Here is a 57,671-nt window from a genome sequence, read left to right on the forward strand (position 1 = left end):
AACGCGGCTTTCGCTCAGCGTTGCGAGGTGGCGTATATTACGCTTTCCTCTTTCAGAGTCAACCCTTTAATTCAGGATTTTTTCTCTTCCGACCCGGCTTAATCTGTGAAGTTGTTCACATTTGCCGTGTCAGTGGGAGCGCATTATAGGGAGTTCTTTTGGTATGGCAAGCCTTAAAATACAAAAAACCTATCAAGCGCTCATTATTTGAACTTATCCATCCATATCACAAATAGCCGAAACCGCTAAAACCCAGACCTGGCGCGGCCTGCGCCTCATTTCAGACTAAATGCCAATTTTTCAAAAAATGCATGGCGGCCAGCATGCAGATAGCCGCCTCTGGCTTAGCGGAGCCACAAACGGCGGATTAAGCAGCCGCTTTGACTCACGACAAAGCGCCCTCGCTTCACACCTTTCTATAATCAGGGCCGTTTCTTCCTTACTGGTGTGAATCTATGGCTTATCAACTGAACATTAACTGGCCCGAGTTTTTAGAGAAGTACTGGCAAAAGCAGCCGGTAGTATTAAAGAATGCTTTCCCTAACTTCGTCGATCCGATCACCCCGGACGAGCTGGCCGGTCTGGCCATGGAACCGGAAGTCGACAGTCGGCTGGTTAGCCTGGTGAACGAGCAGTGGCAGGCCAGCAACGGGCCGTTCGAACATTTTGATGGCCTGGGCGAAACCGGCTGGTCGCTGCTGGCGCAGGCGGTAAACCACTGGCATATGCCCGCCGCCGAGCTGGTTCGCCCGTTCCGCGTGCTGCCTGACTGGCGCCTGGATGACCTGATGATCTCCTTCTCGGTCCCGGGAGGCGGCGTTGGCCCGCATATCGACCAGTATGATGTCTTCATTATTCAGGGCATGGGCAGCCGCCGCTGGCGCGTGGGCGACAAGCTGCCGATGCGTCAGTTCTGCCCGCACCCGGCGCTGCTGCACGTCGATCCTTTCCCACCGATTATTGATGAAGACCTCGAACCGGGCGATATCCTTTATATCCCGCCAGGATTCCCGCACGACGGTATCACCCACGAAACGGCGCTGAACTACTCCGTTGGCTTCCGTGGGCCAAACGGTCGCGACCTGATCAGCAGCTTTGCCGACTACGCGCTGGAAAACGATCTTGGCAGTGAGCACTACAGCGATCCGGACCTGACCTGTCGCGAACATCCCGGCCGGGTAGAAGAGTATGAGCTCGAACGCCTGCGCGGAATGATGATCGACATGATTAGCCAGCCGGAGGACTTCACCCAGTGGTTCGGCCGCTTTGCCACCACCCCGCGTCACGATCTGGACATCGCGCCGGCCGAGCCGCCTTATGCAGAAGAAGAGGTTGTTGATGCCCTGAACGGCGGCGAAACGCTGGCCCGCCTGAGCGGCCTGCGGGTGCTGCATATCGGCGACAGCTTCTTTGTGAACAGCGAAGCGCTGGAAATCACCGATGCCGAGGCGCTGGATGCGCTGTGCCGCTACACCTCACTGGGTAAAGATGAGCTGGGCAAAGCGCTGCACAACCCTGAATTTATCGCCGAGCTGACGCGCCTTATCAACCAGGGTTACTGGTACTTCGAAGAGTAAGCCTCCCAAAGCCTGGCACCGCCAGGCTTCTTTTTATGGCCTGCTTTTATTACGCCCGTTTTGGCAGCATCAGAATAAAGCGGGTTGCGCGTACGTCGGACTCCACCGCCACGCTGCCGCGGTGCGCCCTGACGATTGATTTAACGATCGCCAGGCCAATGCCGCTCCCCTCGCCTTTACGCTGGCGGGAGGGATCGACGCGGTAGAATCGGTCGAAAAGCCGCGACAGATGTTCCGCAGGGATCGGCGCTCCCGGATTCTCAACGATCAGCTGAACCTGGTCATTGGCCTCCGTCAGATGAACGGTGACCGCCTGGCCGCCAGGCGTATAGCGAATGGCGTTAGAGAGCAAATTACTCATCGCCCGGCGCAGCATCAACGGATCGCCAACCACCCAGCAGGCGCTGCCGCTAAAGTGCAGGGCCACTTCCCTCTCCTCGGCCCAGGCTTCAAAGAAGTCGAAAACCTTGCTGACCTCGTCGGCCAGATTCAGCGCTTTTAGCTCCGGAATCAGTTGATTATTGTCAGCCTGCGCCAAAAACAGCATATCGCTGACCATTCGCGACATCCGCGAGAACTCTTCCAGATTGGAGTACAGCACATCCTCCAGCTCTTTCTGGCTGCGGGTCTGACTGAGCGCGATCTCCGTCTGGGTCACCAGGTTGGTTATCGGCGTGCGGATCTCATGGGCAATATCCGCGGAAAAGTTGGACTGACGGGTAAATACATCCTCTATACGTTCAAGCATATGGTTAAACGACAGCACCAGCCGCTCCAGCTCAATCGGCACAGACTGCGGGTTTAAGCGCACGTCGAGGTCGCGGGAGGTAATGTTTTGAATCTGTCGGCTGACCCGGCGAATCGGCTTATGTCCGTGATAGACCACGAACAGCACAATAAAGATGATAAGGATGCTGATAATCGTCGCCGCCGAAATCAGCCTCGCCTTCAGATCGTTAATATAGTGGAGGTGGAAATCGATCGACAGGGCCATAAGCAGGTGATAGGCCGGCCTGCCGTCCGCCGCACGGCTAAGCGGCAGCATAATCAGCCGCCAGGAGCGGGTCTGCATCTGGTGATTGTCATGGGTTAACGCCCGCGGATGCGGGTCTACCCACGAGATGACGTTGCCATCCTGCAGCCTGGCAGCGAGCCCCGGCGTACTCATGATATGGCTGAGGTCCGGGCCATTCGGCGACTGGAAAAGGATCTTGCCGCTGCCGTCATCGAGGCAAATAAAAACGTTGGCGTAGCCATCGATCACGTTCTTTAAGATCTCCAGCCGCCGCGCCTGTGGATAGTCGGCATGGTTGAGCACCGTCTCAAGGGTGGTGGCCAGCTGCCTGAGGTCGTGGGCGTCACGCTCTTCAAAATGCGCCTTTACCGAGTGGATCATTATCCAGGTGAAGGCGAAAAAGGCCACTATCGTCGCCAGGCTGATAAAAAAGGTCAGCCGCGTCGCCAGCGAAAAAGGCCGCTGCAGAAGCTTAATCGCCATCCGGCACCTCAAGCACATAGCCGACGCCGCGCACGGTCTGGATGAGCTTAGGCTCAAAATCATTATCTATTTTGCCCCGCAGCCGCTTCACCGCCACGTCAATGGCGTTGGTGTCGCTGTCAAAATTCATGTCCCAGACCTGAGAGGCGATCAGCGAACGGGGCAGAACTTCCCCCTGATGGCGGATAAAGAACTCCAGCAGCGTAAACTCTTTGCTGGTCAGCATGATGCGTGCGCCCGCGCGGGTCACCCTGCGGCTGACCAGATCGAGCGTTAAATCCGCCACCTGGAACTGGCTCTCAACGATCGTCGCCGCCCCGCGACGTAAAAGCGTCCTTACGCGCGCCAGCAGCTCGGCGAAGGCAAAGGGCTTCACCAGATAATCATCGGCCCCGAGCTCCAGCCCCTTCACCCGATGTTCAACGGTCCCCAGCGCGGTCAGCAGCAGGATCGGCATGCCCTTATCGGCGGATCGCAGCATTCTGACGATATCCCAGCCGTTCACGTCCGGCAGCATGATGTCGAGGATCAGCAGGTCATAATCGCTGGTCATCGCCAGGTGATAGCCATTCAGACCGTTATCCGCCAGATCGACAACAAAACCGGCTTCCGTCAGCCCTTTCGTCAGGTACTCGCCGGTTTTCATCTCATCTTCGACGATCAAAATCTTCATCACCTGCTCCTTCACGCGACTGTGGTGCGGGTTTCCAATTTTAGAGGAGCCAAACCGGATAGCAATGAATTCTCAGGAAAATGACAGCTTTGTCATTTTCCCGTCACGCGTCAAACAGACGCCGTTGCGTAAAGTACAGGCATTCTCTGATAGCCGATAAACCTGCCACTATGCGCCAGTTAAAGCTCATTTCGCTCAGCGTTATTTTCATTCTGACGGGCTGTATCTCCTTAGCCCCGGACTACCGCCAGCCGCCCTCGCCGGTGCCGCAGCAGTTCTCTCTCAGCCAGAACCAACTGGTGACGCCGCCTGCGGGCTATCAGGAGACCGGCTGGCGCGCCTTTTTCGCCGATCCGCAGGTTAAATCGCTGATTGCGACCGCGCTCGTCGATAACCGGGATTTGCGCATGGCAACCCTTAAAGTACAGGAAGCGCGGGCGCAGTACGGCGTGACCGATGCCGATCGCTATCCGCAGCTGAGCACCGCCGCGAGCAGCACCTACGGCGGGAAGCTCAAAGGCGATACCACCACCAGCAGCGACTATCAGGCCGGGCTTAACCTCAGCTTCGATCTCGACTTCTTCGGCCGCCTGAAAAACATGAGCGAGGCGCAGCGGCAGACCTTTTTCGCCAGCGTAGAAGCCCAGCGCGCGGTGCACATCTTATTAATTTCAAACGTTTCGCAGAGCTACTTCAACCAGCGGCTGGCCGCAGCGCAGCTCGCCGTGGCGCGTGAGACGTTACAAAACTACCGCCAGTCCTACGCTTTTGTAGAGAAACAGCTGCTGACCGGCAGCAGCAGCGTGCTGGCGCTGGAGCAGGCGCGCGGGGTAATTGAAAGCACCCGCGCCGACATCGCCAGGCGGGAAGGCGAGCTGGCGCAGGCCAATAACGCCCTGCAGCTGCTGCTGGGCAGCTATCAGCGGCTGCCGGACGACGCGGCCGACAGCGCGGCGGATATTCACAGCGTCAGGCTGCCGCCCGCCCTCTCCTCGCAGATCTTACTCCAGCGTCCCGATATTTTAGAGGCCGAGCACGGGCTGCGGGCGGCGAACGCCAATATCGGCGCCGCGCGGGCGGCCTTCTTCCCGTCGATTATGCTAACCAGCTCGCTTTCCGGCAGCAGCGCCGACCTCTCCAGCCTGTTTAATCCGGCCAGCGGGATGTGGAATTTCATCCCTAAAATCGAGCTGCCGATATTCAACGCCGGGCGTAATCAGGCCAATCTCGATGTCGCCGAAATCCGCCAGCAGCAGTCGGTGGTGAATTACGAACAGAAAATCCAGAACGCCTTTAAAGAGGTGGCCGACGCCCTGGCCCTGCGCCAGAGCCTGGCGGATCAAATCAGCGCCCAGCAGCGCTATTTTGCCTCCCTGCAAATCACCCTGCAGCGTGCCAGAACGCTCTATCAGCATGGCGCGGTCAGCTATATCGAAGTGCTGGACGCCGAACGTTCGCTGTTCGCCACGCAGCAGGCCCTGCTGGATCTCAACTACGCCCGCCAGGTTAACGAAATTCAGCTCTTTACCGCCCTCGGCGGCGGCTGGCTGGAATAAACCATTATTGAATATCAGGAGTGTTAATCATGAATCATGTCGCAAAAACGGTCATTTTGGGCCTTCTTATGTCTGCAGCGAGCTTCGGCGCCCAGGCTGCCGGGCACCAGCATGGCGAAATGATGTCCGCCGCGCCAGCCGCCGGGCAGACGCAGCTCATCAGCGCGACCGGTGAAGTTAAAACCATTGATATGGAAAGTAAAAAAGTCACTATCGACCATGACGCCATCCCGGCGGTGAACTGGCCGCCGATGACCATGCGCTTCACCATCACCCCGCAAACCCAGCTTAACGCGATTAAGCCCGGCGATAAGGTCACTTTCACCTTTATCCAGCAGGGCGGCCTCTCCTTATTACAGGATATCCACGTTAACTAATAAGGTGTTCACGGAGCGCATTACGATGGTCTCTCTAAAACTTAAAACCGCTGCGCTCATTATCAGCAGTATGTGTCTTGGCGGCGTTATTGCAGCGGGCCTGTATATCGGGCTTTCGCCCGCTCACCCTGCGGGCGATGCGGATCCTGCCGCCGGGCAGGCGCGTAAAGTCCTGTTCTGGTATGACCCGATGTACCCCAATACGCGTTTTGATAAGCCGGGAAAATCGCCGTTTATGGATATGGACCTTGTGGCCAAATACGCCGATGAAGAGGCCCAGCCCTCGGCCGCCCCGGGCGTACGCATCGACCCGACGCAAACGCAGAATCTGGGCGTCAAAACCGCCGCCGTCGCGCGCGGGCCGCTAAGCTACGCCCGGACCTTCCCGGCTAATGTCAGCTATAACGAATACCAGTTTGTCATCGTCCAGGCGCGCTCGGCGGGCTTTATCGACAGGGTCTACCCGCTGACCGTCGGCGATAAGATTAAGCAAGGCACTCCGCTGATTGACCTGACCATTCCGGACTGGGTCGAGGCACAGAGCGAATATCTGCTGCTGCAGGAAACCGGCGGCACCGCCACCCAGGTGGAGGGGATCCTCGAGCGGCTGCGCCTCGCCGGGATGCCGGATGACGATATCCGCCGCCTGAAGGCGACGCGCAAAATTCAGACCCGCTTCACCCTGAAAGCGCCGATTGACGGCGTGATTACCGCCTTTGATCTACGCGCCGGCATGAACATCGCCAAAGATAACGTGGTGGCCAAAATTCAGGGCATGGACCCGGTGTGGATTAGCGCCTCGGTGCCGGAATCCATCGCATGGCTGATTAAAGACGCTTCGCAGTTTGTCCTTTCCGTTCCGGCATGGCCGGACAAAACCTTCACCATCAGCAAATGGAGCATTCTGCCCGGCGTGGATGCGGCTACCCGCACGCTGCAGCTGCGTCTGCAGGTCGATAACCCGGATGAAGCGCTGAAACCGGGAATGACCGCCTGGCTGAAGCTGAACGCGCAAAGTCAGCCGATGCTGCTGATCCCGTCGAAAGCGCTGATCGACAGCGGCGCGGAACAGCGGGTCATCACCGTGGACGGCGACGGCCGCTTCGTGCCGAAACGGGTCGAGGTCTTCCAGCAGTCCGGCGATATGACGGCGATCCGCTCCGGTATTCGCGAAGGAGAGAAGGTCGTCGCCAGCGGCCTGTTCCTGATTGATTCCGAGGCCAATATCTCCGGCGCGCTGGATCGGATGCGCGCCCGGCCGACCGCCGCGGCGCCGAGCATGCCGGATAACGCGGCGCATGCGCACTAAGGAGATGACAAATGATTGAATGGATTATCCGTCGCTCGGTGGCCAACCGCTTTCTGGTGATGATGGGGGCGCTGTTCCTCAGCATCTGGGGGGCGTGGACCATCGTCCACACGCCGGTGGACGCCCTGCCGGATCTCTCCGACGTCCAGGTGATCGTCAAAACCAGCTACCCCGGACAGGCGCCGCAAATCGTTGAAAACCAGGTCACCTGGCCGCTAACCACCACCATGCTGTCGGTGCCGGGCGCCAAAACGGTGCGCGGCTTCTCGCAGTTCGGCGCTTCCTACGTCTACGTGATTTTTGCCGACGGCACCGATCCCTACTGGGCGCGCTCGCGGGTGCTGGAGTACCTCAACCAGGTGCAGGGCAAGCTTCCGGCCGGCGTCAGCGCCGAGATGGGCCCGGATGCCACCGGCGTCGGCTGGATCTATGAGTACGCGCTGGTCGATCGCAGCGGCAAGCACGACCTCGCGGAGCTGAGATCGCTGCAGGACTGGTTTTTAAAATACGAGCTGAAAACCATCCCGGACGTTTCGGAAGTGGCGTCGGTGGGCGGCGTGGTTAAAGAGTATCAGGTCGTGGTCGATCCGCTGAAGCTGACCCAGTACGGCATTACCCTGTCGGCGGTGAAATCGGCGCTGGATACCTCCAACCAGGAGGCCGGCGGCTCTTCCGTCGAGCTGGCGGAAGCCGAGTATATGGTGCGCGCCAGCGGCTATCTGCAAAGCCTCGACGATTTTAACAATATCGTGCTGACAACCGGCGACAGCGGCGTGCCGGTATATCTGCGCGACGTCGCCAGGGTACAAATTGGCCCGGAGATGCGCCGCGGCATTGCCGAACTGAACGGCGAAGGCGAAGTGGCCGGCGGCGTGGTGATCCTGCGTTCCGGTAAGAACGCCCGCGAAGTCATTTCGGCCGTAAGAAGCAAGCTTGCGTCCCTGCAGGGCAGCCTGCCGGAAGGGGTTGAGGTGGTCACCACCTATGACCGCAGCCAGCTGATCGATCGGGCCATCGACAACCTCAGCGCGAAGCTGCTGGAGGAGTTTATCGTCGTTGCGCTGGTCTGCGCCCTGTTCCTGTGGCACATACGCTCGGCGCTGGTCGCCATTATCTCTCTGCCGCTCGGCCTGTGCTTCGCCTTTATCATGATGCATTTCCAGGGGCTGAACGCCAATATCATGTCGCTCGGCGGGATTGCGATTGCGGTGGGGGCGATGGTCGATGCCGCCATCGTGATGATAGAAAACGCCCATAAGCGGCTGGAGGAGTGGGATCACCAGCATCCGCAGCAGCGCCCCGACAACGAGACGCGCTGGAAAATCATCACCGATGCTTCGGTGGAGGTCGGCCCGGCGCTGTTTATCAGCCTGCTGATTATCACCCTGTCGTTTATCCCGATTTTCACCCTCGAAGGGCAGGAAGGGAAGCTGTTCGGCCCGCTGGCGTTTACCAAAACCTGGTCGATGGCCGGGGCGGCGCTGCTGGCGATCGTGGCGATCCCGATCCTGATGGGATTCTGGATCCGCGGCAGGATCCCGGCGGAGAACAGCAACCCGCTCAACCGTTTTCTGATCCGCATTTATCACCCGCTGCTGCTGAAGGTGCTGCGCTGGCCGAAAACGACCCTGCTGGTCGCGGCGCTGACGATCCTGACGGTCATCTGGCCTCTCAGCCGGGTGGGCGGCGAGTTTCTGCCGCAGATCAACGAAGGCGATCTGCTGTATATGCCGTCGACGCTGCCGGGGATTTCCGCCTCGCAGGCGGCGGATATGCTGCAGAAGACCGATAAGCTGATCATGACGGTGCCGGAAGTGGCCCGCGTGTTCGGCAAGACCGGTAAGGCCGAGACCGCCACCGATTCCGCGCCGCTGGAGATGGTCGAGACCACCATTCAGCTCAAGCCGCAGAATCAGTGGCGCACGGGGATGACCATGGAGAAGATCGTCGAGGAGCTGGATAAAACCGTGCGCCTGCCGGGACTCGCCAACCTGTGGGTGCCGCCGATCCGTAACCGGATCGATATGCTCTCTACCGGGATCAAAAGCCCAATCGGTATAAAGGTCTCCGGCACCAATCTCGCCGACATCGACGAGAGCGCCGAGCAGATTGAAGCCGTGGCCCGCACCGTGCCGGGCGTCACCTCGGCGCTGGCGGAAAGGCTGGTCGGCGGACGCTATCTCAATATCGATATTAACCGTGAGAAGGCCGCCCGCTACGGCATGAGCGTCGGCGACGTGCAGCTGTTCGTCTCGTCGGCCATCGGCGGCGCGATGGTGGGCGAAACGGTGGAAGGCGTTGAGCGCTATCCGATCAACATCCGCTACCCGCAGAGCTATCGCGATAGCCCGCAGGCCCTGCGCCAGCTGCCGATCCTGACTCCGCTGAAGCAGCAGATAGTCCTCGGCGACGTGGCGGAGGTGAAGGTGGTGACCGGTCCGTCGATGCTGAAAACCGAAAACGCCCGCCCGACCAGCTGGATCTATATCGACGCCAGGGATCGCGACATGGTTTCGGTGGTTCACGATCTGCAGCAGGCCATCGCCCAGGGAGTGAAGCTGAAGCCGGGGACCAGCGTCTCCTACTCCGGCCAGTTTGAGCTGCTCGAACGCGCCAACCAGAAGCTGAAGCTGATGGTCCCTATGACGCTGATGATCATTTTCGTGCTGCTGTACCTGGCGTTCCGTCGCTTTGGCGAAGCGCTACTGATCATCGCCAGCGTGCCGTTCGCGCTGGTCGGCGGCATCTGGTTCCTCTACTGGATGGGGTTCCATCTGTCGGTGGCGACCGGCACCGGCTTTATCGCCCTCGCCGGGGTAGCGGCGGAGTTTGGCGTGGTAATGCTGATGTACCTGCGCCACGCCATTGAAGCGGAGCCGTCGCTGGAAAACGCGGAAACCTTCAGCGCAGACCGGCTCGACGAGGCGCTATACCAGGGCGCGGTGCTGCGCGTGCGGCCAAAGGCGATGACCGTGGCGGTGATTATCGCCGGCCTGCTGCCAATTTTATGGGGCACCGGCGCCGGTTCCGAGGTGATGAGCCGCATCGCCGCGCCGATGATTGGCGGGATGATCACCGCCCCGCTGCTGTCGCTGTTTATTATTCCGGCGGCCTATAAGCTGATGTGGCTGTACCGGCACCGACGCCCGGCGCAGCGCGCATAACCGAGCGGCGAGCGGGCCGGATCGCTATCCGCCCCGCTCGCCCTCGCCGACTTATCAGGAGGCAACTAGCACGTTGATGGAGACATCTTCGTCACTCGATGCTGGATATGCGCCCGGAGCAGTTTCTCCATTTCCTCTTCTCTCACTTCGGGAGCAATTTTTTCACACGTAAAGGCCAGCGTTCGCTGCCGGTAAGGAGCCAGCAATGGGTTATTATTTACTAATAATTCACCAATCGCCTTAATCCGGCTCGGTTCAAGCTCCGGCAGCGCTTTAATGATTGCCCCGCATGGAATATCGCCATCCTCCTGGATCATAACCAGCGAATAAAAATCGCTGAAGGCTGAGAATTTCCAGGCCGGCACGTTAAATTTATTATAGTTAACTCCGCTGCTGCCGATATTGGCAAAATCGACGGTATAGAACGGAATAAAATCATTTGCCTGCAGGGCCAGAGAAACAAATGCTGCATCCCCGGTCTTGTGTATCGTCGCCAACAGCAGGTTCAGCAGAAACTCCATCTGTGTAACCGTCAGATCCACAGATATCACCTCCTCATTTTGCAGAAAGAACAGAAAAGTGACCCTATCCTGACGATATTTCATCACGAAATCGGTCACCCGAAGCGCGACATTGGGATTCTGTATCTCATCAAGCGTGACGGAGAGCGTGCGGTTGTTTAACCGTTCTGTATCAGCGATGGTGCGTGCTCTGATGCTTTCAGGATCCTCGCGGAACACCATCTGCAGCCTGCGGTAACCGCAGAAAACAGCAAAAACCAGGTCCTGTACCCGATCCGGCGGAAGGTACATGAGCGTTTCCGCAATCAAGACGCTTTGCATCTTCAGGGCCAACGCCAGCACGGCGTCGGGTGATTTAATGATCCCGGTATTAATGCCCGTTAAGATGTTCATAAAATAGTCTCCGTAGTAAGCTGCTGTGGCAATAAGGTAAGTTTCGCTAAATCAATGATCCGATCGGCACAGGCGATGGTTGAAGGACGGTGAGCAATAATAATCCGGGTGATGTTTAAAGATTCAATTGCCGCGTTGACCATCTTTTCATTATTAATATCAAGATGACTGGTGGCTTCATCCATAAATAGAATTTTCGGTTTTTGGTAGAGCGCCCGGGCAATAAGCAGGCGCTGCTTTTGACCGCCAGAGATCCCGGCGCCAAGCTCGCCGATAATCGTTTCATAGCCCATCGGCATGCGCAGAATCTCTTCATGAATATTGCATTTCATCGCGCAATCAACGATCAGCGTCTGATCCACCTCATCATCAAAGCCCGAAATATTATCGGCAATAGACCCGGAAAACAGGCGGTCTTCCTGTAATACGCAGGCAATGCTGCTGCGGAAGTTATTAATGCCGATTTTGTTAATATCAAAACCGCCAATAAATATGTCCCCCCGCTCGGGCGTTAGCAGACCAGACATAACTTTTAGTAACGTAGTTTTACCGATGCCTGACGCACCGATCAGCGCCACGGATTCTCCTGCGGCAACGCTGATATTGACGTTAGAAAAAACCGGTTTTGACAGCCGGTCGTACTGATACGCCAAATTCTGCACTTCTAAAGAAACGCCGATATCATCTGCAAAAATCTTTCTTACCGGCGACTCAGCCTCCGGTTCGCTATAAACAATTTCTGAAATGCGCTCGTTATGTAGCGACAGCATTTTCAGCTGCATAGTGAGATCGATGAGCGCCGCGGCGCGCTGCGCAAACTGACCGCGATAGGCGTTAAACGCCATAAACATACCGATGGTCATCGTGTTCTCCATAACCATCTGCGCGCCCAGCCATAAAATGACAACCTGATCGGCCGAGTTAATGAACGTATTAATGCCGCCAAACAGCATATCGAAACGCGTTTGCTTCAGACCGGCGTTACTGACATCGATATTGGTATTCAGCCAGTGCTGTGAGCGCCTGTTTTTCAGGTTAAGCGATTTTATCGTCGCGATGCCGTACAGCGACTCCATAAAATGCGAGCCCGAGCGCGCACGCTTGACGATTAACTCTTCATTGATGGCACGATAAAATTTATAGGTGATCGCGCGCATCGCGGCGTAGCAAACCGTGAACCCCAGCACAACCCACACCAGCCAGCCGCCGTACAGACTCAGCATCACAAGCAGGCCGATGGTCATGATCGAGTCAATAATTCCGCTGACGATGCTGTTGGTGAAGGTTGAACGAATGGTATCCAGGGAAGCAAAGCGCGACTGTATATCCCCCAGTTGGCGCTTTTCAAAGAAAGCCAGCGGCAGGCCGATCAGATGATCAAAAAAGCTCGTTTTCCACTGTACGTCGGTCAGCGTATTCAGCTTTAGTGAGACCCACGCGCGGAGCATACTGACCCAGGTTTTAAATATCGTAAAAAACATTAGCCCGACGCAGATGACCAGCAGCAGGTTTTCATCATGTGCGGTAATAACATGATCGGTAACAACCTGCGTGCCCATAGGCAGCAGCAAATTCACCGTTTCAATCACTATCGACAGCATCAATATTTTCGTTAGCGCTGACTTCAGGCCAACAATGTTATGCATTAACTCCCGCAGCTTCAGCCGGGAGCGCTGCTTTTCCTGAATGAAGCCGCTATCCGGCCATGCCTCAAGCGCAATACCGCTGAAGTTTTCTGATATTTCCTTATGATGAACCACGCGTCGCCCAAGCGCCGGATCGTTAATAATAAAGCGCTTACCTTTTACCGCGACCAGCACGACAAAGTGATTTAATGACCAGTGCAGTACGCAGGGCAGACGGAGTTCCCCGATCTCTTCAATATCCAGGGATAGCGCGCGCGTTTTCAGGCCAGCCTTCTGCGCAATCGTCGCCAGGGCATTTAACGTCGTCCCCTGCGATGAGGAGCCGTAGATATTGCGAAAGTTGAACAGATCGATATCTTTACCGTAGAACCCACAAATCATTGACAGGCAGGCATTGCCGCACTCCGTTGACTCAGACTGTATAATAACCGGGACTTTATTCTTAATTGAAAAGTTGATCCGTCGAAAAATTGAATCAAGTACGTCTTTATTCATCGTTGGGTCCCTTAAGGCTCTGAACTACTTTATATACTGGTGAGAACAGCCACTGATAAAGCGGCCTCTCCTCGGTAAAAACAATACTCTTCGCCTTAAGGCCATTAGATAGCACAAGCGTTCTGTTCTTATAAACAAACTCTTTTTCTTTAATTTTGATAATAGCTTTGTAGAGCGTGGGCGACGTATTGCTATTAGCCTGGCTATTGCCATAGTCAGATAATTCCCGGCGGGTAACCGGCATTGATGAGATGGACATCACTTTGCCAGAAAATTGACCAAACTTATCTGAAGGAAAAGCATCGTAGCGGATATTAACGGTATCGCCGATTTTGACATAAGGTAAACTGTTATCGGGGAGCCATAGCAGTAAATAATAGTCAATACCGCTAAGCTGCTTGACCTGGGCTAAGCTGCTCCCGGCCTCTATCATTTGGCCACGCGTAACGGCGATCGACTCCACCCGGCCATCAATCGTGGACTTAACTAAAATTCTTCCGCTCGCGCTGTTTTCAATCAGCTGCGTTTGCAGGTCTCTCAGCTGGCTGTATTGTGACGTAATCTGATTATCAATCTCAGCGGTTTTTACCGTTAAATCGCTACGGGTCTGGGTGAGCTGCAGTTCTATCTGCATTTTCTGCGATGATAATGACTGAAACGCATTTTGCTGCTGGACGAATAGAGAGTGCTGGTTATTGTACTGATCTTTATTGATCAACCCGCGCTGCAGATAACCGCTATAGCTCTGCAGCGAATTCTCAATATGTGAAAGACCTTTTTTTGCCGTCGTCAGCATTTTCTCGGTTTCATCAAGGGAGCGCTCATAGCGCTGAATCTGGCGACCCGTTGTGCCAATAAAATCATCTTTGTTCGCTTTTAGTTTTTTGATGATATCTTCAACATTGACAATTTTGGCTTTCACCATTGAAACATTGGTATCACTAACGTTGCCGCCGTCGGTGTTTTTGGATACATCAAGCTCAAATAACACGGCACCTTTCTTAACAACATCACCAACCCGGACATACTGTTTCGAGATCGAGCCAAGCTGCGGCGAGGAGATATTAAGAGGATGGGGCAGAGTGATAACCTCGCCGACGACATCAATTCTTTTGGTATATTTAAAAAAGCAAAGCATGGCGATAATGATAACTAAAAAAGCAAGACAGCATGCGGAGACTATCAGCGGCGAAACGCCCCCGAACAGAATCACTCGCCCTTTCCAGTAGCTTCGCTGATGTTCTATCGCTTCCTGTCTGAACAATCTTTTACCCATGAGTACCTGACCTGATATAAAAAGGCCCGACGCATCGGGCCAGAAGAAAATCAATTCAAAATCATGGATTAAAGGTGCCGTTAAGGAAACCATCGAGCAGCGTTTTGGTATATTTCCAGGTCTCCTCGTAACCGACAATCGCCCCGCCGATACCGCAGGTGATGCCGCCGATAATACCGCCGACGATCATGCCAACGCCCTGACCAATCGTACCAACACCAAGGACCCCGCCGCCGTCGCCGCCGTGTGTACCACCAATAGTGGCTCCCGCAGCGAAACCGGCAACCGCGCCCAGCGTTGCGCTGACTACCGCTTCACCGATATTGCCAAAAATACTCCAAGGGCTGCTCCAGGAGTAAGCCCCCGAAACGGCATTCATTTCTTCAAGAGAAAGTACCTTCATCACTATTCCTTATCTATTTAAGTTGTATATTCCAGATGGTATAAATTTATCAATCACATATGCTGTGCTGATGGGAGGCTATTTTCGGCACTTCCTGTAAAAAAACAACTTTAGTTTCATGAATAATCCACACTTAAGAATAAAATAAGAAATAAAAATATGAATAAGAAGCGCGTTTATCATCAGGAAAAATAGTTATCCGGATTTAATCTGTTCTTTGCAACCCTCGTCCATTCCTATAGCGTCCCCTTCATACCGCGACTCTGATAACAGAGCAGGCCAGGCGGATTCTACCGCGAGGGGCGCGCGACAGGCGTTGTTAATTTTTCTGAATCACAAAAATAAAGATGATCTTTGTTATTATTAACAATGAGATAGAAATTATTCGATAGAAGGAATGGCTGAAACGTCAACGCCGCTGCCGAGCTCGAACGAGTATCCTCAGTCCGCACCGGCGATCTTCTCATCTTTTAATCTGCTGAGTACAAGAACTTTCAGCGTGTTACCGTAGTCGATAACGGTGATATTACCGCCACCATTAATAATAAACAGGAAGGTAATCAATCACGTTACCACGATTATTATAAGCGTTTCACTAACGCCACTCCTAAAAAATATCGCCACTGATTCAGTCTGTCAGGAAAAATCGTACGAAATCTTTGTAGATATTAACTTTGTTTAACTTGATCGCTTATCCCTGCAAATAATTCTTCGCGTTACTCGGCCCGTCAGCCCCTGCTATGAGTACACTTTCCACCGTTCAGAAAAGCCGCTATACCGGCCAGACAGTCAGCTTTTAATGTGTGTTAAGTTTTATTGAAAAAAATTCAGATGAGTATTTTAACAGACCATGATTAATATAGCGGCACTTACCCATGCAGGCCGTAAGGTTGAAGAGTAAGTATATATGGATACATACAGGATAAGTTTCTGAGGTCATGTTTGGTCTCTTTCCTGTAATTAATAATTTAACTTTAAATGAATGGATTAAACGGATGAAAAAAACAATTCTGGCTATGGTTATTACTGCCTCTGCGGCTTTCAGTGCTCAGGCTTTGGCAACGAACCAGGCTGAAGTCACTATCCTGGGCGAAGTAGCAGACTCTAAGACTTCCTGCGTCGTGACCCCGACGGGTACCCTCAACAACGGTATCGTTAAGTTAATGACCGTGACCACTGCTGAAGCAACCGGTCAGTCTGTTAATACATTATTTAAAAACCAGCAATTTGGTTTCCGGGTTAGCGACTGTGCTATCGGCGGCGCAGATGAAAACAACGTTACCGGCCTGAGCGTTAAAGTCACCGGGACATCCTCTTCTACTCCTGACATTCTGGACAACACTGCCGTTAACGGCGCTGGAAACATCGGTATCGGTATTCAGAAACTGAGCAACAGCGCCCGTATCAAATTCGATGGCACTGCGGTTACCGAAGCCTACACCCCGCATCAGGCAACCAACCTGGAATATCTTGCTGGCTATGTGAAAGTCAACGCGGCAAACCCGGTTACTGAAGGCCCGGTTAAAGGCGTTGCAACCTTTACCATTGATTACACCATCTAATTAATTTTCAAGGGGCCTGCTAATCCAGCAGGCCCTTTTAATTAAATGTTGAAGGAATCTAATGTACCAGATGATGATCAAGGCAATCATTGCCTTCGCCATGATACTGAGTGGCTTTGCGCATGCAGGAATTGTTATCGAATCAACTCGCTATCTTTATAAAGAAGGCGCTCGTGAGATATCTGCGCAAATTGATAATAAAGACGAAATGCCTTATCTGATCAAATCGTGGGTTGAAGCACCAGAGGGAAAAGCGCCCGCATTTATGGTCACACCGCCTCTTTTTCGCCTGGAGATGAAACAGAAAAACACCGTCCGTATATTCTCTACTGGCAACATCAATGCCCCCACTGACCGTGAATCATCTTACTTTTTTAATATCATGGCTATCCCACCGTCTGATGATACCTATGCGAACAGCAATACGATACAGCTAGCCGTCCGCCATCGCATGCGGCTAATTTACAGGCCAAAAGCGTTAGCCGAGTTATCCAATAATACCGAAGCCGAAAAAATAGAGTGGCGCAAGACAGGTAATCGGCTAACCATAAAAAACCCGACGCCATTTTTCTTCTATTTTAGAAACGTACAGATCGGCGCTAATGAATATCAGGCAGTAATTAAGTTTATTGAGCCATTTTCTTCAAAAGCTATAACGTTAAAAGATAACGGCAATGCTACCAAAGTAACGTGGAAAATAGTGAATGATTATGGAGGTGCAGGTTCCCTCTATTCATCGAGATTGCCATAAACAGTTCGCATTTATAAATGGATGTTTTTATGCCAATAGAACACAGAGATACCTTCAGGCTATCTACGCTCTGCATAGCTATTATTACTATAATGACGGCGAGCATTCACACTACGGTGAACGCGCGTGAATTCTTTGATCCCGCATTTATTACATCGGCTAATGGAGGTGATGCATCCAACGTTCCCGACCTGTCCATTTATCAGTCAGTCAACGCTCAGGCGCCGGGAGACTACCGGGTCGATATCGTTTTTAATGGTCGCTATCTGGAAACCAAAAACGTTAAGTTTGTTACGACCGAACGCGGCAGCAGGCTGGATAAAAAGCTAAACCTTATCCCCTGCTTCACGCTGGACACACTTTCTCAGTATGGCGTCAGAGTTAAATCATTCCCCGAACTGAAAGAGAACGAAAAAGGCTGTGCCAACTTCGATATTATTCCTGACAGCAAAACCGTTTTCGATTTCACCGCCCAGCGCTTAGATATCTCCACGCCCCAGGCCGCGATGAGCACGGTGGCCAACGACTACATCCCACCGGAAAAGTTTGATGACGGCATAAACGCCATGTTTGTGAACTATCAGTTTAACGGTTCGCAGGATTATAAAAGCGATAATGAATACTATGGCCTGAATCTGGAATCCGGGATAAATATCGGCCCCTGGCGCGTCAGAAATCTTGGCATATGGAACAAAAGTAAGGGAGAGTCAGCTCATTTTGATTCCGCTTATCTTTATCTCCAGCGCAGCTTGCGCTCCATCAGCAGCAACCTGCTTCTCGGCGAAAGCTCTTCCTTATCCGGCATATTCGATAGCGTCCCCTTTTCCGGCGTGCAGCTGGCGACGGATACCAGCATGCTCCCGGAGAGTATGCGCGGCTATGCCCCGGTGATCCGCGGTATCGCTAAAACCAACGCCCGGGTGGTGATCAAACAGAACGGCTATCAGGTTTACCAGACCTACGTCGCACCTGGCGCGTTTGAAATTACGGATATGTACCCCAGCGGCGGGAGTGGCGATCTGTATGTTACGGTTGAAGAGTCCGACGGCTCGAGACAGAACTTTATCGTTCCCTTCGCGGCTCTGCCGGTCATGCTGAGGGAAAATCAGTTCGAGTATGAAATCACCTCGGGGAAATACCGGCCTTACGTCGGCTCCATTAATGAAACCCCTTTTACGCAGGCCACCGCCAAATACGGCGTATCAACCAGCGCAACGATTTTCGGCGGTATGCAGGCATCGGCAAAATACCAGGCTCTGTCTACCGGCCTGGGGTATAACCTTGCCAGCCTCGGTGCCCTGTCGGCCGACGTGACCCAGGCCTGGTCCAAAAAACGCTATGACGATAAAACCTCCGGCCAGTCGTGGCGCGTACGCTACGGTAAAAATATTATCGAAACCGGAACCAATTTTACCATTGCGGGTTATCGCTACTCGACGAAAGGGTTTAACACGCTGTCTGAAGTGCTTAATACTTATTCCGATGACGGACGTTATTACTCGGCGCGTTCTTTACGCAATCGTACCAACCTGACGCTAAATCAGAGCCTGGGAAAATCACGAGGGAGCCTGTCTATTAGCGCGCTGATCGAAGATTACTGGGATAACAAGCGTACCAATAAATCATTAAGCCTGGGCTATAACGGCGGTTGGCAGGGTATTAACTATTATCTGGGCTATAGCTATAACCGCTATACCTGGGGTTCACACGGTTCCAGCTACGAGGCGCGAAACGATCAGCGTCTCGCGCTAACAATTTCCATACCTCTGAGCAACTGGCTGCCAAATACCTATGCAAGTTATCAGATCACCGAGAGTAGCCCAGGGTCTACGGATCAGTATGTTTCTTTAGGCGGCATCGGGCTGGAAAACAATAATCTTGACTGGGATATCCAGCAGGGTTACAGCAATCGTGAGCACTATAGCGGCGACGTCAGGGGAACCTATAACGGCTCGCGTGGAAGCGTGAACGTCGGCTACAGCTATGACAAAAACAGCCGGCGGATCGACTACGGCGCCAGCGGCAGCCTGATCGCGCATGCGGACGGAATAACGTTTGGGCAGAATATCAGCGATGCGGCCGTGTTAATCAAAGCCCCGGGTCTGGATAACGTCAGGCTCAGCTCGGATTCAACGATCGTCACGGACAGTCGCGGCTATGCCATCGTTCCCTATATTACCCCCTACCGCAGTACCGATATCACTCTGGACAGCACATCCTTTGGCGACGATATGGAGCTGATGCAGACCACGCAGCAGGTTGTCCCCACCCGCGGCGCCATTGTGCGCGCAAACTATGACGGGAATATTGGGCAACGGGCATTTATTCGCCTTAAAACCCCCGCAGGCCGCGAGGTGCCTTTTGGCGCGATGGCCACGCTTGCCGGCGCAGCCAAATCCCAGGCCAGCATCGTGAGCGACGCCGGCATGGTTTACATGACCGGCCTGCAGCCAACGGGTGCGCTGACGGTCAGCTGGGGGAAAAATGCGGGCCAGAAATGTACCGCCATCTATACCCTGTCTGCAGGCCAGAAGAAAAATTCCGGAGTCAGCCAGACTGAAGCCCTGTGTCGATAATGATCATAAAGAGATGAGTGAAATGAAAAAAATGATTGTACTGCTGGCCGGAATATTTTTCTGCAGCGGGGTTTCGGCTGCACGGCTATGCACTTATACGCCTTCTGATCCCCATCAGAATGGCTGGGGAACGGAAGAACGACAGGGTATGGTGCTGTACCCCAAGATATCAGCCGATCCTGCTCTTCCGGTTGGCGCAATTCTTTATAGCCGAACGATAGGCGGTATGAATTTGCATACCCGCCTGTTTACCTGCGATCCGGGTGCGCAATATATCGTCGCCGTGAACAGGCCAGAGGTTCCGGGGTTGACCGTTCGCGGCATGCCGGTTTATGAAACCGGCGTTGCCGGCATTGGTATTCAGTTTAGCGATATATTCGCCAGCCGAATCGGCAAACAGATCGTCGGACAGGCGGGGAGCTGGCCAACGCCTTTTGGAAGCTCGTCAGAGTTCACCGCAACGCCGCACTTCTCTGCGTGGTTAATTAAAACGGGTCCCATTGATACCAGCGGGGCGACCAATATCAACGTCGAAATTGAGTTTCGCGTAGCAGACCCGGCCGACCTGGCATATGCAAGAAAAGGCGCGATCTACTGGGTAAACCCCAAAACAACAAGAATTGCCTTTCGTAATGAGAGCTGCAATATCTCGCTTAAAGGGCCCGGCACGGTCAATCTGCAAACAATCGCTAAAAGCGACCTGCTGGCGCTTGCCCGCGGTGCGACAACCGGCAAAGGTAAAGCAATTGATATGAATATTACCTGCCCAAATGAGTTGCAAGGTAAGAAACTCACCTACTGGTTTAACCCGAAGGGATCGGTTGCCACCGATGTAGGGGTACTGGAAAATACCATCCCTGTAGTACCGGGCGGCGGCGGCGGTGCCAAAAACGTCGGGATCATTTTGAAAAAAGATAACACTCCGGTGAAATTTTTCGATACCGATGCCTACTCTATTCCATCCCTTAGCCTTAACCAGGACATCAGCTTTACCGCAGATTATTTCCGGATGAATGATGATATTTCAGATGGACTGGTCAAAGCGGCGATAGAGGTCGTAATCCAGGAGGATTAATCTCAAAATCCAGGCTACATACGCTGAATAATTCGGGTTGCAGGCCAAAAACGCTTCAGGCGTTTTTAAACAAAGGGATGAGACCGTAGTCCGGGTAACGCGGCAACTGAGGAAATACCCGGGAGCTTAGTAAACTAAGTGACCGGGAAGAACGAAGGAAGCCAGCGTACATTCAACTTGCATGTATCGCGAGTATATAATGCCCTCAGCAAGAGGGCTTAAACGATCGGGGCTGGTACGAATATTTTAAATAGTTTTACCAACGCCCTCCCACGTGAACCTTCACCTCCGGACGTTAACCGGTCGCCCGGGTCATGTGGCAAAACAGCTATCGTGACGTTTATTTTTAGCCAGACGTTACGTTCAAGCATGATTAAATAACAGAATAATAATAAAATTCATTTTACAGCTATTATACTCACGTGCTTATGTTTGTCTTTTATCTGGGAGTTAATGAAATGGCAAACGGCAGCAATGAACTCTATAAATTATTAACGGACCTACGCGCCAATTATATCATTAATGAATGTGTAGAATTTCAACCAGCGACAAGTACCTTGCGTAATGTTCACAACCCGGAGCTTAAGGTCACGCTTAATTTACCCGCCGGTCGCTGTTTATTATTATTAATTAGTCATATCGGCAATGTCGTCACCCAGCAGGACTTTATGGATATCGTCTGGAAGCAAAGCGGTATGAGAGTGACCGCAAACGCCTATTATCAGAATATCTCGATTCTCCGCAGAGGCCTTACCCATGCCGGGTTAGAGGAAAATGTCATTATCACTCTTCCCCGCATTGGGCTGACCTTGGCCGCAGGCACACAAATCCGTAAATCAACCACGGACGCTTCCCCGGACTCAGGAGGCACCAGGAAACCGATCAACAGCACCTCGATCGCGGTGGTTAAGAACAGTAGCCATCAGGATTTAGAACGCTCATCGATGAGCATCGCCGATTATGGCTTAAAAAAAGAGCTGACATGGTCGGAGGCTGGCAACAATGCCCCTCCAGCCATTCTTAGCAGAGTGAAGAAATACAGGCCCGCGTTCACAGTAAAAAATGGCGTTCTTCTGGCGGTAAGCATCACTGCTATCTCAGCGCTTTTCTCATACATGGCGGGTATGAAAGAAAGCTATTTTGCTGACTATGAAACGATAACGTCTACCCAGCGCTGCCATGTTTTATCAGCGGAACCGGCATCCGATAACCTGAAAAAAGAAGTGCTCAACAAATATGGCAAACATATTACCAGCGATTGCCGGAACTACCCTTGGGTATACGTGACGACAACAGCTGACCTCCCCAGAACTTCGATCATCCGCTGTAATAAACCATTCGCGCAATCGACTTCGTGTATTTCCGAATACTTCATTGAGTAATGACAAAAGCACTACACCATCATTTCACTACAACGGCGGATTAAAAGATAAAGGAAAAATCATGCCGGCGCGGGTCTTAACTTAATCTGATTTCGGACAATACGCTATCAGACTCATGCAGACGCGTAATGACAACCCGGCGATTTCCGCCTCCGTTATTGATGGAAAGAATGTCCTGTCCGTGATGACCTGACAAGACAGGCTCGTTGATTCAATACAATTATATAAATAAGACTTTTCGCCAGGAGCCAGAGTATGCAGCACTTAATCTATCACTTATACTTTTGTCTAAATGTGAAAATATCTTAATTTCATCTGCATCCGCAGAGATAAACCTCACCAGTTGCTGAATGAGTTCTATATAATTAATGCATAGATATTACGTTATTAACAAGGTTGTTGAATTTCATCCTACGACCCGTCAGTTAAGAAATCTTAGCAACCCCACGAATATGGTTGTACTAAACTCTCCGGCAAGCCGTTGTTTATTACTATTAATCGAGAGATCCGGCACAATTGTGACGCAACAAGAGTTTATGTATAACGTATGGGAGAAGCTTGGGCTCGTTGTGTCGGCAAATACCTACTATCAAAACATTTGTCTGCTCAGAAAAGGAATGAAAGAAATTGGATTTGCCAGCGATCCCATCACGACGATACCGCGTATTGGTTTAACCCTGGCCCTTGATACACAGATTCAGTCTATTGAATCCACCGACCCGCCACCGCCAGCCAGTGTTGACGAACAGACAACCGACGAGACGGCATTGACCGTATCTTATGATGAGCTCGACAAAGCAGTATTTAGCCATGCCGGGATCCTCCACGAGGCGATCGAGTCTGTTGCCGATATCCCGGCATCAGCTCCCGATATCCCTGAACCGCAATGCCTGCCAAAAAGAGACGCCAGCAAATTAAGTAAGCTGTTTTTTCTCATCACGGTTCTTATCTTTTCTATTCTGCTGGCAGATATAAAGGTCATTCTGAGCCACTTCCAGGAGCAGAGTTACTTCGAAAACTATCAGCTCACCGTGAACACCGATGGTTGCCACCTCTTCCTCAATAAAGATATTCATAATGCAGATGAACGAACGAAAGCGCTAACCTACGGCGCGCAGTTCAAATCTGACTGCCAAAAGTTTCCATGGGTATATATCAGCAGATACGCCATGCTGCCCAGGGCCTCGGTGATTCGCTGCAATAAACCCATGTCCAGCCCTAACTACTGTATTTCGAACTATTTTATTGAGGATCATTAGAATGATACATTACCGTGCATCGGTGTATGTGCTTTGCCTGTGCTTATTTTTAACCTTAATACTGGCAGGTTATTCCTTATGGCAGCGTTCTCAACCGCTTGAGTTCACATGCAAAGCTAACTTTGTTCAGCACCATGCGGACGAGAACCTCAACGTTTCGCTAACTTACAGGATTAGCAAAGATAGCGGCATGCTTAGCATGAATGGCCGCTCCATTAATAATGAAGCCAATAAATTTAATCGTAAGATATTTTTCAACATCGAAAAGCGCAACAACGTTTATCACCTGCACTCGGTCACCAATGTGGTCTTCCCTGATGAGACTGTTAACAACAGCTGGCTAGAGAAATATGAGCCTTTATTTTTCGTTTATCCCAAAAAAGATATTTACGTAAAAATACTTGAGCAACAGAACAGTTATTTATTTATATTCTCGACCTTACCAGCCTATGTATGTCATAAGCAGAAGGTTCTCTGAGAGAGTCACAACACTTTCAGGCCCTGACGTTCTTTCCCCCACCGGCCATAACGACCGATGCTGACCTGATGACTTAAACGTGATTATATTTCTTACAGTAGAACATCGGCATATTATGTAAATAAATGACAGGATTGTTATACTTATCATACTCAATCTTCAGCGCGAGCTCTTTTCCTGCTTCATAAAAGAATGCAGGAAAATGAAAATCCACATTACTGCTTTTACTGTTATCGGTACTAAGATACTCGACATATTGATTTTTAAGTATGTACACATCATTATTTTTCACATATGTAAAGTTAATGACCCTGGCGACCTGCGACTGCACGCCATTCTCAGCGGCGATAGCATGTACCGTAAGCTCGCCTTTATCATTAGCAAAAATGAAGCCAAAATTAGAATCCAGACGAAAGCCATCATGCAGCAAGGTATGACGACTCTGGCATACAATTTTATTATTTGAATCATCCATTTTAAAAAAATAAACTACAGCAAATGCAGCGGCTATCAGTAAAGTTGTCAGGTAATATATTTTTGCTCGCATTACTTTACCTTTATGCTTTTCATTACCGTCAGAGAGCGGCAGATTTGATTTTCTTTATCATAGACAGGACAATACATTACATTTAATCGCGTATTCATTGGCGACGCAGTAAAATAAACGACTTCGTTATTCGTACATGACAGCCCCAGAGTGCCGAGGATTGCCTTAATCTCAGAGGGTGAGTATTTGCGGTCCGCTGAAAATATATTACAACCATCGGAAGAGATTTTGATATAGTCAGAAAAAGCGTCGCCGCCAGCGCTGTGGTAATGATTTAAAATACTCAATAAAGCCATCGTCAGAATGACGGTTATCCCTGTATTCCTCAACCACTTACCTCTGTTATTATCATCACCGTTTGCTGAAGTATTTGCTAATTTAATTTCATTAACCGCAGGTCCTTGTAATACTTCGGCCGAAGTATTAAGCATTTCGAGAGAATCATCAGCCTCAGCCTGCGCTGACGTTTCGCTGGCGATATTATTAGGAACGAAGGTTTCTTTACCGTCAACTTCGGTTTTTACACTGTTGTCAATTTGTTGCTCATTATCTTCATCAGGATACACGTACGCTACTTTTACGCTATTATTAAACCTCAATCCATGCCTTGGCACCGTATCAATAACGTCTGAAAACCCCATAATCACCAGGGCTTTTCGAAGATGTAAAATACATTGGTAGTAAGTATTGTGGCTGACGCCAGCATTGCGCTTACTTCCCCATCCGCAGAGGATTAGCTCTTCCTGAGAAACAATCTCTCCCTGCTTACGGAGTAAGTTTTCCAGACAGCAGCTCGCAGGAAGATGAAGCTTAATTTCTTTTGCAGTCAGTCTATCAACAATCACCCGCTGGGAAGGGACGAACGCAACCCTCTCCCCAATAATAAAGCTTTGGATGTTATTTGAGCGATCCATATTACTACACCCTTAGCCGCCAGTGTCTTTGAAATCAGTAAGTTAAATATTAGGCTAATGAAAGAAAATTTCCGCGCAAATATTAACCGATCGAATAAGGATTAACAAACGGAATTTAACTATGTTCCGCTGTAGAAAATCCATATCGCAATACGCAAAATGCGAGGGATATCTATTTATTTCATCAACATCCATAAATAGATCATCAATTTGTTTCTAAGTTGACATTGATGTAACCAGGTATAAATTCAAATGCATTCGCGAGGCCGTAAAATGTTATCAAACTGATTAATGTATTAATCGCCGCTTTCGGTAAGTCATACCATACTGAATTCTCCCTCTTAGCAGCCAGCGGTATATTCAGCCAGATACGCCCCTGATCGCTTCATTTTGGCAGGCAACCGGGATCGCTGAGACGCATAAGATGGCGAACGCGAATGATAAAAGAAGCTGGAGTATGGTGCTGCAGGCCACCATGTGCGGTAGAAACATATTAAAACATCCGATAACTTTCTGAAAATAGTCGCCTGTTCCAGCAACCTGAAAATAGCGGCTGATAAGATTCCTATTTTAAAAACGAGATGTTAGGAAACAGCACCAGAATTTAACCACTCTAAAACACATAACTCACATATGACAAGCATTTAATTTACCTAAGGGTATTCGATTTTAAAACGCGCCTCGCCTTTATACTGGTACTGATTATAAATCCGGGAAGATTCTTTTCCCAGACCGACGCGCTCATCGATGCCACGATAAAAATTAGCCAAACATGCTCGCCTGAAAAAGCAAAATCATATTTTTAAATATATATATCCCTCCCTCGAAAACCAACCAATACTCGCTATTCCTCAATAAACGAAACCACGCCTTCTCCACCGTGAGACCCGGAGCATTGATCGGCAATTGAAGGAACAAGTGACGTAAACTGAACGTTGTGAAGCTTGATAGCACTTTTCAGCGGACTTTCGTCGCTCTTCGCTTTTAAATTGTACAGTTCCGTTAAATCATTAGCGACCGTGATGTTTAATTCCTTCCCATAAATTTTCTTGTAATTCATTTCTTTCCCCCATCAATTAGCCGTCATCAATATAGATGATTCAATTAAAATTAATATTTGACTTTGCGCGTCTGTCATGTCAGCTTTGCAAATAAAAGGAAATGACAATCGCTATCTTCTGAACAGGATAAAGCAAGATGGAGTTTGCGAAAAAGAGGATAGAGGAGTGGGTTATAATAAATGAAGGGTAAAAATTACATCAAGCCGTTACTATATTAAGTTTATCTGCAGCGGTTCCACTTATTTCATCTCATTCTTCTGTATATTAATGATGAAAACCATTAAAGATTTTTTCTTACTTTACCACCCCCATTATTTTTATTTAACCACCCAGGGAAATTTATGAAAATAAAAACACTCTTGAATTTCTGTGCAAAAATCATCTTGTATTTTATTTTATTTCTGGTCATACAGTGCATGAGCCCTGACTGGAGATCCTTAACTAACCATGACATAGGCATAAAAGCAGCATACGCGTTAATGACGACAATTATTTTTTTACTATTGTCGCCATTAATTGATAAATGGAGTAAGAGAAATGAGAGGCCTAAGCCTTAAAGAGCTGACCTCAGCGTTTGGTGCCGGCATCGATAAAGATGCAGCGGTGGCTGACGGGACTGCTGTTGGAGGGATACACGGAGTTTTTCTCTGGCCTATATCCCTCGGGCTTACCTTGAAGCAGATACAGAGAAACGTCTCCTCAACGGTCCGGAGTTCAGATTGCATCCTTCAGAATGGAATAAAAGAGGAAGGGCCTGGATCATAGATTTCTGTTGTAAGTCTGGTTTCGGACAAAGGGTCATTGCGCATTTCATCCAGTATCCCTATGGAGATAAGGCGAAGCGCGCTGGCTGAACAGAAGGAAGAAAATCATGAAGTTCAGGTCGGCCTTGCAGAATACAGCGCGAGGCATCTCCGAAGATGCAGGGAAATAGTCAATATTGGGAGATGACATGCTGTACATCAAATCTTCATTTTGACTCTGACCCGCGCTCCTTTACGTCCGCTAGCAAGCGTAAAGGAGAGTAAACCCCCAGGGCAAACTGGCACTCTCGGGCAGAATTACTAAGCTTAATCAGGGAAACGGTTAATTTTACTTAGAGGGAGCGTATATGGGATTCTGGAGAATTGTTTTAACGATTATTCTGCCGCCGCTTGGCGTACTGCTGGGTAAAGGATTCGGCTGGGCGTTTATTCTTAACATCGTGCTGACGCTGCTGGGCTATATTCCCGGCCTGATTCACGCGTTCTGGGTGCAAAGCCGCGATTAACCGACCGCACCAAACGGCGCCCGGACGCCGTTTGGTGTATTAAACCCGGAACAAAATAGTGACTATTTATTTTCGGGTTTAAAGTGATAGGTTTCTTGAGCCGTTTGCAGCCATTCCCGATCGGAAACGATATTGTTCCTTTCAATCACGCTGAGCCAGCCGCCGTCGCCGGGCATGGTAATCAATGCGCTCCCCGTCGACGCAACCACCGTATTGACCGAATCATTTTGCACCCTGAAAAGTGGGAATCCTTTACTATCCACGCACCAGTTATCCACCATCTTATTTTTGTTCGCCACGCAATAATCTACGATCATCGGGTATAAATAGGGCCGCATATTGACGTACATGGCCCCGCCGATAAAAGGCGTTCTGGTTGCCGTGCTGTAGTGTTTTTCAAGATATTCAATTGCACCTCCTTTTAGCAATTTTTCATCCCCGACTCTTAACGTGCAGGAGATCTGTGACAAAGAAGCGATTATCAAAAGCAGCCATCTCATTATGGAATCCCTATCATTAGCGCTGGCCGAAATACGGCTATGTGGTCAACCTCTTACAACAACAGTGCGGCGGTGCCCGCGTATCTATTCCGCCGCCGCGGGGCAATCCGCCTGCCGCTAAAACCCACGCGGCGTTTCGCGACGGAATCCCAGGCCGATGATCCTACCGACCAACCGAGGCAGCCAGCGGCTGTTGCTGAGCCAGGTCATCAGACCGGAGCCGCCAGCCGCGCGGCGTTTTTTCGTCCTGCGCTGGCTCATTTTAATTTGTAAAAACTGCGTGGCTTTGGTGGGGAAATCGCGCCGCCGCTGCACGCGCTGCAGATGCTTTAGCTGCAAACGGCGCTGGCGCAGCGGCAGGATAATGGCGTTAGCCGCGGCCACCGCATCCTGAATCGCCAGATTGACGCCCACTCCGCCGATAGGCGACATGGCGTGCGCCGCGTCGCCAATGCACAGCACGCCCGGCTTCGCCCACTGCTCCAGCCTGTCGATGCGGATGCTCAGCAGCTTCACCTGCTCCCAGCCGGCAATCTCCTGAAAGCGATCGTCCTGAAACGGGGCCACCTCGGCCACCTGCAGCAGGAATTTCTCCAGTCCGCTCTCCCGGATCGTATCGAAGCTCCCCTTCTCGATCGAATAGCCGCACTGCCAGTAATCCCCGCGATCGATCATGATGAAGTTGCGCCTTGGTCCGGTATGGCCCATCGACCATTGCGGATCGCCCGCATGCTTACTGAGCTTCATCCACAGCAGATCCCGCGGCGCGCCGAACGAGCGGCTGCTGAGCGCCGCTTTTTCCCGCACCACGGAGCCTCGCCCGTCGGCGCCGACCACCAGCTGGCAGGCAACCTCGATCGGCCCTTCCGGGGTCTCCGCCAGCACGCCGCACGCCCGGCCCTGCTCATAGCGCAGCTCAGCCACCTGCGCCGACTTTATCAGGGTGAAATGGGGAAAAGCAGCGGCCCGCCCGGCGAGGAAAGTGAGGAATTCCCACTGCGGCATAAAGGCGATGAATTTGCAGCGCGTCGGCAGACGGGAGAAGTCCGCCAGCATCACGTTGCGCCCGGCGATCTCCGCCCACAGGTTTTCCGCGCGCTGGTGCGGCAGCGTCAGGAGATCGTCAAGCAGACCAAGCTGATGCATCAGCTCCAGCGTGGAAGGGTGAATGGTATCGCCGCGGAAATCACGCAGAAAATCATCGTGCTTCTCCAGCACCGTTACCTTGACGCCCGCCCGGGCTAACAGATAGCCGAGCATCAACCCGGCAGGGCCGCCGCCTACGATGCAGCAATCGGTGGTGTAAGACGCGATCGAGGATGATGCCATGCTCTTAAGCCCCGTGGAACGACCCGCTTTCAGTGAATCGACGCGTCGTGGAAGAAATAGCGTATTGATAATGATTATCAATATCAGATAAAACTGTCAACCCGTTGCGCCATGCGGATTGCCCTCTGTTCAAGCGTCTGGCGGGCCGCCGTGCGGGAAAATAGCCGGCTGATACCGCCTGTCCGCAGGTTTAGCCGCCAGATGAGAAATTTTTTCATTAAATCTCTGCCCGATTTTGTCGCCTGGGTGACCTCTCTACTGAGATTCCAGTTTCACACATTCAGGGAACAGTCGATGTCTATAAAAAACAAAAGCGCGGCAAACAACATGTCCGGCACAAACGTCCGGCGGCATATTCATCATTCCGGCAGAAAACGGGCCGCCGGCAGAGTGCTCAGGCCCGCGTGCGGGCTGCTGGTCTTTGCCTCCTGCGCGACCGCCGTTTTTTCCGCACAGGCGCAGCCGCAGCCGACGCAGCAGGCCGATGTTCAGTCTTTCGCCATTCCTGCCGGCGATCTGAACCCGGCGTTACAAAGCCTTGCCAGCAGCGCCCGGGTCATTCTGACCTTTACGCCAGAACAAACCCGGGGGAAAAGCACCGCCGGCCTGCAGGGGCGATACAGTGTGGCAGAAGCCTTTAGCCGCCTGCTGGCGGGAAGCGGTCTCAGCGCCCGGCAGACGGCAAACGGTTATCGCCTGGTGGCGGCCGAACCGCTTGAGGATCTGGTGATCCCGGAGCTGTCGGTAGTCAGCGGCTTAACCGATAGCGTCTCGGCCGGCCGCTCGACCCTGAATCAGGAAGACATCGCGCGCGTACAGGCCGATAACGTCGCCAGCCTGCTCGATCGCCTGCCCGGCGTCTCGATGGCCGGCTCCCCTCGCCCCGGCGGACAGAGTTTGAACATCTGGGGGATGGGCGATATGGAAGATGTCAACGTGGTGCTGGACGGCGCGCCCAAAGGATTCGAAAAATACCGCCAGGGCTCGGTGTTCATCGAGCCGGAGCTGCTCAAGCGCGTTGACGTCGATAAAGGCCCGCATAACCTGCTGAATGGCAACGGCGGATTTGGCGGCACCATTACGATGGAAACCAAAGATGCCGGCGATATGCTGCAGCCCGGAGAGAACTTTGGCGGTTTGCTGAAATACAGCTATCACACCAACGATCGCCAGGGGATCTACAGCGGCGCGCTATATGGCCGCACCGAGGAAGGGTTTGCCGACGGGCTGGTCTATTTCAGCAAACGCGACGGGGGCAACATTAAACGGCCTGACGGCACGCGCTTTGCCTACTCGTCCAACGATCAGGCTTCGTGGCTGGTGAAGTCTAACCTGTATCTGACCGATGCGCAGACGTTAACCCTGTCGGCAATGCGCTCCGAGTCCGACGGCTGGCAGCCTTTTGCCGCCAAGCGCGATGATATCAGCGCCCCCAGCCAGGCGGATATCGACCGCTACGGCCGGGATGAGGCGTGGCGGCGCATCCTGGTGTATCGCGATCAGGTAGACACCAACTATTCGGTAAAATGGAACCTGGCGCCGGAAGAGCAGCCGCTGCTGAACCTGACGGTATCTTACGCCCACTCGAAAACCGAACAGCATGATAAACGGCCGGACTCCGCGTCACAGTACAGCTATCTGGGTTCTCTGGGGAACGAGAGCTGGGTGAGCTATGTCGATCAGCAGCTCGATATGAACAACGAGAGCCGCTTTAGCAGCGGCCCGCTCGATCATAAGCTGCTGTTTGGCGTGCGCTGGCATAAGCATAAACGCGATACGCTGATGTACTATCCGGCGCAGAAAAATAGCGCCAGCTACAACTACGGCTATTTCCAGCCCTACTATATGCCGGCGGGCGAGCAGGAAACCCGCAGCGCCTATCTGCAGGATGCGGTCAGCTTCGGTAGCCTGACCGTTACGCCCGGCGTGCGCTTCGATCACGTCACCAACACGGGCCAGCCAAACCGCGCGCCGCGCTATAACGATAGCGATCCTGCCGCCGGGCATGATTACAGCAGCGTCACCTACACCGGCTGGTCTCCGCACCTGGGGGCTATCTGGAAAGCCACGCCCAACTTGTCGCTGTTTGCGGACATAAGCCGCACCTGGCGCGCGCCGGTCATTGATGAACAGTACGAAGTTCAGTCAGCCAGCTCCAGCGTTCCCGGCACCAGCCGTAATCTGAAGGTGGAGCGTATTACCGGAATTCGGCTAGGCGCGGTGCTGGATTTCAACAACTTACTGACGGCAGAAGACAGCCTGCAAATTCGTACGACCCTGTTCCGTAACCGCGGCAAGGATGAAATCTTCTATCGTCGCGGGGTGCTGTGCGACGCCGTCAGAAGCGGAGGGGAGTGCGGCCAGCCGCTGTCGAACTACCGTAACCTGCCGGGCTATACCATTGAAGGCGTGGAAATTGAGTCATTCTACGATAGCGATCGGGTGTTCGGCAGCTTCGCGTACTCCGCGATCCGCGGTAAGCGCGATGCTTCCCCGCGCGATCCCTGGGGCAACCAGACCTGGATTGCGGAAATTCCGCCGGTCACCGCGCACGCGGTGCTGGGGATAAAAGTACCGCAATGGGATGCGGCGTTTGGCTGGACCGGCGACTTTGTGCGTAAACAGGACCGTTCGCCGGCCGACGGCGATCCGCTCGCCTCCGTATGGGCGCTGCCGAAAACCGCCGGCTACTCCCTGCACGGCCTGTTCGCCTCCTGGCAGCCCACGGCGCTGAAAGGGTTTGAAGCCCGGGTGGCGGTGGACAATCTGTTCAACCACGAATATTACCCCTACCTGGGCGAATCCGTGTCCGGCGTCGGGCGGAATATTAAATTCAGCGTCAGCCAGCGTTTCTGACGTTTTACCCATGGGGAGCCGTCGGCTCCCCTGCTTCCCCCCTCCTGAATCCCCGGCGTAATGTAAATAATCAGCAATCTCTTGACACATAACTTACATTATCTTAATTAGTAATGATTCTTATTTTCATTTAAAGCTATCATGTTTGGTGTGCCGAATGGCAAGGAAAGATATTGCAATCGCTAACGGGTTTGCCCAGCAGCTCTATAGTGAACATCACGGCTGGCTGTGCCACTGGCTGCGGCAAAAGGTCGGCTGCGCCTGGCATGCCGAAGATTTGGCGCAGGATACTTTTATCAGCATCCTGCTCAGCCCGCAGCTTACGACCATTCGCCATCCCCGCCCCTTCTTAGCCACGGTGGCGCGCCGGCTGGTAGCCAACTATTACCGGCGCAAGCACATTGAGGAGCGCTATTTGCAGGCCCTGAGCGAGCTGCCGGAGGCCGAATCCCCGTCGGCGGAAATCCGTCTGCAGACGATCGAGATGCTGGAAAAGCTGGACCAGGCGCTGGACGGCCTGCCCGCGCCGGTGCGCGAAGCGTTCCTGCTGGCCCATCTGCAGGGCATGCGCTACTGCGATATTGCCGAGCGGCTGCGGGTCTCCGCCAGCTCGGTCAAACAGTATTTGCAACGCGCGAATCTGCAATGTTTCTTTGCCTTATCATCGTAATAGCGGCGTGTTGATACCAGCATGAGTCCTTCATCCACTCTCAATGAACAAAGCGCCCGCGAAGCCGCCATCTGGCTGACGCAGCTGATGTCGGAAGACGCCAGCCAGGAGGATCGGGAAAACTGGCAGCGCTGGTATCAGTCGCGGCCGGAAAATGCCCAGGCCTGGCAGCAGATCGGCGCCTTCTCCTCCGGCTTTTCCCTGCTTAATGGCATGGCCGCGCAGCAGAGCCTGTCCCGTCTGGCCAACCCCCAGCGCCGCCGGCTGTTGAAGAGTATTGCCGTCGTCGGGCTGACCGGCGCGGTGGGGATCGGCGCCGGGAACAGCCTCTGGCGGCCCTGGCTGGCGGACTATCGCACGGCGATCGGCGAACAGAAAAATGTGACCCTGGCGGATGGCACGCAGCTGATGCTGAACACGCAAACGGCGGTCAATGTCGCCTCCCACGACGACGGCCAGCGGGTGGCGCTGTTGAACGGGGAAATGATGGTGACGTCGCCGCAAAACGCCGGGTTACTGCGGCTGCAGCTGCCGCAGGGCGAGCTCATCGCGCACAACAACCGCTTCGCGATCCGGCTGGGCGATACGCAGAGCGATATTGCGGTGTATCGCGGCCAGCTGAGCGCCCGTCCGGCGGCAGGCAGCCAGAGCGTGACCGTCAATGCGGGCTATGGTCTGTGGCTCAATGAACGCGGGTATAGCCCGTTACACCGGGTGCCGGCGGAACCGGCCTGGCTAAAAGGGCTGATCGTGGCCGATGATATGCGGCTGGCAGATTTCCTCGACGAGCTGGCCCGCTACCGCCGCGGCTATATCCGCTACCGGCCGGAGGTCGCTAATCTGCGACTGTCGGGAGTTTTCCCGCTCAATAACACCGACCGCATTCTTGATTCGCTGCCTGACAGCCTGCCGGTACAGATAAACTATCTGTCAAAATACTTTGTCAGCGTCTCCTGAAGTCCTTTACTCTGATAATGATATTTTTATGGCGTTATATTTCGTTCTTTCCGCCAGCAGTGCCCTTTCCGGCCGGGCAGAGTGTCCTGTCTATTATCCGACTCTGATTAACGTTGCGGCATCACGCTCGCGACGGCCTGCTCTCCTGTACCGGTGGTGACTTTTCCATGTTAAATAAAAACGCACTGTCTGCTGACCCCTTTTTCCCGCAGGGATGGGAACGCGGCGCGGGAAGGCGGTGGACTTTCGCAGGTCTGCTGACGCTGCTCCTTCACGTGATGCTGCTGGGCTGGCTCTGCTATCAGTCCAGCCCGCCGCCGCCGCTGCCGGCGGCCACGCCAATGGTGGTGTTAATGATGGCCACTCAGGCGCAATCCGTCGCCAGCCCGGAGAAAATGCCGACCGGAGTGCAGCAAACGCACGCCCTACCCAGCAGCCAGCCTGTGGCGCAGAAGGAGGAGGTGACAGAGGAGACCAGGCCAGCGCTGACCCAGGCTCCGCAAGGCACGGAGCCGAAAACATCCCCGGAGATAAAGAAAAGCAAGCCCGCTAAACGCAAAGACCCGACGCCGCCTAAAACAACGGCTGAACGGGAGGTGACGCCGTCAAAAACGTCTGCCGCAGCGGATACCAGCGCGCCGCCCTCGATGAACGATAAGCAGGTCGCGGCGCCGCAGAACATGGCGGCGCCGCAATCGAACCAGATGAGCTCAGACTGGAGCGGGCAGCTGCTGGCGCACCTGAGCCGCTTTAAGCGCTACCCCGCCGTGGCGCTCCGGCAGCAGCGACAGGGGGTGGTGTATATCAGCATCACCCTGGATCGCCAGGGCAACGTGCTGACGGCGAAGTTACTCCGCTCAAGCGGGGTGGATTCGCTGGACCGGGAAGCGGAGCAGCTGGCGAAGCGGGCCGCCCCGCTGCCTCCGCCGCCGGATGATATCCGGGCGGGACAGCCGTCGTTCAGCGTGACGCTCCCGATTCGTTTCGATCTCAGAGAGGCGCGGCGGTGAAGCACAAGGCGCCCGCCGCTTCTACGCCAGCATGCGGCGCATCACCTTCCCGGAGAAAGTTTTAGGCAGAGCCGAGGTGAAGTGGATGCGCCGCGGCACGGCAAAGCGGCCGCATCTCGCCACCAGCCGGGCGCAAATGCTTTTTTTAAGCGCGGCCTGCTGCGCAGGGTCGGCCATATCGGTGACCACGAACAGCGCCACCATTTCCCCCAGCAGGTAGTGCGCCGTCCCGGCGGCGACCACCTCGACAATCCCCTCCAGCCCCATCAGAGCGTTTTCTATCTCTGCGGTGGCGATGCGCTTGCCGCCGATATTCATCACGTCATCCATCCGTCCCTGGATAACTATCCGCTCGCCAACCCTTATCGCACAATCGTGGGTGGCATAGCGCCACTGCCGATGCCAATACGACCAGTAGTACTGGTCGTGCTGGATATCATTCTGCCACAGCGTCGACATCCCTCCGGGGCCAAGCGTGCCGTTAATCACCAGCATGCCCGCCTCACCCGACGCGCAGGTTTTCCCGCTGGCGGGATGAACCACCTCAACCGCGCGGGTGAACACCGGCGAGAGCGCGCTGCCGGAGCCGGCCAGCAGCGGCCAGCCGGATTCGGTCTGCCAGTAATGATTTTCGCAGGGCACCCCCAGCTGCGAAGCCACCCATTCATCGGTGGCGTTATCCAGCGGCTCGCCGGCAAGATAGAGCGTGCGCAGCGAGGTCAGATCGGCGCGCGGCCTGCCCTGCCGCCGGGCCATGCGGATCGCCCCGGCAATGGTCAGCATCCGGGTGATGCCGAGCGTTTCCACCATCTGCCACCAGTATTCTCCCGGCGAGTTAACCTCGCAGAGCACCGTCGTCAGCCCCGCCAGCAGCGGCCCATAGATGCCGTAGCTGTGCCCGGTCACCCATCCGGCATCGGCGGTGGTAAAGAAAATCTCGTCGTCCCGTAGCCGGAAGAGATGCGCAAGGCTGGCCAGTAGCGCCACGGCATAGCCGCCCGTATCACGGACGATCCCTTTCGGCACCCCCGTCGTCCCCGACGTAAACAGCAGATGCGAAGGCGCGGAGGCCGCAAGCCAGGTACAGGGTACGACGCGGCCGCGATGCCGCGCCAACCGCTCGCCAAACGCCTGGCTGTGGACATCCACCACCCGCAGGCCGGCCATCCGCTCGTCAATCACGGGCAATGCCTTACGCCCGCGCGGCTCGCGGCTATGCAACAGCAGCACCGGCTGGCTGGCGGCAATGCGTTGCATCAGGGCTTCATGGGTGACGGCGGAATAGACCACGACATGCACCGCGCCAATGCGCGCGCACGCCAGCATGGCGACCGCCACCAGCGGCGTCATCGGCAGAGCGATGAGCACCCGCTCCCCAGCCTTCACCCCCCAGCTTTGCATCATGCTGCTGAGGGCGTTGACCTGCTGCCAAAGCTCGCGATAGCTAAGCCGGTGCGTTTGCCCGAGATAATCACGATGAATAATGGCGCACTTCTCCCCCTTCGCGGATAAATGGCGATCCAGCGCGTTAAAGCAGAGATTGGTGCGCCCGCCCGTAAACCAGCGGCAGCGCGGGCCGCCGTCGATGTTTTCCACTACCCCGGTAAAATCCGTTTCCCAGTACAGCCGCGCAGCCTCTTCCCGCCAGAAGTCGCGCAGGAAGGGATCATCATCACTCTGCGCTGTTCGCATCGATAACCTCCCGCGCGGCGATATGCCCGGCACGGCGGGCGATAATGTCCGCCTGCCACAGGGCGTCATCGCCTACGCCTTCGAAACGCCCCGATCCCCAGGTCCAGAGCCAGGGCAGCCCAAGGAAATAGAGGCCTGGCTCAACCGACACGCCGCGCCGATGCCGCGGATAGCCTTTCTCATCGAAGGCCGGGGCCTCGATCCAGCTGAAATCGGTGTGGAAGCCTACCGCCCAGATAATGGCCGAAATCGCCCTCAGATCGATCGGCTCCGCAGGGGACTCGGGCTGCCACGGCGCCTGATATCGGGCCTCGACCGGGGCATCAATGCCCTGCCGGGCAATCCAGGCGTCGATGCTGTCTTTAATTTTTTGCGCGGCGGCGTCGGCGCCGTCAAGGTTGGCCCGCAGGTCGTCGGCAGTGTGCAGTTTTCCATCGGCATACTCCAGCAGACGCCCGTGCAGCCGCATCCCCTGGAGCGCAAACGCGCGTAAATCAATATCGCGCCCGCCGTCGCGCCCGGTCACATAGTGATTGGTTTTGCGTCGGGCCTCTTCACCCTGCGGATGATCGTCGACCGTCAGGCGGTAGTGGCCCATATCGTCCAGCCACTCCACCACGTCGCGGCCGCGATAAAAACGCGCCACCCGCGGCGCGCTGCCGACGCATAAATGCACCCGACGCCCCGCGAGGTGTAAATCTTCGGCAATTTGCGCGCCGGACTGCGCCGAACCCACCACCAGCACCTCCCCTTCCGGCAGCTGCTGCGCGGATTTGTAGTGGGCGGAATGGATCTGCGCAATGCGCTCAGGGAGCCGGGCGGCGAGATCCGGAAAGCGTGGGCGATGATAGTTCCCCACGGCGACCACCACCTGGTCGGCCTGCAGCTCGCCGAGGGAGGTAAACAGCGTAAAACCACCGTCGCGCTTCACTACGCGCTGGACGTTGACCCCTTCGCGCAGCGGGGCGTTGAAGCTCCTGGCGTAGCGTTCGACGTAGGCCACAATGTCGTCCCGCAGCATAAAGCCGTGGGGATCGTCGCCGTCATAAGGGAAGCCGGGAAGCCTGCACTGCCAGTTTGGCGTCACCAGGCAGAAGTTATCCCAGCGCTGCTCCCGCCAGGCCCAGGCCAGACGATGGCGTTCCAGCACAATATGACGGATGTTTTTTTGCGTCAGGCTCCAGCTCATGGCAAGACCGGCCTGACCGCCGCCAATAATGACGACAGGATAGGAGTTCGTATTCATCGTTTTCTCGGTTAACGTCAGGCTGTAATGGGGGTGATTTTTTCTACCGTGACTCTCTGCTCCGGGCCGAACTGCGCCGCCTTTTGCACGATCGCCGCCGATTGATCCTGCGCGCTGGAGCAGTAATAGCCAAACTTCGCTTTGACCCTTTCGCTGGCTTCGTCCAGCGCGCTAGTGGCCACCTGTACAAACTCATTCAGCGCGTAGGGATGGTCGATCAACAGGTATTTCTCGATCGCCGTTGACGGCGAATAGCAGGTGTCTTTGCTGCCGTCGGGCCAGCGCACCACAAAATGCATTGCAGGCATTGTCTGTTCCTCTATTGGTGAGTCATGCCGGTAAACGGCTGCTGCGTCAGATCCCAGTAACACGCGCGCTGCTCCCGGTAGCTCAGGATCAGCTTTTGCTCATGGGTAAAACGCCCCGCTGCGGCGCAGGCGATCCCGCAGTCGGCAAACCGCCGGGCCACTTCGTGGCAACGCGCCTCGTCCACCGCCAGCAGAAAGCCGAAGCTGGGAAAGGCGCACAGCCACTGCTCCAGGTCGATATCCGCCGGGATCGGGATCTGCTCAAGCGCCACCTCGGCGCCGAGGCCGCAGCTCTCCAGCATCATCGTCAGCGTCCCGGCCAGCCCCGCCTGGCTGATATCCTTCGCCGCCCGCAGGCTCCCGTCGGCGGCCAGCTCCGGCAGCAGCGCGAGCGCCCGACGCAGTTCGGCGGGATCCGCGCGGGTCGCCGCGTCCCAGTTATTTCCCGGCGGGTGCCAGGCTCCCTGCAGATTGATGGCGACCATCAGCGTCTGGCCGGCCCGCGCCGCGCTGCTGCTGAGCGGGCTGGCCGTTTCGCCGAGCACCGCCACGGCCAGCTGCGGCCGCTCGCTGCGCAGGTTGGTATGTCCGCCGACGATCGGCACCCGATAGGCGCGCGAGGCCGCGGCCATCCCGCGTAAGATCTGCGCCGCGTGCGGCTGCGCCTCGTCCCACAGGGCGTTGACCACCGCCAGCGGGCGCCCGCCCATCGCGGCGATATCGCTCAGGTTGACCATCACCCCACACCAGCCTGCAAACCACGGGTCCTCCTCTACAAAACGGTTGATAAACCCCTCAATCGCCAGCAGCTTGTAGCCGCTGCCGTCCGGGATCAGCGCGCAATCATCGCCGTTGGGAGACGGATTGGGCCAGGCGTCGCGCAGCTCGCGCGCCACCTGCTGGATATCGCGCTTATGCGCAATGCCGCTAAAGGCATGTAGCCGCGCGATCAGCGCCGGCAGGCTCGGATTCATACCCGCACCTCCGTCAGAAAGGCCGCAGCGTCAGCGGTTCGCTGAGGCCGCGCGCGATGAATCACCATCCCGCTCTGGGGGTCGTCGCAGGGCGGGTAAAAAGCTAAATCAGCCTGCATCCGGGCATGTTTGACGCCGCGGAGCTCAAGCCACTCCAGGGTTTGCCAGTGCATGCGGCGAAACAGCGGCTCGTTCTGATGCTGGACCTGGGCATAAAAGGCGTCGCAGCCCAGGGCGTGCGCGCTGCATACCGCGAGGCGGATCAGCGTCGGCCCCAGTTGCCCCTGACGGCGATAGGCGGCGTCCACCGCCAGCCGCGACCCCAGCCAGACCCGCGGCGACAGCTGGTGGATACGCACCGTGCCGACCACCCGGTCGTGCCAGCCGGCCACGCAGCCCAGCGCCACCAGCAGGTGGGCGTGGCCGTCGATCTCATCGCGATCGTCATCGGCGAACAGGCCCTGCTCGCGGCAAAAGACCTGCCGACGCAGCGCATAGGCCTTCTCGCGCTCCCACGGCAGCGTGACCCATTTAATGGTATATCCGGCGTACTCGTTCATCGCGCGCTCCTTAGGCCGTCGCCTGTTCAAAGCTGGAGAGCGACGAGCAGGCGCCGCAGCGGCCGCAGCCGGCTTTGATATCGCTGGACCGCAGCTGAGCCTGGTTCAGCATCTGGCCCAGAGGTTGCAAAATCGAGGACATAAACCGGCTGTCCGGCGCCGGATGGTGCTCCAGCGGCGTACCGCCGATCGGCACGAAGGGCACGACGAACGGATAGACACCCAGACCAATCAGCGTTTGCGATAGCGACAGAATAGCCTCCGGCGTATCGCCCAGGCCGGCGAGAATATAGGTACTGACCTGCCCGCGCCCGAAGACCGCCACCGCGTCGGCGAAAGCCTCAAGGTACTGCTCGACGCTGACCTGCGCTTTGCCCGGCATGATGCGCGCGCGGACCTCCGGCGTCACCGCTTCCAGGTGCATCCCCAGCGCATCGATACCGGCCTCTTTCATCCGCGTAAACCACTTCGCGTCCCCCGGCGGCTCGCACTGCCCCTGCAGCGGCAGGTCCACCGCGGCTTTAATAGCGAGGGCGCTTTCCACCAGAATGCGCGCGCCGCGGTCGCTGCCCGACGGCGTGCCGGTGGTCATCACCATGTGTTTTACCCCGTCCAGCTCCACCGCCGCCCTCGCCACTTCGGCCAGCTGCTCCGGCGTTTTCCGGGCAATGGTGCGCCCGGCGGCCAGCGACTGGCCGATGGCGCAGAACTGGCAGGCCTTCGCCCGATTTTCATAGCGAATACAGGTCTGTAATACGGTGGTCGCCAGCACGTCGGTGCCGTGCAGGGTGGCAATCTGCGAATAGGGGATCCCGTCCGCCGTTTGCCGATCGTAAAACCTGGGTTTGCTGGCGAAGCTTATCTCCCGCACCGGGATGGCGTTGTTAAACAGCCGCGAGGCGCCGGACGCTTCATGCTTCACCTGCCACGGCGAGCGATGGGCGGCGTGGGTGTATATCGGCACCATCACCGTCACGCCGTCAACGTTCATCGCCTGATGATCCGATGGCCCGGCGCCGCCGTGGCGGCTGACGTGCTCCTGTTGGGGGTTAATGACGTTAACCCCCTGGGTCAGCAGCTCAGTAATCAGCTGTTGGCGAGTGGACGGTATGTTCTGCATCGCGACCTCCTCCGGTTTCGGGTTCTGCTTCACGCGTCACGACATAGCGGGCCGGCGTATTATCCAGACGCAGGCTCAGCAATTCCGGGCGGGCGTAGTGTCCGACCGAATCCATCATCCGTTTGCGTTTGGTGATGAGCGCCATATCCAAATCGGCAATCAGTATTCCTTCGCCTTCGGTCAGCGGCGGCGCCAGATGGCGACCCTCCGGCGAGATGATGGCGGTGTGGCAACCTCCCCGCAGCCCCTTCTGCAGGGCGGGATCCTGGGTCAGTTCAGCGATCTGCTCTTCGCTCAGCCAGCCGGTGGCATTGATGACAAAGCAGCCGGACTCCAGCGCATGGTGGCGAATCGTGACCTCCATCTGCTCGGCGAAAATGGGGCCGACCAGCGAGCCGGGAAACTGGCTGCAGTGGATCTCTTCGTGCTGCGTCATCAGGCTATAGCGCGCCAGCGGGTTGTAGTGTTCCCAGCACGCCAGGGCGCCCACCCGACCGACGGCGGTATCCACCACCTTCAGCCCGGCGCCGTCTCCCTGCCCCCAGATCATGCGTTCATGGTAGGTCGGCGTGATTTTGCGCCGCTTGAGCACCAGTTCGCCGCTGGCATCGAAAACCAGCTGGGTATTGTAGAGCGTGCCGCGATCGCGTTCGTTCACCCCCAGTACGACCACGATGCCGCGCAGGCGCGCGCGCTCGCCGACGGCGCAGGTGATCGGCCCCGGCACCGCGACGGCCTGTTCATACAGCTTGAGATGGGCGGCTCCCGCGCTGATCGCCGGGGTAATAAACGAGAAGTAGGGGTAGTAGGGGACAAACGTCTCCGGAAAAACGATGATCTCCGCCCCCTGCTCCGCAGCTTCGTCGATTGCCTCCAGAACCCGGGCCAGCGTCCTGCTGGCCTCATGAAGGTCCGGTGCAATCTGGGCTGCCGCCGCGCGAATAATGCGTGATTCAGCCATCATGCGCCTCCGTTTACATCGTCCAGGTGTCGATGATGACCGCGTTATCCCGCACGTGGAGCAGTTTGAGATCGAGCACATCCAGCGGGCTGATGGGGCGAATACCTTCCAGCAGAGAGGGTTCGCCGTGGCCGTACAGCGCCTGCAGGGCAAAGCGGCAGGCGTAGACTTTCCCCCCTTCGGACATAAACTTCGTCAGCTGATTGGCGTAGTTCTGATGGCCAGGGAAAGCCTCGGCGCCGAGGGTGGGGAACCCGCGCTGCACGCCGAGCATCACCCCCGGGCCATACAGCAGGATGGAGGTGGCGAAACCTTTGCGCTGCAGGCGGGTCGCCTGCAGCATATTGACGAAGCCGATCGAACCTTCGAAGGCGACGGTGTGGAACGTCACCAGCGCCTTCTGCCCCGGCTCGGCCTTCACGTCCTCAAAGACTTTCTCTTCATAATCGACAAAGAAATCACCGGTCTGGTGGGCGGGTAATGTAACTTTTGGCATAGCGCTCTTCTCCCGATAGTTATGGGGGGAGTCTCTCTCCCCGTTATGGCACATCTGCAGGTGATGCCATGGGAGTGGAGCAAGCGCCGTGCCAGCGGGCGATCGTGGGGATGCAATCAATGACCTATCAATTGCTCAAATTGTGCGCTAAAAAAATTTTATCGTGGCCTGTCGCGCCGCCTTTATCGTCGGCGAGGTGGACACCGGCGCGGTAAACGCACCGATTTGATGCCTTTTTGCACCATAAATGCACACAATCAAAATCATTCTGCAATCAATGATGCAATCAATAGTAAATATGATTGCATAGCACCCGACAACAGGGAATAGTGTCCCTCTTTGCCGCTCTTTTCAGGGGATCCCCATGCTGAACAAAATCGCCAACCGCTGGAAAACCCATCAACAGCAGCATACGGCGCGCCCGGCCTACCTGCTGATTGCCGATATCATTGCCGATGGTATCAACAGCGGAGAGTTTCAGCCCCGCGACCGCCTGCCGCCGCTACGCGATCTGGCGGTCCTGCTGGCGATGAACTACACCACGGCGACCCGCGGCTACGCCGAAGCCAGGCGGCGCGGGCTGATCGACTCTCGTCCGGGGCTGGGGAGCTTTATCCGCGGCAAGGTGCCCTCGGTGCCGCTCAGCGGCGGCAGCAGCTATGAGATGACCATGAACTCGCCGATTGAGCCGGGAGAAGAGCTGGCGCAGGCGATCGCCGCAGGGGCCATTAACCTATTTACCCAGAAAAATATTCTGGGCCTGCTGCGCTACCAGGATTTTGGCGGCCAGGCGGATGATAAAGCGATGGCGAAAGTGTGGCTGGAGAAGCAGCTGCCGCCGGTCAGCATCTACGAGATTCTGGTCGCGCCGGGGATCCACAGCGCGCTGGTGGGGCTGCTGACGCTGCTGTGTCGCCACGGCGGCAGCGTGTGCGTCAGCGATTTAATCTATCCCGGGCTGAAAGCCATCGCCAGCCAGCTGAATATTACGCTGCAATCCCTCCCCTGCGATGAGGACGGCCCGCTGCCGCGCGCGTTTGAACATCAGTGCCAGACCGGCAATATTCGCGCGCTCTACGTCAACCCGACGATCCAAAACCCGACCACCCTGACCCTGCCGTTACGCCGGCGCGAGGCGCTGGCGGACGTCGCGCTACGCTACAGCATCCCGGTGATCGAGGATGAGGCGTACGCCGCGCTGGCGACCCGGCATATCCCCTCTTTCAGCGAGCTGATTCCCGAACTGACCTGGTATCTCACCGGAATGTCGAAGTGCTTCGGCCCCGGGCTGCGCACGGCGTTTATTAAAGGTCCGGGCAAGCGTAATACGCAGCTGCTGGCGGGGGCGCTGCGGGCGCTGAACGTCATGGCCAGCCCGCTGACCAACGCCCTGGCCGCGCAGTGGATTCAGGAGGGGACGGCGGATCGGGTATTGCAGTCGGTGCGCGCCGAATCGGCGATCCGCCAGAAAATAGCCGCAGATATTCTCAAGGAGTTCAGCTATCGGGCAACCCCGGAGGGCTTCCACCTCTGGCTGCAGCTCCCCCGGCATTTTAACTGGAACCCTGCGGAAATGGCGGTGAAACTGCGCGATCTCGGGGTCAGCGCCGTCTCCAGCGCCGCGTTCTGTACCGATAACAACCCGCCGGACGCCATACGTATTTGCCTCGGCGGCGCCTGGTCGCGGGAAGTCTGCACTGAAAATTTACATACCCTGGCCCACGTGATGCGCAACCCGCTGAACTTTGGCAGCGTGATTTTGTAGGGGCGTATTGGGCAATGAAGCCTCGCTGTCCGCGCTAAACAAGACCATTCTATAATGCGTCCAGTGAGGTCGAGGGCGCCTATTACACCTACGTAAAAAATGTCGTTATCCGGCTAACAAATATGAAGACAGGCGAGCACTACTCGCGCTACTGGCAATCTCGCCAGTTAATGAAACAACGTTTCATAATAAAGAGGTTATTTGTTACTCTCAACCAACCATGATTTTCATTGCTAATTTAATGGAGAGAGTATGACTAAGAGCGTCGCCGTCCTGCTGGCACCAGGCTTTGAAGAAGCAGAAGCTGTTATGGTGATAGATATCCTGCACCGTATGAAGATCGATGTAAAAATGCTGTCCTGTCAGGATATGCTGGAGGTGCGTAGCTACCACAATATACGCATGTTTGCAGATACGCTTCTGGAAAGGAGCATGGATACATTATTCGATGCGGTGGTCATCCCCGGCGGCCTGCAGGGCACGCAAAGTCTGGCCGCGAATCCGCTGGTCATCGAGTTTATCCGCCGGCATGACGACGCCGGAAAACTGATCTGCCCTATCTGTTCCGCCGCGGCGCGCGTGCTCGGAGGTAATAAGCTGCTAAAAGGCCGGCGCTACGTCTGTTCAGGGGACCTCTGGCAAAACGTAACGGACGGGGTCTATGTCGATCGGGACGTGATAAAAGATGGTAACCTGATTAGCGGCAAAGGATTGGGAGTGGCTTTCAACTTCGCCGGCACGATTGCCTACTGCCTGACCGGGGATAAGGAAGACACCAATCTCCAGATCGAGCATATCTATTACGACCACTGGCGCGTATCGCCATAAAAAACGCGCGTCCTACCCGAAAATTTGCGTCATCGCCTGGTGTTGATGTTGCATTCCACATCAGGCACGCAGCCGTTTAGGGACGAAAACGGCCGCAGGTTCCGGCGAACGGGTTGGCCAATAATCCTTGTCGGGCGGCGGCGATAGCATGGGTTTAAAAAACGAAGCCCAAAAGCCAGCCATTACCTATAATCTTTTGGCGCATTGCGCATCAGGTCATTAAAGAAAACGGTCAGTTATACATGTCAGGGATAAGGCGATGACAGGCAATTCTTCACCGATAATCGGTATCGATCTTGGCACTTCAAACAGTGCCGTTGCATATTTTAGCGAACAAGGGACCGCGCTCATTACCGGCGCTCAAGGCGAACGCCTGACGCCCTCCGCTGTGGGCGTTGATGACGAAGGCCATTTGCTGATAGGCGAAGCCGCAAAAGCCAGGCTGGTTAGCCATCCTCATCTGACCGTCGCCAGCTTCAAGCGCTACATGGGCACAGACAAAGTGTTCACTCTCGGCGCCAGACCATTTCGCGCCGAAGAGCTCTCCGCATTAGTGCTGCGTAAATTAAAAACCGACGCCGAAGTGGCGCTAGGCTGCCCCATCACGCGCGCGGTGATTACCGTGCCGGCTTATTTCAACGACTCGCAGCGCAAGGCGGTTAAAGCCGCCGGACAGATGGCCGGACTCAAGGTCGAGCGCCTGCTCAATGAGCCCACGGCGGCGGCGCTGGCCTACGGCCTCGCCGATGCCAGAGAGCAAAAGTTCCTGGTCTTTGATCTTGGCGGCGGCACGTTTGACGTCTCGATTGTCGATATGTTTGACGGCGTGATTGAGGTGCGGGCCAGCAGCGGCGACGCCTGGCTTGGCGGCGACGATTTTACCCAGGCGGTACGCCAGTGGATGATAAGCCGTTATCCTGAGCTGACGCCGGACCACCCCGAGCTGTCAGCGGCCCTCACCCAACAGGCCGAAGAGCTGAAGCAAAGGCTCAGTAGCCAGGATATCGCCAGCGTAGAGCTGATGCACGCCGGGACGGGGTACCGCTGGGAGCTGGATGAACACACGTTCCATGAGTGCTGTAGTCCGCTGCTGGCGAAGCTCAAAAAGCCGGTGCTTCAGGCGCTGCAGGATGCGCAGTTTGACGTCAGTCAGCTCGATCACGTGATTATGGTGGGGGGAGCCACGCGAATGCCGCTGGTACGCCAGCTGGTGGCCCGCATGTTCAGCCGGTTTCCGCGTAGTGAGCTGAATCCCGATGAAGTTGTCGCGCTCGGTGCCGGCGTTCAGGCGGGCTTAATCGCGCAGGACCGCGCCCTGGATGATATTGTCCTGACCGACGTGATGCCCTATTCGCTTGGGATCGCGGTGGCACGACGTAGCGGCGATAAAATAGAAGAAGGGTTTTTCTCCCCGCTTATCGAGCGCAATGCATTTGTTCCGGTGAGTGTGATGCAGACCTTCAGCACCATGAGCGATAACCAGCGCCAGATTGAGATTGAGGTCTATCAAGGAGAGTCGCGTAAAGTCAGCGATAATCTGCTACTCGACAGAATGTCCGTTAAAGTTCCGGTTCGTAAGGCGGGCGAAGTCAGCATAGACGTACGCTTCACTTATACCCTGGACGGTATCCTGGAAGTGGCGTGCACAGTCAGCGGCCAGGGGGCCGCCTCGACGATGGTCATCGAGAAGGCGCCGGGAACGCTGAGTGCAGAAGAAATTGCCCTGCGTCTGCAGGCGCTCAACGCGCTGAAGCAACACCCGCGAGATCTCCCGGCGAATCGCCAGCTGCTCGCAGAAGCCGCGAAGCGTTATGAGCAAGCGCTGGGTGAAAATCGGCAGATTATTGATTACTACGCCACGCAGTTCGAACAAGCGCTGGAAAAACAGGATTTGCGTTTAATCACTTCGGCACAGGATGAGCTGAGCCGGGTACTGGATCAGTTTAATAATGGATTTTAACGATGGCGACAATTTGGGATGTACTCGGCATTGAACCCACAACGGACGAACGGGAGATCCGCCGCGCCTATGCTCGAGAATTAAAGCAACGGCGGCCGGCTGACGACCCGCAGGGATTTCAGGAGTTGCGCGAAGCGTTTGATAGCGCTAAACGCTATGCCAGTTCGTTCATCACTCTGCCCGAAGAGGAAACCGTGGCGCGGGAAGAGCCTGAGCCAACGCCGATGGCGGCATATGCTCATTCGCTGACGTTGGAACAGCCGGCGCTGCCGGAAGCGAGCTGGAGCAGGGACGTTCTGTGGCATCGCGCCCAACGGCTTGCCACGTTATTAATCAGCGACGAGCTTAGCGGGCTGGGCGAACTGCACGAGTATCTTGATAATGAAATACACGATGCGCTTGCGGCCAGGCAGGCCTTTAGCCTGATGCTGGCCGAATCGCTAAGCGAGCAGCCGGGGCTTAATCGTAGTTTGTTAAATGAAGTTTCCGCGGTGATGGACTGGCAGATTGACCGCTACCACTCGTCTCAACTTCCCGACTGGGCTATCTTCGCGCTTGAAGAACAGATAACCCATAGCGAACAGGAAGACTACTGGCAAGCTCTGGCAGCGCGCTATGCCGGTAGCCGCCTGGCACAGCTGAAATGGCGCCTGCTGGCGGAAAAAGGCACACCTGTTCGGTGGTGGGTCAGGCTGATTCCCGATCTTTTGCAGCAAGTAGTGAAGCAGGCCAGCGAGATACGTCGGCAGTACCCAGATCTTCAGGAGCGGCTTAATCCCCAACTTCTTAACGAGCTCGACAAGCCCGGACTGGCGATAAGCTGGGGCGCAATTATTGCCATTCTGTTCTGGGGCTATACGGCCTGGCTGCCGGGCCAGGCATCACCCAAGATGGCGTTACAGTCCGGGTTGATGCTAGCGGTCGTTGCCACCTTTATCTGGGGCTACCCGGCGCTCGAACGTCGGTTTGAAGCCGGAGGAGCGGCCCATAAATACGTTCATGCCTTTTTCTGGCTGGCGTCAGTGTCGATTATTGCGGTGGCATTTTACAGTATTCTGCGAGGGGGAAGCGCCTGGCCGGGGAAGGATGCGCTGGCCACGCGGATGCTGGTTATCGTGCCCTTCCTGGTGATTCCGGTCGTCTGGGCGCTGTGGCAACGGCGCGGCGAGTGGCGCACCCTGCCCATCACCATCATCGTGGTTTTCCTGATGTTTCCCATTTTATTTATTCGTCAGCTTCCGCCGCTGGTCAATTTGCTGGGCCTGATGCTATTGCCAATGCTTTACGGCATCCTCATTGAAATGACCTTCTTTGTGAAATAAAAAAGCCTGTGGATTAGATATATCCGTAGGCATCTCGCTTCGTAGGTATCCGATCCTTACGATAAGGTACAGACTCTGCTGGCCATTGCCCACGGTCAGTATGCCCTGGTTGAAAACTGCTGGCGACTTAGGTTGCCGGCTGCAAGGCGATGATATCCGCCGCCCTGTAGCATGGAGGCACAGGGATGCCCCCTCCCCTTGTCACTTTATTCATCCAGTTACTGGCGTTAGCCGGTGGCCAGATGTACTGCCCTGCGAATAGCTATCCACGTCACGCCTTCGCAAGCGGATCGTTCAAAACTTTGTACGAATCAGTTTCTTTCTGTCGATCGGGTTACCCTCCCGATCGAAGTAGCGACTCGGCCAGATTTCCGCAGGGTCGATTCCCCAGCGACTGGGAGATTAAGAACTCCCCTTTGGGCCAGGGACGAGACAGCGTGTTGGCCAGCGTTGACGAACTCAGTCCCGCCTGGCGCGACACCGCCGCCAGCGACAGGTTACGTTTTTTCAATTGCTCAATAATATCAGCCGGATGCATATCGGTTCTATTCATCTCATTCATTCCTTTGTGTGCGCGAAGTCGTTCATATTCTCACCACCACACTAAGTAATACTTAGTGCATTTTCAACTAACAGCTTCCAGAATCGTGATTCTGTTTCCAGCCTTTCAGGATCATCATGCTGCCGCACCGTTTAAAAGAAGCGCGTCTCAGGACGGGAATTTCCCAGCAGAAGCTGGGTATCCTCGCGGGTATCGATGAGGCGACGGCAAGCGCGCGGATGAACCAGTATGAGCGCGGTATCCACACGCCGGATTTCGCGCTGGCCTGCCGGTTGGCGGAGGTGCTGAATATCCCGGCCTGTTATTTTTATACGGTCGAGGACGATCTGGCGGAAGTGGTGGCGGGCTGGTATCAGCGCTGAGGCGGGCGGGTTTTATTCGTAAGTTGGGGTGGCGAGACTGGCGTTTTTCCGATGGTTGATAATAATATTTAGCGCTAAGCCATTTAATTATTAATAAGAAAATAAATCTATTCATTTATTCTATTTATGCGCTATATACATAACGATTAAATATTATCCCCAAATTCTTAAAATAAGCCAGAAGACGCTGATTAAGTTTTATAATCCGCTGGACTTTACTTTCCCTACTGGTTAAATTTACAGGTGTTATTTAGCGCGATGCGGATGTGCGCCAACACGTCCGCATCGCTCATCACAATCACTATTAATTGGGAATAGCAATTATGACTGAGACCGATTGTATTGCAGATTCATTCGATGCAGAAGCGCCGATGAAAAATAAGCGCCAGCTTACCGTGAGCTATGCGAGCCGCTTTCCGGATTATACCCGTATTCCGGCTATCGTTATGAAGGGCCAGTGGCTGGAGGCGGCCGGGTTCGCGACGGGAGCAAAGGTAGAGGTTCGGGTCATGGCGGGCTGCATCGTGCTGACGGCGATTGAGCCGGAACCGGAGCTGGAAGAAGCGATGCGCCGGGTGGAGAAGCTGTCGGCGAGTAAGCAGAAGCAGGTAAGGGAGTTTATTGGGGTGATTGCGGGGAAAGCCGCGAGAACATAATAAATACCGCTCCTGATAGGTCAGGAGCGGTTATTTTTCATTTAGCTCTCCGGGGAAAATAGAGTATTTTGAGACAAACGCATCCCCATCAGTAAAGTATTACGTCGGGTATGCTCGGGATGTGCGAAATAATTTAGTAGAAGAGTTTTCCCTTGAAGGGCGGCTATGAAAGGTAGCCAACTGAAAACCTTACTTGATTACATACGGGCTTTGAAATAATCGAGGGGGGAGTAAAGCCTCCTTTCTTTACGCTGTTGGGCGCTCGCTCCAGGCATCAGTAAACTGAACGTTCCCGTCGTGAATCTTCCAGGTAATCTTCTCGTACTGTATAGCCACTGATTCCATATGATTCATTTTGTTATTGGCTGCAAGTTTGCAGTTAGGAACACCGCAGTTAACGCCTGTAATCTTCACGTTTTCCATCAGGACGGAGTAATAAGCCACTTCTTGCCCTGCGTCGTTGATGTGGTAAAAACGGATCTCCGCACTTTTCAGCGTCTGACCAGTTGCAGCGGCCTTATAAAGATATGGGGTCGAGCTATCAACTTCCTTTTCAATCATCATTGAGGAATGCTGACGTGTGCCAGTAATCTTACCGTTGGCATTATCTACAGGTAAGTTAATTCCGTGGCTCAGTCCGATAATCTCAATAGAACCGTCACGATCCTTAACGTCCACAGATCCTTTAATGTCTGCGCCGCCATCGTCTTTTAGCCACATGTACGGAGGGATTGGCATTTCATTTGCTCCTTATTTTTCTGATCAACTTCATCGTTATGAGATAAATTGCTGTTGCTGCTGCGATCTCGGTAATAAATGCGATGTAGAAAAACACGTCTTCTATGTTCTCAACTCCTGCATCTTCGTTACCGTAAAACAGATGTACCACCCAATAGCCAAAGTCATGGCTAACCCATAAGTACGGATCCCCCAAGGAACGCCCAATAACAAGCAGGATTAACAGGAAGTAGGCGACCTTGGCTAATCTACGGGCAAATGTTCGAGCCATTTGCTACTACCTCAATCGTGCCGTATGAATCTAAATTTATACCCGGTACTTTCTCTTTCTTTGTTCTTAAAAGAGCGTCGCGCAGTCTGTTGAAGTCGGATTGGTGAGCAAGGGTTATGCAACCCTCAGAAAGTTGGCCCGGATGGAGTCTAAAACTACCTCTGGAAATACCCTTGTAAAATGTAGTGTCGTCAATCATACCGTCAGCCCGGTACAGGCCGAACCATTCAGAATGGTCAACGTGATACATGAAGGTGCTTTTAAATAAGTCGATACCCCATGCCCTAACCTGATTTAGCTTGCTTCCGGCTGGCCTGTCTACGATGTAATACTTTCCCGGAGGGAGTGGGCCATCATTAATTATCATCCCACACGCGCCCTTGTTCTTATAAAGACCATTGCCAGAAAAGGCCATAAATACGCCGATCCCATTAAAGGTAAGCGGTATGTAATCAGCCCCGCTAAGTATCAACTTTCCATGTAGAGCCATAAACCGTCCAATATCCGTTTATCACATGCGGATTAGGGTATAGGCAGTTTAGTAAACGGTCTATTTTAACTTTATGATTTTATTTAAAGTTATCTTATTTTTATTGTTGGTGAGCTTGTGGTGGCAGTATATGGGTTATGGCAAATAGTGAAATTTATCAGGATATGTATGTACGCTTCAGGAACCTGGCTGAGATGCAGGAAGAGTTTAAGCCAGGCCCGTGAGCTAACGGTCCAGCGCCATTAACACTCACAGCGGCCTTTGTGCGGGAAAGAAAGAGTTAATATTAGACATACAAGAAAATTAAAATATTTCACTGAGCTGATTTTTTATAAAAATGAGAAAGGTGCGAAGGCCGGACTCGTCATTATCATATAATGTACTAATTTTCATGGATTAATTTTAATTAAAAATAAAATAGACCACCAATCTGACCCCCAAAATACCTCGCACCATATAAATTTGATTAATTTTTGCTCCAAATATCTTGAAAACTAGGAGAATCAGATTTTGGAGGATATACCGGTTTTCCTATCTGTATTGTCATAGGGATAGGAAAATCGACGCCAACAAGAGCAATTTCTCCCTGCTTTAAACTGGGTAAAAATGCTGCTGCAGCTCTGTCAATTTCTCCACAAGCCCTTTCAACAACCTCTCTATCTCGATCATTAGTTAATCGATGAACGAGAAGCGTTCCAATTTGACTTAAAACCCCTTCAGTAATATCTCTTGGCCTCTGCGTTGTAAGACATATATTCAGGCCATACTTTCTACCTTCTTTAGCAATCATTTCGAATGCGTCTAACTTTACTGAGTGATCCTCTGAGCCAACTCTTTTACCTAAGAAATTATGGGCCTCATCAACGATAACTAATAATGGCTGCTTTCGAAAGGATTCAGATCTAGCTAACGTAAGCAACTTTCTTCCTATAACATTAGCTAATATCTCACGGGCATAAAACTCATAACTAACATCACTAAGACAAAGACGTAAAACTCTTTTATCTCCATTTAAAAAATCATCAAAAACCTCACCAAGACTACTAAGAGTTTCATCCCCATGAAATACTGACTTTAAAGAAGGTGAGTAAATGACAGCCTGAATTCTAGTAAGAAGTGATGAGCAATAACCAAGATCATTATTAGCCGCCCCCCACGAATCTTGATTATCCCAACAACATTCTTGAATTATTTGTGGTATTATTTTTGTCACATCAAATGGTTGGGATGGATTATCAACCAACTTGGAGTTACCACTAGTGTTTAATGCCCTTCGGTAATCTGTTTTAGGTTGATTTATTTTAATTAAAACCCCATTAGTTGCTATCCTTGGATCAAGTGTAACTAGACGTAAACTCTTGATGGCTTCTTTTAATTTTGGTCCCTGAACCTTACCTGAAGGATCAAACATTGCGATAAAATCTGACTCAACAAAATCAGTTGGAGGTATCCGAAATTCGATAGAATTATTATGAGAATTTAAGGGGTTACCAATATGATAGTGGATGACATTATCTGAATCAAAAGATCTATATTCACTTGTAGCATCTATGATAACTATTTTTGAACCTTTATAATTTGAACATTCTTCTATGATCTTGGATGTTGTCCAGCTTTTACCACCTCCTGTTGCCCCTAAGATAGCACAATGCCTACCAAATAACTTCTCAGGAGTAACTCGAACAAAACTATCTATCCCACCAGAAATCACACCTAAATTAATAGAAATGTTATTATCATCTGCTTCATTAATTCCTTTATTTATTAACTCAGGAATTAGTGAGATAAACTCTAATGGCGCAGAAAAAACTCTATCCCCGAGTCTAGGAAATGATTTTATACCAGACTCTACTTTCAGATCTGATATATCAATAGAACCAAGTAGTTGTATGTAGCCTATTGCATCAATATTATCTTTCCCTGTTGAACGTTCAGAAACCTCATTACGATCTCTTTCAGGTAGTTTCACTTCAATCATCCGACCTAGAATGATTGACTGCTGACCTTCAATTAATAATATTTCACCAACCTCACCTTTACCATATCTATTTCCATGAATATAACTTCCACTTACACTTCCTGCATGAGTCAGATTTACTCTGACCGTCTGAGCTGAAACCGAAGATACAACGCCAACCTTTAGATCACTACGCAGTATTCCTGTAGAAATGAAATCTTGATTTTCCACTATTGTTCTCCCCCTGCTTGCTTTATTGCTTTTGCTAACTGGTCAGCAGGAGTCAATGCTTTTAAGTTAGGTATCAAGCGAACAAAATCCTTAAATGAGGCATTTACGAAAAATATATCATACCCATTCAATGCTAATTCTGAAAAGAGTTTCCAATATTTACTTGAGCCATTCCTCCCATCATTCTCAATGTGTGTCGCGCACTTAAAATCAGCAACAATTAATCTCAGGCTAGGATTTGATTTTATAGCTGAGTAAATAGGTTCTGAAAGATGGTCATCATTAAACCCAAAACCAGAAATCACTAAGCAACTATTTTTGACCCTTAATGAATCAAGAAATCTTGACAACAACTCAAGGTGAGGCTGTATAAATGCTTGCTGATACTTTCCTTTTGCAGGATAAATTAAACATGCAGAACTTGCTGATGGCTCATTATTCTCATATATTCCACCATCACTTCTCGACCAACTAACTGAACCATGTAGTTTATATAACTGAAAAACACCCTCTATAAATTCGTGCTCATTCTCATCCCTTTTTATAACATCATAATTAAAATATTTACCATCGAATTTTCTTTTTCCCGTATATGAAAACCCATCAATTACCATCATACCAAGATCAGATGCAGATGTTTCAAAAGTCATATCATAATTTGTGGTAAAGACTTTTAATCGAGGGTCTCTTACTCGACGTCTCGCCATTTTCTGCAATAACATCATATATGATGATAAATTGCTTTTTCCCGTAATTATGAATTTTTGACATTGTTCTAATATTATAGACTTAACTTCATTTAAAAAATCAGACACGATTTTATCGTTATGAAATGCTAAATAAGCATCACATTGTGATAAGAAATGTTCGATATTAGGATATTCTTTTTCAGAATATTTTACTTTATCACATACATTAGAAGCCGTTTCTTTCAGGCAGCCATAATCAACATCATCTTTTTTTGCTGATGGGTTCTTCCACATAGCTTGAACCCACAGATCCCACATGCTTGGACCACCTACCTCCCCTAAAGAAGTACCACTACCGGCAAAGAATGATAAATTTGGTAACTGGAGAGAGCGAAGTAGAATATCATTAAAATAATTTCGGTTATCTTTAATAATGTCCTTATCTGAATCCGTTAGTGGTGCTGGAGGTATAACGTCATCATTATCACCAATCAGGTCTAAGCCAATATCAATTTTCTGATCTCGCCAAAAAATGAATGAGTTATCATCTAACGGCAGCCATTTCTTACTTCCTGGCTTCATGAAAGAGATATATCCATCAGGATTGGTTTCCATCTACTACCCCTTAAATGTATGTGATTTTTTCAGAGTTATTTCACAAAATCAATTGAAAGAAATCAACAAAAACACTTTCAATTAATATATTCAAATATGAATCTATATTTTCATTAAAAATCAATTTAATTACCAAATTATATATAATCATTTTTTGAATACAGATTATACCAACACCTTCAACCCATGCTTCTGCACCACAGTAAGCAGTTTCAGCGATAATCCACTTGGACGCTTTACACCACTTTCCCATTTCTGCACCGTTGACACACTGGTATTCAGATAACTGGCAAAAACCGGTTGGCTGACGTTCAGCTTCTCGCGCAATGCCTTAATCTCAACAGGTTGCAGATCGTCCACGTTATTAAGGCACGCTTTATCAAAGTTGCGCATCGTTTCCTGTGGGATAGCATCGACGCTGAATAAACCAGAAGCCGCGCTGTGGATGGCCTCAAATGCAGGACTCTTGAATTTACTTTTTGCAGTCATGGCAAATCTCCACCAGTTCTTTACTCTTAATCAGTGCCGTAATCTTTTCATCAGCAAGGGCAGCGTAGTGCTTTGCTAACTCGCGGAATCCGGCCAGTTCGCGATTATCAATGTTTGCCATATCCTGCTTGGCATAAAGGAACGTGTAAAACCAGTGCTCTCCACCTTTCGCCAGGATAATGGCGCGATCGCGATTCTGGTTCAGCCGCTTCTTGTAAACTCCCCCGCCGAGGTCGTCAGCCTTACCTTGCATCGCCGCCTCAATAGCCTGGCATAATTCACTATCTTTGATGGCGTGAGATTTAGCCGCCTTGCTGAACCATTTTGTTTTGAATACACGCATCAGGCTGACATCCTGTAACCTTAACTATAGCACCTGGTGCTAGGTTACTCCCTTTTTTCACTGATGCAAAGCACTTGAAGCCAACATGATTTTGCCGTATTTTTAACCACGCATATCCGCTGTCAACGACAGCCAGCCAATGTTTCCAGTATCAGGATGATACGAGTGATCTGTGAGAAACGCCTTCGGGTGGTCACAAGCCAAAGTCATAAGGAATGGAGTGTGGTCTGAGACTGACGCCTTCGGGTGACCACAAAGAAAGTTGTCGTAACCTGAAAGACAACGCTGGAAGCGGTAAACCTGCTCACCTTTGAAAGCAGGTATCGTCAACAAAAACGCACCTATGACGTGACGATAAAGGTTCCTTAAACTTAAGAGACGGCTAATAACGAGCGTTTCCTCGCCGATCGGCATTATCTGTAAAGAATGCTGTATACGGTCTTCTCCTCAGTGAATGATTTGCCGCCAGCAAAGCAACAGCTTTTGCCTGGACGATAGCAATATCATCACCTGCTTAACCACAGGTACATCCCGTACCGACGGGTTTTCTGTGCCTCAATTCTGGCACGTATTAAACGCTGCTGGCTGCGCCTTGCTATACCATCAGGCATCTGCATGCGCCTGCCCTGCTGCGAATTAATATGTGGCGTCACTTTTCGCGTGTTAACGCATGAAAGTGACGCCACAGCACGAACCAACCTCAGCCTTTGAGGCAGGCAACTTCACTCAACGAGCCATGAATCTGACACACAAGTTCGGCAGCCGAACTGACCACTTTTTACAGGAGATTTGAACCGATACCGAGGCAGGCCAACGGCCTGAGGGGATACCTGCATCGCAGGAGGCTGCACCGAGTGCATTACCGACACCCCACTAATACCTCAACTGCTGCCCGCTCTGGCGCACAGGTATCGTTCAAGGCAGGTCAATGTCGATTGTTTCTGCCATTTAGTCCATGCGCCAGAGAAATGCAGCTCGTTGAAATTGAGAGAAGTTCGCTATGAGTAAATTAAGCCGTGAAATGAAAATGCTGGCGAAACAGGTCGGCGGCAGCTTTAAAACTGTTCATGATCGTACCCGCATTATTGACCGATTTTGTCGTCACCTGATCGCACTCAATATCCAGGTTCGGGATGTTCAGCATCTGAAAACTAAACATATCGAGAGCTATATTGCCGATCGCCAGGCAACAGGTATCGCTGTTCGTACTCTGCATAACGACATGTCGGCGTTGCGCACGGTGTTTCGGCTGGCTGGCAGGGAAAAGCTCGTGACATCAACACGTTTAACGAATAAAGCGTTGGGATTAAGCGGAGCAAGTCGCGCAGGCACGAAATTCGCGATCCCGGATGAGCGATTTCAGGCTGTATTGCGCAGCGCACGGCAGCATGACCGAGGGCTTACCTGCGCCCTTCAACTTGCCAGGTTGCTGGGACTACGCTCACAGGAAGCCGTGCAATGTGCCAGTTCGCTGAAAACATGGGAAAAACAGCTTGAACGCAATCAATCAACGCTCACCATTGTTTTTGGCACTAAAGGCGGCAGACCACGTGAAACGCGGATCATCGACCGTAATGCTGTACAACAGGCGGTAAAAGAGGCTCTGTTGGTTACTAAAACACGTAATGGCAAGCTAATCGACAAGCCAGATTTAAAAACTGCCATGAACTTCTGGCGCTCTCATACCACGCGGTTAGGGCTGACCGGCCATCATTCCCCACACAGCCTGCGCTACGCATGGGCGCAGGATGCCATTCGTTATTACCTGTCACAAGGATTCTCCCGCAGTGAAGCCAGGGCGCTGACGTCAATGGATCTCGGTCACGGCGATGGTCGGGGCCGTTATGTTGAGCGCGTCTACACCAGGAAGGAGGACTGACGATGACAAACTTCAAGCTGTTGCGATTATCAGAAGTAATGGAAAGAACCGGCTTCAGGAAATCATGGATTT

At 53.2% G+C, this 57,671-nt stretch carries 51 protein-coding genes and 1 pseudogene (1 of these 52 running past the window's edge); 25 read left to right on the forward strand and 27 right to left on the reverse strand.

Features of this window, described 5'->3' with window-relative positions; all coding sequences use genetic code 11:
• Window positions 1–455: 455 nt before the first annotated feature.
• Complete coding sequence (locus GO007_RS23335; protein ID WP_095104126.1) at window positions 456–1,577, forward strand: ribosomal protein uL16 3-hydroxylase; 1,122 nt, start codon at window positions 456–458, stop codon at window positions 1,575–1,577.
• A gap of 49 nt (window positions 1,578–1,626) precedes the next feature.
• Here GO007_RS23335 and GO007_RS23340 read toward each other — a convergent pair whose 3' ends face one another.
• Together GO007_RS23340 and GO007_RS23345 are read right to left on the reverse strand one after the other, a co-directional pair.
• Entirely contained in the window at window positions 1,627–3,075 is a 1,449-nt protein-coding gene (locus GO007_RS23340; protein WP_095104128.1) for a Cu(+)/Ag(+) sensor histidine kinase, read from the reverse strand.
• The gene (locus GO007_RS23345; RefSeq protein WP_095104130.1) at window positions 3,065–3,748 is read right to left on the reverse strand and encodes a copper/silver response regulator transcription factor; all 684 of its coding nucleotides are present in this window, start codon (window positions 3,746–3,748) and stop codon (window positions 3,065–3,067) included. The genes GO007_RS23340 and GO007_RS23345 overlap by 11 nt, the downstream gene beginning before the upstream one ends.
• Window positions 3,749–3,918: 170 nt before the next feature.
• Between GO007_RS23345 and GO007_RS23350 the strand changes: the two genes are divergently transcribed.
• From GO007_RS23350 to GO007_RS23365, 4 genes are read left to right on the forward strand one after another with little or no spacing between them, the layout of a single operon-like run.
• Window positions 3,919–5,304, forward strand: a complete 1,386-nt coding sequence (locus GO007_RS23350; RefSeq protein ID WP_095104132.1) for a Cu(I)/Ag(I) efflux RND transporter outer membrane protein — start codon at window positions 3,919–3,921, stop codon at window positions 5,302–5,304.
• A gap of 29 nt (window positions 5,305–5,333) precedes the next feature.
• A complete protein-coding gene (gene cusF / locus GO007_RS23355) occupies window positions 5,334–5,681 on the forward strand; it encodes a cation efflux system protein CusF (protein ID WP_095104134.1) in 348 nt (115 codons plus the stop codon).
• 25 nt (window positions 5,682–5,706) lie between these two features.
• Entirely contained in the window at window positions 5,707–6,990 is a 1,284-nt protein-coding gene (locus GO007_RS23360; RefSeq protein WP_095104136.1) for an efflux RND transporter periplasmic adaptor subunit, read from the forward strand.
• An 11-nt stretch (window positions 6,991–7,001) separates the two neighbouring features.
• Window positions 7,002–10,154, forward strand: coding sequence for a CusA/CzcA family heavy metal efflux RND transporter (locus GO007_RS23365; protein ID WP_095104138.1), 3,153 nt, complete (start codon window positions 7,002–7,004; stop codon window positions 10,152–10,154).
• Window positions 10,155–10,219: 65 nt separating this feature from the next.
• Here GO007_RS23365 and yjeJ read toward each other — a convergent pair whose 3' ends face one another.
• From yjeJ to GO007_RS23385, 4 genes are all read right to left on the reverse strand, one after another.
• The gene (yjeJ, locus tag GO007_RS23370; RefSeq protein ID WP_095104140.1) at window positions 10,220–11,068 is read right to left on the reverse strand and encodes a YjeJ family protein; all 849 of its coding nucleotides are present in this window, start codon (window positions 11,066–11,068) and stop codon (window positions 10,220–10,222) included.
• Entirely contained in the window at window positions 11,065–13,209 is a 2,145-nt protein-coding gene (locus tag GO007_RS23375) for a peptidase domain-containing ABC transporter (protein ID WP_095104142.1), read from the reverse strand. Before GO007_RS23375 ends, yjeJ begins: the two co-directional genes overlap by 4 nt.
• Entirely contained in the window at window positions 13,202–14,485 is a 1,284-nt protein-coding gene (locus GO007_RS23380; RefSeq protein WP_095104144.1) for an HlyD family secretion protein, read from the reverse strand. The genes GO007_RS23375 and GO007_RS23380 overlap by 8 nt, the downstream gene beginning before the upstream one ends.
• Before the next feature lie 61 nt (window positions 14,486–14,546).
• Complete coding sequence (locus tag GO007_RS23385) at window positions 14,547–14,888, reverse strand: hypothetical protein (RefSeq protein WP_095104146.1); 342 nt, start codon at window positions 14,886–14,888, stop codon at window positions 14,547–14,549.
• Window positions 14,889–15,883: 995 nt separating this feature from the next.
• On the opposite strand from GO007_RS23385, the gene GO007_RS23390 reads away from it, so the two are divergent.
• The 7 genes from GO007_RS23390 (at window position 15,884) to GO007_RS23420 (ending at window position 23,971) form a co-directional block, all read left to right on the forward strand.
• On the forward strand, window positions 15,884–16,450 hold the full coding sequence (locus tag GO007_RS23390) for a fimbrial protein (RefSeq protein ID WP_095104550.1): 567 nt from the start codon (window positions 15,884–15,886) through the stop codon (window positions 16,448–16,450).
• Between the two features lie 61 nt (window positions 16,451–16,511).
• Window positions 16,512–17,201: a fimbrial biogenesis chaperone gene (locus GO007_RS23395; RefSeq protein ID WP_095104148.1), complete on the forward strand. Its 690-nt coding sequence runs from the start codon at window positions 16,512–16,514 to the stop codon at window positions 17,199–17,201.
• Window positions 17,202–17,230: 29 nt separating this feature from the next.
• Entirely contained in the window at window positions 17,231–19,777 is a 2,547-nt protein-coding gene (locus GO007_RS23400; protein WP_095104150.1) for a fimbria/pilus outer membrane usher protein, read from the forward strand.
• Window positions 19,778–19,790: 13 nt separating this feature from the next.
• A complete protein-coding gene (locus GO007_RS23405; RefSeq protein WP_157349357.1) occupies window positions 19,791–20,852 on the forward strand; it encodes a fimbrial protein in 1,062 nt (353 codons plus the stop codon).
• A gap of 458 nt (window positions 20,853–21,310) precedes the next feature.
• Window positions 21,311–22,234: a winged helix-turn-helix domain-containing protein gene (locus GO007_RS23410; RefSeq protein WP_095104154.1), complete on the forward strand. Its 924-nt coding sequence runs from the start codon at window positions 21,311–21,313 to the stop codon at window positions 22,232–22,234.
• Between the two features lie 368 nt (window positions 22,235–22,602).
• Window positions 22,603–23,493, forward strand: a complete 891-nt coding sequence (locus GO007_RS23415) for a winged helix-turn-helix domain-containing protein (protein ID WP_095104156.1) — start codon at window positions 22,603–22,605, stop codon at window positions 23,491–23,493.
• Window position 23,494: 1 nt separating this feature from the next.
• Window positions 23,495–23,971, forward strand: coding sequence for a hypothetical protein (locus GO007_RS23420; protein ID WP_095104158.1), 477 nt, complete (start codon window positions 23,495–23,497; stop codon window positions 23,969–23,971).
• 73 nt (window positions 23,972–24,044) lie between these two features.
• Here GO007_RS23420 and GO007_RS23425 read toward each other — a convergent pair whose 3' ends face one another.
• The 3 genes from GO007_RS23425 to GO007_RS23435 form a co-directional block, all read right to left on the reverse strand.
• A complete protein-coding gene (locus GO007_RS23425) occupies window positions 24,045–24,518 on the reverse strand; it encodes a hypothetical protein (RefSeq protein WP_095104160.1) in 474 nt (157 codons plus the stop codon).
• Window positions 24,518–25,432: a winged helix-turn-helix domain-containing protein gene (locus tag GO007_RS23430; protein WP_095104162.1), complete on the reverse strand. Its 915-nt coding sequence runs from the start codon at window positions 25,430–25,432 to the stop codon at window positions 24,518–24,520. The genes GO007_RS23425 and GO007_RS23430 overlap by 1 nt, the downstream gene beginning before the upstream one ends.
• An 844-nt stretch (window positions 25,433–26,276) precedes the next feature.
• Window positions 26,277–26,492: a hypothetical protein gene (locus tag GO007_RS23435; protein WP_095104164.1), complete on the reverse strand. Its 216-nt coding sequence runs from the start codon at window positions 26,490–26,492 to the stop codon at window positions 26,277–26,279.
• 1,112 nt (window positions 26,493–27,604) lie between these two features.
• On the opposite strand from GO007_RS23435, the gene GO007_RS23440 reads away from it, so the two are divergent.
• Window positions 27,605–27,763, forward strand: a complete 159-nt coding sequence (locus GO007_RS23440) for a YqaE/Pmp3 family membrane protein (RefSeq protein WP_045853240.1) — start codon at window positions 27,605–27,607, stop codon at window positions 27,761–27,763.
• Window positions 27,764–27,825: 62 nt separating this feature from the next.
• Here GO007_RS23440 and GO007_RS23445 read toward each other — a convergent pair whose 3' ends face one another.
• Both GO007_RS23445 and GO007_RS23450 read right to left on the reverse strand, forming a co-directional pair.
• Window positions 27,826–28,263 carry a hypothetical protein gene (locus GO007_RS23445; RefSeq protein ID WP_143350195.1) on the reverse strand — a complete coding sequence of 146 codons (438 nt, stop codon included), beginning with the start codon at window positions 28,261–28,263 and terminating at the stop codon, window positions 27,826–27,828.
• Window positions 28,264–28,380: 117 nt separating this feature from the next.
• Entirely contained in the window at window positions 28,381–29,592 is a 1,212-nt protein-coding gene (locus GO007_RS23450) for an FAD-dependent oxidoreductase (protein WP_095104178.1), read from the reverse strand.
• Between the two features lie 294 nt (window positions 29,593–29,886).
• Here GO007_RS23450 and GO007_RS23455 point away from each other — a divergent pair, with 294 nt between their 5' ends.
• The 4 genes from GO007_RS23455 (at window position 29,887) to GO007_RS23470 (ending at window position 35,085) form a co-directional block, all read left to right on the forward strand.
• Entirely contained in the window at window positions 29,887–32,448 is a 2,562-nt protein-coding gene (locus GO007_RS23455; protein WP_223261817.1) for a TonB-dependent receptor, read from the forward strand.
• Between the two features lie 157 nt (window positions 32,449–32,605).
• Window positions 32,606–33,118, forward strand: a complete 513-nt coding sequence (locus GO007_RS23460) for a sigma-70 family RNA polymerase sigma factor (RefSeq protein WP_095104183.1) — start codon at window positions 32,606–32,608, stop codon at window positions 33,116–33,118.
• 21 nt (window positions 33,119–33,139) lie between these two features.
• On the forward strand, window positions 33,140–34,075 hold the full coding sequence (locus GO007_RS23465; RefSeq protein WP_095104184.1) for a FecR domain-containing protein: 936 nt from the start codon (window positions 33,140–33,142) through the stop codon (window positions 34,073–34,075).
• Window positions 34,076–34,242: 167 nt separating this feature from the next.
• Complete coding sequence (locus GO007_RS23470) at window positions 34,243–35,085, forward strand: energy transducer TonB (protein WP_095104185.1); 843 nt, start codon at window positions 34,243–34,245, stop codon at window positions 35,083–35,085.
• A gap of 21 nt (window positions 35,086–35,106) precedes the next feature.
• Here GO007_RS23470 and GO007_RS23475 read toward each other — a convergent pair whose 3' ends face one another.
• The 8 genes from GO007_RS23475 to GO007_RS23510 are packed head-to-tail and all read right to left on the reverse strand — an operon-like array spanning window position 35,107 to window position 42,442.
• Window positions 35,107–36,777, reverse strand: a complete 1,671-nt coding sequence (locus GO007_RS23475; protein WP_095104186.1) for an AMP-binding protein — start codon at window positions 36,775–36,777, stop codon at window positions 35,107–35,109.
• Window positions 36,758–38,023: an MSMEG_0569 family flavin-dependent oxidoreductase gene (locus GO007_RS23480; RefSeq protein ID WP_095104188.1), complete on the reverse strand. Its 1,266-nt coding sequence runs from the start codon at window positions 38,021–38,023 to the stop codon at window positions 36,758–36,760. The genes GO007_RS23475 and GO007_RS23480 overlap by 20 nt, the downstream gene beginning before the upstream one ends.
• Window positions 38,024–38,040: 17 nt before the next feature.
• Window positions 38,041–38,331, reverse strand: coding sequence for an MSMEG_0570 family nitrogen starvation response protein (locus GO007_RS23485; RefSeq protein ID WP_095104189.1), 291 nt, complete (start codon window positions 38,329–38,331; stop codon window positions 38,041–38,043).
• A gap of 11 nt (window positions 38,332–38,342) precedes the next feature.
• Window positions 38,343–39,305: a sll0787 family AIR synthase-like protein gene (locus tag GO007_RS23490; RefSeq protein ID WP_095104190.1), complete on the reverse strand. Its 963-nt coding sequence runs from the start codon at window positions 39,303–39,305 to the stop codon at window positions 38,343–38,345.
• Window positions 39,302–39,865 carry an MSMEG_0567/Sll0786 family nitrogen starvation N-acetyltransferase gene (locus GO007_RS23495; RefSeq protein ID WP_095104192.1) on the reverse strand — a complete coding sequence of 188 codons (564 nt, stop codon included), beginning with the start codon at window positions 39,863–39,865 and terminating at the stop codon, window positions 39,302–39,304. The genes GO007_RS23490 and GO007_RS23495 overlap by 4 nt, the downstream gene beginning before the upstream one ends.
• Before the next feature lie 10 nt (window positions 39,866–39,875).
• The gene (locus GO007_RS23500; RefSeq protein ID WP_095104193.1) at window positions 39,876–40,985 is read right to left on the reverse strand and encodes an MSMEG_0568 family radical SAM protein; all 1,110 of its coding nucleotides are present in this window, start codon (window positions 40,983–40,985) and stop codon (window positions 39,876–39,878) included.
• Window positions 40,945–41,949, reverse strand: coding sequence for a Nit6803 family nitrilase (locus GO007_RS23505; RefSeq protein ID WP_223261818.1), 1,005 nt, complete (start codon window positions 41,947–41,949; stop codon window positions 40,945–40,947). The genes GO007_RS23500 and GO007_RS23505 overlap by 41 nt, the downstream gene beginning before the upstream one ends.
• A gap of 10 nt (window positions 41,950–41,959) precedes the next feature.
• Complete coding sequence (locus GO007_RS23510) at window positions 41,960–42,442, reverse strand: MSMEG_0572/Sll0783 family nitrogen starvation response protein (RefSeq protein ID WP_095104195.1); 483 nt, start codon at window positions 42,440–42,442, stop codon at window positions 41,960–41,962.
• A gap of 364 nt (window positions 42,443–42,806) precedes the next feature.
• Here GO007_RS23510 and GO007_RS23515 point away from each other — a divergent pair, with 364 nt between their 5' ends.
• The 4 genes from GO007_RS23515 to GO007_RS23530 all read left to right on the forward strand — a co-directional run bounded on the left by GO007_RS23515 (window position 42,807) and on the right by GO007_RS23530 (window position 48,317).
• Entirely contained in the window at window positions 42,807–44,207 is a 1,401-nt protein-coding gene (locus GO007_RS23515) for an aminotransferase-like domain-containing protein (RefSeq protein ID WP_095104197.1), read from the forward strand.
• Between the two features lie 252 nt (window positions 44,208–44,459).
• The gene (locus tag GO007_RS23520) at window positions 44,460–45,035 is read left to right on the forward strand and encodes a DJ-1/PfpI family protein (RefSeq protein WP_095104198.1); all 576 of its coding nucleotides are present in this window, start codon (window positions 44,460–44,462) and stop codon (window positions 45,033–45,035) included.
• A 259-nt stretch (window positions 45,036–45,294) separates the two neighbouring features.
• Window positions 45,295–46,995: an Hsp70 family protein gene (locus GO007_RS23525; protein WP_095104199.1), complete on the forward strand. Its 1,701-nt coding sequence runs from the start codon at window positions 45,295–45,297 to the stop codon at window positions 46,993–46,995.
• 2 nt (window positions 46,996–46,997) lie between these two features.
• Window positions 46,998–48,317 carry a J domain-containing protein gene (locus GO007_RS23530; protein ID WP_095104200.1) on the forward strand — a complete coding sequence of 440 codons (1,320 nt, stop codon included), beginning with the start codon at window positions 46,998–47,000 and terminating at the stop codon, window positions 48,315–48,317.
• A 294-nt stretch (window positions 48,318–48,611) separates the two neighbouring features.
• Here GO007_RS23530 and GO007_RS23535 read toward each other — a convergent pair.
• Window positions 48,612–48,870, reverse strand: a pseudogene (locus GO007_RS23535) (helix-turn-helix domain-containing protein).
• Window positions 48,871–48,995: 125 nt separating this feature from the next.
• Here GO007_RS23535 and GO007_RS23540 point away from each other — a divergent pair.
• Together GO007_RS23540 and symE are read left to right on the forward strand one after the other, a co-directional pair.
• Window positions 48,996–49,241 (forward strand): helix-turn-helix transcriptional regulator, encoded by a 246-nt coding sequence (locus GO007_RS23540; RefSeq protein WP_095104202.1) that lies wholly within the window; start codon window positions 48,996–48,998, stop codon window positions 49,239–49,241.
• A gap of 323 nt (window positions 49,242–49,564) precedes the next feature.
• The gene (gene symE, locus GO007_RS23545) at window positions 49,565–49,897 is read left to right on the forward strand and encodes an endoribonuclease SymE (protein ID WP_095104203.1); all 333 of its coding nucleotides are present in this window, start codon (window positions 49,565–49,567) and stop codon (window positions 49,895–49,897) included.
• Window positions 49,898–50,143: 246 nt separating this feature from the next.
• Here symE and GO007_RS23550 read toward each other — a convergent pair whose 3' ends face one another.
• The 7 genes from GO007_RS23550 to GO007_RS23580 form a co-directional block, all read right to left on the reverse strand.
• Window positions 50,144–50,635 (reverse strand): Hcp family type VI secretion system effector, encoded by a 492-nt coding sequence (locus tag GO007_RS23550; RefSeq protein WP_095104204.1) that lies wholly within the window; start codon window positions 50,633–50,635, stop codon window positions 50,144–50,146.
• A 1-nt stretch (window position 50,636) separates the two neighbouring features.
• Window positions 50,637–50,906: a hypothetical protein gene (locus tag GO007_RS23555; protein ID WP_095104205.1), complete on the reverse strand. Its 270-nt coding sequence runs from the start codon at window positions 50,904–50,906 to the stop codon at window positions 50,637–50,639.
• Window positions 50,884–51,396: a DUF2778 domain-containing protein gene (locus GO007_RS23560; RefSeq protein ID WP_095104207.1), complete on the reverse strand. Its 513-nt coding sequence runs from the start codon at window positions 51,394–51,396 to the stop codon at window positions 50,884–50,886. Before GO007_RS23560 ends, GO007_RS23555 begins: the two co-directional genes overlap by 23 nt.
• A gap of 466 nt (window positions 51,397–51,862) precedes the next feature.
• Window positions 51,863–53,584, reverse strand: a complete 1,722-nt coding sequence (locus GO007_RS23565; RefSeq protein WP_095104208.1) for an ATP-binding protein — start codon at window positions 53,582–53,584, stop codon at window positions 51,863–51,865.
• Window positions 53,584–54,888, reverse strand: coding sequence for an SIR2 family protein (locus GO007_RS23570; RefSeq protein WP_095104209.1), 1,305 nt, complete (start codon window positions 54,886–54,888; stop codon window positions 53,584–53,586). The genes GO007_RS23565 and GO007_RS23570 overlap by 1 nt, the downstream gene beginning before the upstream one ends.
• 165 nt (window positions 54,889–55,053) lie before the next feature.
• Complete coding sequence (locus tag GO007_RS23575; protein ID WP_095104210.1) at window positions 55,054–55,377, reverse strand: helix-turn-helix domain-containing protein; 324 nt, start codon at window positions 55,375–55,377, stop codon at window positions 55,054–55,056.
• Window positions 55,361–55,720 carry a type II toxin-antitoxin system RelE/ParE family toxin gene (locus GO007_RS23580; RefSeq protein ID WP_095104212.1) on the reverse strand — a complete coding sequence of 120 codons (360 nt, stop codon included), beginning with the start codon at window positions 55,718–55,720 and terminating at the stop codon, window positions 55,361–55,363. The genes GO007_RS23575 and GO007_RS23580 overlap by 17 nt, the downstream gene beginning before the upstream one ends.
• Before the next feature lie 1,000 nt (window positions 55,721–56,720).
• On the opposite strand from GO007_RS23580, the gene GO007_RS23585 reads away from it, so the two are divergent.
• Window positions 56,721–57,599, forward strand: a complete 879-nt coding sequence (locus tag GO007_RS23585) for an integrase domain-containing protein (protein ID WP_095104213.1) — start codon at window positions 56,721–56,723, stop codon at window positions 57,597–57,599.
• Window positions 57,600–57,601: 2 nt separating this feature from the next.
• On the forward strand, window positions 57,602–57,671 hold the 5' end (the start) of the coding sequence (locus GO007_RS23590) for a helix-turn-helix transcriptional regulator (protein WP_095104215.1). The gene runs 152 nt beyond the window's last position; 70 of the gene's 222 nt are visible here — the first part of the coding sequence; the start codon lies at window positions 57,602–57,604; its stop codon lies off the right edge, out of view.

The sequence above is a fragment of the Klebsiella sp. 10-1 genome, from assembly GCF_009758445.1.
GTDB classification, from domain to species: domain Bacteria; phylum Pseudomonadota; class Gammaproteobacteria; order Enterobacterales; family Enterobacteriaceae; genus Klebsiella; species Klebsiella scottii.

Excerpts from the sequence above, each read along its gene's own strand:
- GO007_RS23335 (WP_095104126.1), top strand. The coding sequence starts at position 456 with ATGGCTTATCAACTGAACATTAACTGGCCCGAGTTTTTAGAGAAGTAC.
- GO007_RS23340 (WP_095104128.1), bottom strand. The coding sequence starts at position 3,075 with ATGGCGATTAAGCTTCTGCAGCGGCCTTTTTCGCTGGCGACGCGGCTG.
- GO007_RS23345 (WP_095104130.1), bottom strand. The coding sequence starts at position 3,748 with ATGAAGATTTTGATCGTCGAAGATGAGATGAAAACCGGCGAGTACCTG.
- GO007_RS23350 (WP_095104132.1), top strand. The coding sequence starts at position 3,919 with ATGCGCCAGTTAAAGCTCATTTCGCTCAGCGTTATTTTCATTCTGACG.
- cusF (WP_095104134.1), top strand. The coding sequence starts at position 5,334 with ATGAATCATGTCGCAAAAACGGTCATTTTGGGCCTTCTTATGTCTGCA.
- GO007_RS23360 (WP_095104136.1), top strand. The coding sequence starts at position 5,707 with ATGGTCTCTCTAAAACTTAAAACCGCTGCGCTCATTATCAGCAGTATG.
- GO007_RS23365 (WP_095104138.1), top strand. The coding sequence starts at position 7,002 with ATGATTGAATGGATTATCCGTCGCTCGGTGGCCAACCGCTTTCTGGTG.
- yjeJ (WP_095104140.1), bottom strand. The coding sequence starts at position 11,068 with ATGAACATCTTAACGGGCATTAATACCGGGATCATTAAATCACCCGAC.
- GO007_RS23375 (WP_095104142.1), bottom strand. The coding sequence starts at position 13,209 with ATGAATAAAGACGTACTTGATTCAATTTTTCGACGGATCAACTTTTCA.
- GO007_RS23380 (WP_095104144.1), bottom strand. The coding sequence starts at position 14,485 with ATGGGTAAAAGATTGTTCAGACAGGAAGCGATAGAACATCAGCGAAGC.
- GO007_RS23385 (WP_095104146.1), bottom strand. The coding sequence starts at position 14,888 with ATGAAGGTACTTTCTCTTGAAGAAATGAATGCCGTTTCGGGGGCTTAC.
- GO007_RS23390 (WP_095104550.1), top strand. The coding sequence starts at position 15,884 with ATGAAAAAAACAATTCTGGCTATGGTTATTACTGCCTCTGCGGCTTTC.
- GO007_RS23395 (WP_095104148.1), top strand. The coding sequence starts at position 16,512 with ATGTACCAGATGATGATCAAGGCAATCATTGCCTTCGCCATGATACTG.
- GO007_RS23400 (WP_095104150.1), top strand. The coding sequence starts at position 17,231 with ATGCCAATAGAACACAGAGATACCTTCAGGCTATCTACGCTCTGCATA.
- GO007_RS23405 (WP_157349357.1), top strand. The coding sequence starts at position 19,791 with ATGAGTGAAATGAAAAAAATGATTGTACTGCTGGCCGGAATATTTTTC.
- GO007_RS23410 (WP_095104154.1), top strand. The coding sequence starts at position 21,311 with ATGGCAAACGGCAGCAATGAACTCTATAAATTATTAACGGACCTACGC.
- GO007_RS23415 (WP_095104156.1), top strand. The coding sequence starts at position 22,603 with ATGCATAGATATTACGTTATTAACAAGGTTGTTGAATTTCATCCTACG.
- GO007_RS23420 (WP_095104158.1), top strand. The coding sequence starts at position 23,495 with ATGATACATTACCGTGCATCGGTGTATGTGCTTTGCCTGTGCTTATTT.
- GO007_RS23425 (WP_095104160.1), bottom strand. The coding sequence starts at position 24,518 with ATGCGAGCAAAAATATATTACCTGACAACTTTACTGATAGCCGCTGCA.
- GO007_RS23430 (WP_095104162.1), bottom strand. The coding sequence starts at position 25,432 with ATGGATCGCTCAAATAACATCCAAAGCTTTATTATTGGGGAGAGGGTT.
- GO007_RS23435 (WP_095104164.1), bottom strand. The coding sequence starts at position 26,492 with ATGAATTACAAGAAAATTTATGGGAAGGAATTAAACATCACGGTCGCT.
- GO007_RS23440 (WP_045853240.1), top strand. The coding sequence starts at position 27,605 with ATGGGATTCTGGAGAATTGTTTTAACGATTATTCTGCCGCCGCTTGGC.
- GO007_RS23445 (WP_143350195.1), bottom strand. The coding sequence starts at position 28,263 with ATGAGATGGCTGCTTTTGATAATCGCTTCTTTGTCACAGATCTCCTGC.
- GO007_RS23450 (WP_095104178.1), bottom strand. The coding sequence starts at position 29,592 with ATGGCATCATCCTCGATCGCGTCTTACACCACCGATTGCTGCATCGTA.
- GO007_RS23455 (WP_223261817.1), top strand. The coding sequence starts at position 29,887 with ATGTCTATAAAAAACAAAAGCGCGGCAAACAACATGTCCGGCACAAAC.
- GO007_RS23460 (WP_095104183.1), top strand. The coding sequence starts at position 32,606 with ATGGCAAGGAAAGATATTGCAATCGCTAACGGGTTTGCCCAGCAGCTC.
- GO007_RS23465 (WP_095104184.1), top strand. The coding sequence starts at position 33,140 with ATGAGTCCTTCATCCACTCTCAATGAACAAAGCGCCCGCGAAGCCGCC.
- GO007_RS23470 (WP_095104185.1), top strand. The coding sequence starts at position 34,243 with ATGTTAAATAAAAACGCACTGTCTGCTGACCCCTTTTTCCCGCAGGGA.
- GO007_RS23475 (WP_095104186.1), bottom strand. The coding sequence starts at position 36,777 with ATGCGAACAGCGCAGAGTGATGATGATCCCTTCCTGCGCGACTTCTGG.
- GO007_RS23480 (WP_095104188.1), bottom strand. The coding sequence starts at position 38,023 with ATGAATACGAACTCCTATCCTGTCGTCATTATTGGCGGCGGTCAGGCC.
- GO007_RS23485 (WP_095104189.1), bottom strand. The coding sequence starts at position 38,331 with ATGCCTGCAATGCATTTTGTGGTGCGCTGGCCCGACGGCAGCAAAGAC.
- GO007_RS23490 (WP_095104190.1), bottom strand. The coding sequence starts at position 39,305 with ATGAATCCGAGCCTGCCGGCGCTGATCGCGCGGCTACATGCCTTTAGC.
- GO007_RS23495 (WP_095104192.1), bottom strand. The coding sequence starts at position 39,865 with ATGAACGAGTACGCCGGATATACCATTAAATGGGTCACGCTGCCGTGG.
- GO007_RS23500 (WP_095104193.1), bottom strand. The coding sequence starts at position 40,985 with ATGCAGAACATACCGTCCACTCGCCAACAGCTGATTACTGAGCTGCTG.
- GO007_RS23505 (WP_223261818.1), bottom strand. The coding sequence starts at position 41,949 with ATGATGGCTGAATCACGCATTATTCGCGCGGCGGCAGCCCAGATTGCA.
- GO007_RS23510 (WP_095104195.1), bottom strand. The coding sequence starts at position 42,442 with ATGCCAAAAGTTACATTACCCGCCCACCAGACCGGTGATTTCTTTGTC.
- GO007_RS23515 (WP_095104197.1), top strand. The coding sequence starts at position 42,807 with ATGCTGAACAAAATCGCCAACCGCTGGAAAACCCATCAACAGCAGCAT.
- GO007_RS23520 (WP_095104198.1), top strand. The coding sequence starts at position 44,460 with ATGACTAAGAGCGTCGCCGTCCTGCTGGCACCAGGCTTTGAAGAAGCA.
- GO007_RS23525 (WP_095104199.1), top strand. The coding sequence starts at position 45,295 with ATGACAGGCAATTCTTCACCGATAATCGGTATCGATCTTGGCACTTCA.
- GO007_RS23530 (WP_095104200.1), top strand. The coding sequence starts at position 46,998 with ATGGCGACAATTTGGGATGTACTCGGCATTGAACCCACAACGGACGAA.
- GO007_RS23540 (WP_095104202.1), top strand. The coding sequence starts at position 48,996 with ATGCTGCCGCACCGTTTAAAAGAAGCGCGTCTCAGGACGGGAATTTCC.
- symE (WP_095104203.1), top strand. The coding sequence starts at position 49,565 with ATGACTGAGACCGATTGTATTGCAGATTCATTCGATGCAGAAGCGCCG.
- GO007_RS23550 (WP_095104204.1), bottom strand. The coding sequence starts at position 50,635 with ATGCCAATCCCTCCGTACATGTGGCTAAAAGACGATGGCGGCGCAGAC.
- GO007_RS23555 (WP_095104205.1), bottom strand. The coding sequence starts at position 50,906 with ATGGCTCGAACATTTGCCCGTAGATTAGCCAAGGTCGCCTACTTCCTG.
- GO007_RS23560 (WP_095104207.1), bottom strand. The coding sequence starts at position 51,396 with ATGGCTCTACATGGAAAGTTGATACTTAGCGGGGCTGATTACATACCG.
- GO007_RS23570 (WP_095104209.1), bottom strand. The coding sequence starts at position 54,888 with ATGGAAACCAATCCTGATGGATATATCTCTTTCATGAAGCCAGGAAGT.
- GO007_RS23575 (WP_095104210.1), bottom strand. The coding sequence starts at position 55,377 with ATGACTGCAAAAAGTAAATTCAAGAGTCCTGCATTTGAGGCCATCCAC.
- GO007_RS23580 (WP_095104212.1), bottom strand. The coding sequence starts at position 55,720 with ATGCGTGTATTCAAAACAAAATGGTTCAGCAAGGCGGCTAAATCTCAC.
- GO007_RS23585 (WP_095104213.1), top strand. The coding sequence starts at position 56,721 with ATGAGTAAATTAAGCCGTGAAATGAAAATGCTGGCGAAACAGGTCGGC.